The organism is Massilia sp. DJPM01, from assembly GCF_030348125.1.
Classification (GTDB): Bacteria; Pseudomonadota; Gammaproteobacteria; order Burkholderiales; family Burkholderiaceae_D; genus Telluria_A; species Telluria_A frigida.
This window is the reverse complement of sequence record NZ_JAQOZV010000052.1, coordinates 1-57,671: the sequence shown is the minus strand read 5'-3', so window position 1 is coordinate 57,671 and position 57,671 is coordinate 1. Positions and strand designations below refer to the sequence as shown.

Genomic DNA, 57,671 nt, shown 5'->3' with positions numbered 1-57,671 from the left:
CGACAAGCTCAAAAAATACCAGCTGGCACCCGGCAAAAAATAGCAGGCGATAATATGCACAACGACGACACCGGACGCCAGATGACCTTTTCACTTTTCAGGGCAGCAGTTCTCGCCGGCGCGAGCGCGTCGGCTTCGGCCGCGCCGATGGCAGCGGTCTGCGACAGCGGCGCCTTTCAAACCATCGTGCGGCCATCGCCCGCCAGTATCGATGCACGCGCCGTCTGGCTGGACCGGCGCCTTGCGCAATGGCCTGGCATGGAGAATGCGGGCCGGTTCAAACTCTATCACTCGCCCGACGGGACCATTGCGGCACCAAGCGGCGGCACGGTCAGCGGCGCATCGGGCGCCTTGCTACTTGCCGCCTCCGGCGACACGCTGGCGCAGCGCTTCAACTACGTCGGCAAGGGCGTGATGCTGGCCGTGGCGGCATCCGATCTGGCGCGCCTGCCCGGCCTGCACCGGCAGCAGCTGGTATTGGTGCGGGAAGACGTTGACGGAACGGTGCGCGCGGCGACCAGGCTACAGGCGGCGGGCGCGCTCGACGACCTATACGCGGCGGCGGAATCGGCCAGCGATCTCGGTGCCGTCCCTGCGCGCCGGGGCACCTCCTTCAAGCTGTGGGCGCCGACCGCGCGCCAGGTGTCCGTCTGCACCTACGACAGCGGCAACGGGCGCGCGAAAGCAATCGATACGATGCGGTTCGACCGCGCAACCGGTATCTGGAGCGCCACGCGACCAGGCGACCTGTCCGGCAAATACTACAAATACGCGGTTGACGTCGTGGCCGATGGCACGGGCCTGGTACGCAACATGGTGACCGACCCGTATTCGGTCAGCCTGACCACCGACTCGCAACGCAGCTACATCGCCAACCTGGCATCGCCGCGACTCAAGCCGGCCGGCTGGGACAAGTCGGCGCCACCGGCGACAGTCAAGGCGCAGACCGACATGGCCGTCTACGAGCTGCATGTGCGCGATTTTTCGATCAACGACGCCACCGTGCCGGCGCCGGCGCGCGGCAAGTACGCCGCCTTTTCGCACAGCGGGTCGAACGGCATGCGGCACCTGGCCGCCCTGGCCAACGCCGGCATGACCGACGTTCACCTGCTGCCGGTGTACGACATCGCCAGCATTCCGGAACGCGGCTGCGCGCAGCCCGCTCCCGCCGGCGCGGCGGACAGCGAAGCGCAGCAAGCATTGATCGAGCGGACAGCGGCGACCGATTGCTTCAACTGGGGCTACGATCCGTATCACTACAACGCGCCGGAAGGCAGCTACGCCAGCGATGCGTTTGACGCCGCCACGCGCATCATCGAATTGCGCGGCATGGTCATGAACCTGCACCGGGCCGGCTTGCGGGTCGGCATGGATGTGGTGTACAACCATACGTTTGCCTCCGGCCAGAAGGAAAAATCGGTCCTCGACCGCATCGTGCCCGGCTACTATCACAGACTGAATGCGGCCGGCGGCGTCGAGCAATCGACCTGCTGCGACAATACCGCGACCGAAAACCGCATGATGGCCAAACTCATGATCGATTCGGCCGCCTTGTGGGCGCGCGAGTACAAGATCGACTCGTTCCGTTTCGACCTGATGGGCCACCAGCCGCGTGCGGCGATGGAGCGGCTGCAAGAACGCGTGGACGCGGCAGCGGGGCGTCATGTGCAGCTGATCGGCGAAGGCTGGAACTTCGGCGAGGTGGCCGACGGCGCGCGCTTCGTGCAAGCGTCGCAACTGTCCTTGAACGGCAGCGGCATCGGCACCTTCAGCGACCGGGCGCGCGACCGTGTACGCGGCGGTTCGGCGGCCGATGCCGGCGCGGACATGATCCGGCGCCAGGGCTACATCAACGGCCTGGTGTACGACCCGAATGCGCTGGCTGGCGAACGGCCGCTGACGGACCTGATGCAGGCGGCCGACATGGTGCGCGTCGGGCTGGCCGGTTCGGTGCGCAGCTACGCCATGACGACATACAAGGACAGTACCCTTGCCCTGGAGGCCATCGATTACAACGGCCAGCCGGCGGGATATGCCAGCGAACCTGGCGAAGCGGTCAACTACGTCGAAAACCACGACAACCAGACCCTGTACGACATGAACGTATTCAAGCTGCCACTGGCCACATCAAGCGCCGAGCGCGCCCGCGTGCAGGTGCTTGGCGTGGCGATCAACGCCTTCAGCCAGGGCGTGGCCTACTTCCATGCCGGGATCGACACCTTGCGCTCGAAGTCGATGGACCGCAACAGCTTCAATTCCGGCGACTGGTTCAACCGCATCGACTGGAGCTACCAGGACAACTACTTCGGCACCGGCGCGCCGCCGGCCGACGACAACGCCAGGGATTACGCGCTGATCAAACCCTTGCTGGCCAATGCCGCGCTCAAGCCCGCACCGGCAGATATCGCCTTCGCGCGCGACGCCTTTCGCGACCTCTTGGCAATCCGCGCCAGCTCCACCCTGTTCCGGATGCGCAGCGCGCAGGACATCGGGCAACGCCTGCGCTTCCACAACACCGGGTCAAAGCAGGTTCCCACCGTGATCGCGGCGCACATCGACGGCACGGGCTATGCCGGCGCCGGATTTACGGGCGTGGCGTACTTCATCAATGTGGACAAGGTAGCGCACACGCTCGATCTAGCCGGGATGCGCGGCAAGCGCCTGCGCCTGCATCCGGTGCATACGGCACCGTCAGCGGCCGACCAGCGCGCTGCGGCGAGCACCTTCGACAGCGCCACCGGGCGTTTTACCATCCCCGCGCGCACCGCCGTCGTGTTCGTGGAGTGATCAGATATCGAGGTGCGAGATGAGCGAGCGCTTTTTCTCGTGATCGGCCGGATCGGCGCCTTGCGCGCCGAGCGAAATACCGACCGACAGAATATCGATCAGCAGCAGTTGCAGCACCCGCGAGATCATCGACAGGAAGCTGGTGCTGTCTTCGCTGTGATCGACCGCGAGGCAAATGGTCGCCCGTTTCGCCAGCGCCGATTTGCTGCTGGTAATCGCAATCACGTCGGCGCCTGTGGCGCGCGCCGCATCCACCGCCGCCAGCAGCTCCGGCAACTGGCCCGAGGTGGAAATGGCGATCACCACGTCGCCCGGCTTGAGCAGTTCGGCCGCCAGCGTGAATAAATGCGAGTCGCCATACGACGAGGTGGGAATACGGAAACGGAAGAATTTGTGCTGGCCATCCAGTGCCACCACGCGCGAATTGCCCATGGCGTAAAACTCGACCCGGTTGGCCTTGCGCAGCAGCGCAATGGCGCGGTCGATCGACACCACGTCGAGCTGGTCGCGGAATTTCAAGATCGCCGACACGGTATTGTCGATCACCTTGGCCGACAGATCGTGCGTGCTGTCGGATACGCGCACCTGGCTGTGGCGCACGGGGATGGTGCCGGTCAGGCTGCTGGCGAACTTGAGCTTGAAGTCGGCCAGGCCCAGAAAGCCCAGCGAGCGGCAGAAGCGGATCACGGTCGGCTGGCTGACATCGGCCAGGCGCGCAATTTCCGCAATCGGCTCGCCCAGCACCTTGCGCGGGTGTTCCAGCACCAGCGCGGCCACGCGCTGTTCGGCGGGCGACAGTTCGTGCTGCAAATGCTGCACGCGCTCCATCAGCGTATTGGCGCCGCTGCGCCCGCGCAGGTGTTCGGACAGGATCGTCGCCACGCCGATGAAGGCCGGGTTGGGAATCATGATGACGTAGGTCGGGATCTGGCCAAGGTAGGAGCTGAAGCGGCCCTTTGCCTCGAAGCGCGCGCGGAAGGCCGACGTGGCGAACCACTCGCCCATGCGCGGCACGATGCCGCCGCCGATAAAGATGCCCCCGAAGGCGCCGAGCGTGACGGCCAGGTTGGCGGCCGCGCCGCCAAGCATGCCGCAGAAGCAGTCGAGCACTTCGAGACAGAGCGCGTCGTTGTCTTCCAGGGCCCCGGTGATAATCTCGGGCGAGGTGCGTGGCGTGGCCTGCACACCGTTGCGCTGGGCCAGCGCGCGGTAGATCAGTTCCATCCCGGGGCCGGAAATCAGGCGCTCGTTCGAGACGTGCGACCACTCGTTCCATGCGTACTGCAAAATGGCGAATTCGCGCTCGTCGGCCGGGGCGAAATTGACGTGGCCACCTTCGCTGCCGAGGGTGACGAAGCCGTCGACGGTCGGGATCATGCCGGAGACGCCAAGGCCGGTGCCCGGTCCGACGACGCCGATCACGGCGTTCGTTGCGGGCGTTCCGCCGCCAACCTGCATCAGATCGTCGCCCGACAGGCCGGGCAGCGACATCGCCAGGGCGGTGAAATCGTTCACGATCAGCAGGGTGTTCAGGCCCAGTTCGCGGCGCACTTCATCGGTCGAGAATTGCCAGTCGCGGTTGGTCATGCGGATCATGTCGCCGCTGATCGGGTTGGCGAGGGCAAAGGCGGCGTGATTGATGCGGATGCCGGCGTGGTCGGCGAGATAGGTATGCAGCAGCGGGACGATGCCGGGGAAGTCGTCGCACTTGAGCACACGCACCGCGCGCAGCACGCCGGGCGCGGTTTCGAGGGCAAAGCGCGCGTGGGTCGCGCCGATATCGGCCAGCAGGCGCGGGCCATCGGCATAGGCGGTACGGCTGTACTTTTGTTCTGAATCTTGTTCTTTGGTCATCGCAGTCGCTTGGGACGGTTCGGGCAGTTCGCGCGTAGCATACCCTATTGTATGAAATGTATGAAATGCCCCGGGGGGAGGTAGCTTCATTCGGCTCCGTCGTTTCCGCCAATGGCAGGAAGTCGTTTTTGCCAATGGCAGAAACGACAGCGCTTAGTTCGCGATCAGCACGATCCCGTTCTTGGTGTGGAAATCGACCTTCCCCCCCGCCACCACGGCCTTCTTGCCCGAATAGTAATCGGTCACCGACTCGCCATCCCGGAACACCGGCCCCACCACGACCGGCGTCGACTTGTCGGTCGGCAGATCGAGCGCCACCACGACCCGGTCCTTCTCGTAGGTGCGCGCAAAAATGTACGGGGTCGCTTGCAGCTTGCGGTGCTCGCCGGCGCCCACGGCGGGATGCGCCTGGCGGAAGCGGCCGATCAGGCCCCAGTGCTTGCGCACGTCGGCGATACGGTAGCCATCGCGCTGGGCGTTGTTGGCCAGTTCATCCCAGTTCATGAAGGAACGCAGCACCGCGTCGCCCTTGGCACCGTCGTGCGTGAGCAGGCGCGCGCTCTCGTCGCCATAATAAATCTGCGCGGCGCCAGGCGAGAGCAGCAGCTTCACCGCCGAATCGAAAGGACGCGTGCGCGTCGGGTCGAACGGCGCCGCATCGTCGTGCGAACTCAGATAATTGAGGACAGAATAACCGCGCAGCGGTCCGGCCAGCAGCGCGGCGTAGCGGCCGAACATGGCGTCGTAGCCGCCTTTGGCGTCGGACGGCATGCTGAAATTGATCAGGCTATCGAAGCCATTGGCGTAGAAGTCGACGAAGGTTTCGCCGCCCATGTCGAACTGGTGCGCGTGGCGCAGCGAGTAGTTATAGACTTCGGCCGTCATGTAGAACTTGCTGTCGCCGAGGCGCTTGGCCGGGTTGTCGCGCTTCCAGTCCTCGAACGCCTTGCTGGCGACCTTTTTCAGGTCCTTCCACACGCGCGGCTCGACGTGCTTGGCGGTGTCGGCACGGAAGCCGTCGAAGCCGTATTTACGCACCCAGTCCGCGTGCCATTTCATCAGGTAGTAGCGCGGGGCGCGCGGGTAGCCGGTTTCCTTGAAAAAGGCGTCGAGCGAGGCCACTTCGCGCTCGTAGCGCTTTTCTTCCTTCCACTTTGCCACCAGCGCCGGCGGCAGCGCGACGGGCCGGTCGACGTCGGTGCGGAAGTCAGGCAGGTTCTTCACCAGCGTGCAATCGATGGTGGTGCGCGCATCCTTGAAAGCGCACACCGGCGCGGTGCGCACCCACTCCTTGGGCCACACCGGGTCCAGCGCGGTGACCGGGCCGGTGTGGTTCATCACCACGTCGAGCAGCACGCGGATGCCGTTGGCGTGCGCGGTGTCGACCAGTTCCTGCAGGTCCGCTTCGGTGCCGAGATTGGCGTCGATGCTGGTGAAGTCGCGCGCCCAGTAGCCGTGAAAGCCGTAGGATTTGCCGCTGCCTTCATCGGTGCTGCCGTGAACCTGTTCGACCGGCGGCGTGATCCAGATTGCGTCGACGCCCAGCTCCTTGAAGTAGCCTTCCTTGATTTTTGCGGTTACGCCGGCCAGATCGCCGCCCATGTAACCGCGCAGCGGCGCGGCATCGGTCTTGCGTCCGTACGCCAGGTCGTTGGTTTTGTCGCCGTTGTTGAAGCGGTCCGTCAACAGGAAATACACAGTCGCGTTTTCCCACACAAACGGGGTGCGCGCCACCGGCGGCGCGGCGTTGACGTGGGCGGCGCCGAAAGTGAGCGCCAGTGAGACTGCAAGTGCGGAAAATTTCATGTATTCCCTGTTGGCTAATCGTTAAAGTGGTTCGTCAGGTCGTGACCGTCGGCCGGTCGCGCCCCGTACGCTGGTGCAGGCCGGCCAGCCGGTCGGCAATCGCCGCCAGCGCGGCCAGCGCTTCCTGCGCCGGGATGCCGTGCATGGCCACGTCGCGCTCGTAGCGTTCGAGGTAAAGACGGATGGTCGCGCCTTCGGTTCCGGTGCCGGACAGGCGGAACACGATGCGCGAGCCATCGGTCATCACGATGCGCACGCCCTGCTTGCTGGCGATGCTGCCGTCGACCGGGTCCTTATAAACAAAATCGTCGGCGAAATCAACAGTGTAGCCGTCGATGACCTGGCCCGCCAGCGCCGGCAGCTGCTCGCGCAGGTGCGTCATCAAGCCTTCCGCCGCCTTTGCCTCAACCGCTTCGTAGTCGTGGCGCGAGTAGTAGTTACGGCCGAATCGCGCCCAGTGCTCGCGCACCAGCGTGTCGACGGATTTGCCGCTTGCCGCCAGCAGGTTAAGCCAGAACAGCACGGCCCACAAGCCATCCTTTTCGCGGATATGGTCCGAGCCGGTGCCGTAGCTCTCTTCGCCGCACAGGGTCACCATGCCGGCGTCCATCAGGTTGCCGAAGTACTTCCAGCCGGTCGGGGTTTCGTAGCACGGCACCTGGAGTGCTTGCGCCACCCGGTCCGGCGCGGTGGAGGTGGGCATGGAGCGGGCGATGCCCTTGATGCCGCCGCGGTAGCCCGGGGCAACCGTGGCATTGGCGGCGATGATGGCCAGGCTGTCGGACGGCGTCACGGCGATGCCGCGCCCGACGATCATGTTGCGGTCGGCATCGCCATCCGATGCGGCGCCGAAGTCCGGTGCGCCGGGCGCGGACATCAGCGCCACCAGTTCGGCCGCGTTGACGGGATTCGGATCGGGATGGTGGCCGCCGAAGTCTTCCAGCGGTGTGCCGTTGATGACGGTGCCGCGCGGCGCGCCGAGCAAGCCTTCCAGGATCGCGTGCGCATATGGTCCGGAGACGGCGTGCATGCCGTCGAAGCGCATCGTGAAGCCGCCCGCGAACAGCGCCTTGATGGCGGCGAAATCGAACAGGTCGGCCATCAGCGCCGCGTAGTCGGCCACCGGGTCGATGACTTCGACATCCATTTGCTCGATGCGCGCGCTGCCGATCGTATCGAGATCGAGCTCGCCGGCGTCGCTGATGCGGTATTCGCCCAGGACCTGGGTCTGGCCGTAAATGGCGTCGGTGATTTTTTCGGGCGCCGGGCCGCCGTTGGCGATGTTGTACTTGATGCCGAAATCGCCATCGGGTCCGCCCGGATTGTGGCTGGCCGAGAGCACGATGCCGCCCGATGCGGCGCGCTTCCTCACCACGCAGCTCAGGGCCGGCGTGGACAGGATGCCGCCCTGCCCCACCAGCACTTTGGCGAAGCCGTGCGCCGCCGCCATGCGCAGGATGACCTGGATCGCGTGGCGGTTGAAGTAGCGCCCGTCGCCGCCGAGGACCAGGGTCTGGCCGGCGCAGTCGCCGAGCGTGTTGAAGATCGACTGCACGAAGTTTTCGAGGTAAGCGGGTTGCTGGAACTCGCTTACCTTCTTGCGCAAGCCGGACGTGCCGGGGCGTTGTCCGGCGAACGGCGTGGTGTTTACTGTGTGGATGGTCATTTTTACTCCTGTCTGTTAACAATACGATACGACAGGTGAAAAAATTCTGACGCCGCGTTAGGTCTGCTCGCCCTTGTCGGCCACGAATACGGTCAGCAGCCCGCCGATGGCCATGCATGCACCGGCCAGCAGCAAGGTCGCCACCGGACGCCCGCCCAGCAGGGCCACGCTGATCGGGCCGAGAACCATGCCGCCGACGATCTGCGGGATCACGACGAAGAAATTGAAGACGCCCATGTAGAAACCCATGCGCTGCGGCGGCAGCGCGCCCGCCAGGATCGCATACGGCACGGTGAGGATACTGGCCCACGCGATGCCGACGCCGACCATCGGAATGAGCAGCATCTCTTTTTGGGTGATGAAGAAAATACTGGCCAGGCTGATGCCGCCGATGACCAGGCAGGCCAGGTGCGTCATCTTGCGGTTGGTGCGGCGCGCGATCACGGGAAGGATGAAGGCGGCCAGCGCCGACACGCCGTTATACACGGCGAACATCACGCCGACCCAGTTGCCGGCGCTCTGGAATGCGGCCGACTGCGCGTCGACCGTGCCGAAGACGTTTTCGGCAATGGCCGGCGTGGTGTTGACCCACATCGTAAACAGCGCCAGCCACGAGAAGAAGCTCACGCTCGCCAGTTGCACCATCGTGCGCGGCATGGTGGTGAAGCCGCCAAGGATTTCGCGCAGGGCGGTCAAGGTGCCCTTGCGCTTTTCCACGTCGGCGCGGAACGCCTTCATGTCTTCGGGTGGCGTCTCGCGCGTGGTGATGACGGTCCACGACACTGCACCGATAAAGGCCAGGCCGCCGGCATAGAACGAGTAGCGCACCGTATCCGGAATGCCGCCGCCCACCGGCACATTGCTGACGTCGAACCAATCGGTAAACATGGTCGGCAGCAGCGAGGCGATCACCGAGCCGCAGCCAATGAAGAAGGTCTGCATCGCGAAGCCCGAGGTCTGCTGGGTGGGATGCAGCTTGTCGCCGACGAACGCGCGGAACGGCTCCATCGACACGTTGATCGACGCGTCCAGCATCCACAGCACGAATACCGCCATCCACAGCGAGGTGGAATTGGGCATCAGGAACATGGCGACGGTCGCCAGGAACGCGCCGAGGAAGAAAAAGGGACGGCGCCGGCCCCAGAACGGATGCCAGGTATTGTCGCTCAGGTAGCCGATGACCGGCTGCACCAGCAGCCCGGTGACCGGCGCGGCGAGCCAGAACAGCGGCAGCTGGTCCGCATTCGCGCCCAGGGTCGAGAAGATGCGGCTGGTGTTGGCGTTTTGCAGCGCAAAACCGAACTGGATGCCGAAGAAGCCGAAGCTCATGTTCCACAACTGCCAGAAACTCAGGCGTGGTTTTATTACCGGGAATTGCATCTGCATCGGGAGTCTCCAAGCGTTTTGCCACGCATTATATTTGTAGGAAAATAACATGTCGATTTCTAAGTGTCAATCTAAACAGTTCCATAGTAAAATTGCCGCAACAAGGCCGGCAAAATCAGGAATTTTGTAGTCAAATAACAGACAAGATGGGGACACGATGCTGGACATGCAGAAGCGCCTGAATCACCTTTTTTACGCGACCCTGAGCCTTCCCGCGACGGCGATGGGTTTCGCGCTGTGTATCCAGATTTCGGCGCTGAGCTGGATCCTGAGTACGCGCTTCAACCTCGAGATTCACCAGATCGGCATCGTCTGGGCAGCCGGGCCGCTGGCAGGCATCTTCGGCCAGGTGATCATCGGCTTGATCAGCGACGATGCCTGGTTCTGGGGCGGGCGGCGCCGGCCCTTCATCCTGATCGGCGGCACGCTGGCCGCGCTGATGGTGTTCCTGCTACCGCGCATCGATGTGGTCAGCCAGCTCCTGGGCATCAAGAATATCGTCATCGTGGCGGTGATCATAGCGCTGACCCTGGACCTGTCGATCAATATCAGCTTCAACCCGACCCGCTCGATCATCGCCGACCTGACCCCGGAAGGCGAAGCGCGCACGCGCGGCTACACGTGGATGCAGACCATCTCGGGCTTCTTCGGCGTGGCAGCGTACATCATCGGCGCGACCAAGGGTAACGACGTGCTCATTTCGGTCGGCGCGGGCATCGTGTTCGTATTCTCGGTGGTGCCGATGTTCTTCATCAAGGAAGAACGCGAGCTGGTGAAAAAGGACGAGACGGCGGCCGCCACCAAAGCCGATTGGGGCCAGCTGTGGCGCATCTACATCGCGCACGGCTTTGCGTGGCTCGGGGTGCAGGCGATGTTCGTCTACACCTACGGCTTTATCCAGCAGCAGCTGGTACCGGTGGGGCTGGACACCAAGGCGGCGAACGCCATGAGCGGCCAGGTGATCGCCTACGCTTTTGCCGTGCTCAATACGGTCGGCTTCCTGCTGCCGGCGCTGGTGCTGGCGCCGCTGGCGCGCAGGATCGGCCGCGTACATACGCAAGCGGGCTGTATCGCCATCATGGCGCTCGGGTACTTTTTGATCGCCACCATGGCACGCACGCCGATGATGCTGTACGCGCTGATGGCGGTGGTCGGCATCGGCTGGGGCGCCATCGTCAGCCTGCCGTTCGCGATCATGAGCGACAAGGTGGACAAGAGCCGCATGGGCTTTTTCATGGGCGTGTTCAACCTGTCAGTGGTGCTGCCGCAGCTGATGTCCACCGGCGTGGGCTTCGTGCTCAAACGCGTGGCCGACCAGAGCATCTTGTATGTCATCTGCGGCACTTCGCTGGCCATCTCTGCGGCCCTGTGGTGCCTGGTGAAGGACGAGGCGCCAGCTACCCAGCCTGCGATGCCCGGTCCTGTACACTGATGCCAACCCGGCCCTCGCTGAGCGGCACGATAGCACCGGTAGAATCGAACTCCGGCCAAATTTGATTGCAAGAATTCATGAGCAAAAAAACATGGCGATTTGGTTTTTAAGAGAAAACGAGGGAGTATCTTTTACCAGATCCCTTCTGGTAGGCGCCGCTCGACCTGGCGCTGCGATCGCTACGTGCGTCGCCGTAGACTCCAGCCCGGGCGGCCTCTTGCGAATTGATGTGGCCGATGCTGTCGAAGCCACCTGCTTCCAGGCGATCCGACTGGCCGGTACCAAAGCATATATCGGCTATGGAGCGCGCGTTTTCATCGTCGATTGCGTGACAGAGGACGTCGTGATGTACCAGATGGATGGATATTTTTGCGAATTCTTCGATGCTGAGGAATTGGAAACGTCCGGCGAGGATTTCTGCGTACTCGCAAGTTCCGCGTCCGAGCTGTTCGCATTCGGTTCTGACGGTGCGCTTCTATGGAAAACCACCCAGCTCGCCATTGACGGAGTGATGGTGCACAGCGCCACCGGGACGCATATCAAAGGCAGCGGGGAGTGGGACCCGCCAGGCGGATGGGAGCCGTTTATCCTCGCAACACGCACTGGTGAACGCGTCAACGGCGGTTCAGCTCTGCAGAGCTAGCGCAGGGTTTGACGATGGGCCTGGCCGGATTATCCCCAGCGCTTGTGCAGGAACACCTAAGCAAAAAGGGCAGCCGAAGCTGCCCTTTTTTTCACCTGCCCGCCGCTTTACTCCGGCTTGGCCAGCTTGCGTGCTTCCTTCTTGGCCTTGGTGGCCGCGTCGTACGGTTTTTTAGGTCCGAGCTTCTTCTCTTCAAAACGGCGGTCGCCCGCTTTTTTCGGAGCCGCCTTCTTGACTGCCGGCGCTTCGCCATCACGCGTGATGTTGAGCTGCTGGCCCGCGACCCACACACCCTTGAGGTGGTCGATCAGGTCCGCCGGCATGTCGATCGGCAGGTCGAGCGTGCTGTAGTCGTCGTAGATCTCGATGCGGCCAATGAACTTGGACTCGATGTTCGCTTCGTTGGCGATCGCGCCGACGATGTTGCCCGGCTTGACGCCGTGCGCATGACCGACTTCGATACGGAAGGTGCCCATGCCCTCTTCCGACGGACGCGATACGCGCTCGCGCTTGAAGGCCGGTGCATCGCCACGGTCGCCGCGGTCGCTGCGCATTGGCGCGTCGGAACGCGGTGCGCGCGCGGCAGGGGTGTTTTCCTGCCACGATGGCGCGCTCTTGGCGTCGCGGTTCGGTTTTTCCAGCAGCAGCGGAATGTCGCCGCGCGCCAGCTTGGCCAGCGCCGCTGCGATTTCGACGGCGGGCACGTTCTGCTCGCGCTCATATTCTTCGATCAGCGAACGGAATACATCGAGTCCGCCGGCCGCCAGCATTTCGGTGATCTGGTCCTTGAATTTGGCGATACGCACGTCGTTGACCGCTTTCACGGTCGGCAGCGTCAGCGGCGCAACCGGCTGGCGCGTGGCGCGTTCGATCGCCTTGAGCAAACCCTGCTCGCGCGGGGTGATGAACAGGATCGCTTCGCCGCTACGGCCCGCGCGGCCGGTACGGCCGATGCGGTGGGTGTAGCTTTCCGGGTCCGACGGCACGTCGTAGTTGATCACATGGCTGATGCGTTCCACGTCCAGGCCGCGCGCGGCGACGTCGGTGGCGACCAGGATGTCGATCTTGCCGTTCTTGAGCTGTTCGATGGTGCGCTCGCGCTGCGTTTGCTGCATGTCGCCGTTGATCGCCGTAGCCGCGAAGCCGCGTGCCTGCAGCTTGGTCGCCAGTTCTTCGGTACCGAGCTTGGTGCGCGCGAAGATGATCATGCCGTCGAACGGTTCCGCTTCCAGGATGCGGGTCAGCGCTTCGAGCTTCTGCATGCCGCTCACCATCCAGTAACGCTGGCGGATATTGTCGGCGGTGCCGGTCTTGGCGGCGACCGTGACTTCAGCCGGATCGCGCAGGTAAGTCTTGGCGATGCGCTTGATCGCGGACGGCATGGTGGCCGAGAACAGCGCGGTCTGGCGCGATTCAGGGGTTTTTTGCAGGATCTGTTCGACATCGTCGATAAAGCCCATGCGCAGCATCTCGTCGGCTTCGTCGAGTACCAGCGTTTTGAGCTTGGACAGGTCGAGCGAACCTTTTTCCAGGTGGTCGATCACGCGGCCCGGGGTTCCGACGATCACGTGCACGCCGCGGCGCAATGCCTGCAGCTGCGGACCGTAGCTCTGGCCGCCGTAGATCGGCAGGACGTGGAAATCTTTAATATGGGTTGCGTACTTCTGGAATGCTTCGGCGACCTGGATCGCCAGTTCGCGGGTAGGAGCTAACACCAGCGCCTGCGGCGACTGCTGCTTGATGTCGATGCGCGACAGGATCGGCAGCGCGAAGGCCGCGGTCTTGCCGGTTCCGGTCTGGGCCTGCCCCAGCACGTCGCGATTGGCCAGGAGCAGCGGGATGGTGGCAGCCTGGATCGGCGACGGCGTTTCGTAACCGACCTCTTTCATGACCTTCAGCACTTGGGCGCTCAGGTTGAGTTCGGAAAACAGTAGTACAGGGGTTTCAGACATAGGACACTCACAATTTGACTAGCTAGCCCGACGGGAAAGCATCCTGCAGTTTACTCTCTTGTAGTCCAGAATGCGATTTTTTGTAACGGAGTTGCGTGCAAGTGGGCGGGAATTGAGGCTATTCGTGCAATCTGTTCCGCTTTGCCGCCACGCGATGTCGCGGTTCGCGCCGCCTGCCGCGCCGTTCGCGGTCACCCCAACACAAAACAACCCCGCCACATTCGCATGCGCCGGGGTTGTCGTCAGCGCCGGGATCGCCCCCCCCCCCCCGGCAGAGCACGCATCAGAACTTGTAGTTCGCGCCCATCAGGAAGGTGCGGCCGTACTTCTGATATTCCAGCGGCTTGTTGCGGTCGCCAGCGTAGGTTTCGTACGCCGTATCGCCAACGTTATTAACCTGCAACACCAATCCCAGGCCCTTAAAGCTGCCTTCGGTAAAGTTATAACCGATCTGGAAGTCGACCACATCCTCACCGACCACGTAACGCAAGCTGCGCTCATTGGCAAAGTTGCCGATTTCACCAACGAAATCGGAGCGCTTGCGCTGGCTGACCCGGGTTTCAAAACCGTTCTTTTCATAGTACAAGGTCAGGTTGGTCACGCGCTTGGACAAGCCCGGCAGCGGAATGTTCTTGCCGATGCTGCTGTCCGGATCTTCAATCGCGATCGAGCTCTTGCTGTGCGTGGCACTGGCCGACACGCCAAACCCATCGAGCACGGGTGTGAGCAAGCTCAGCGGCAGCGATGCCGACAGTTCCAGGCCCTTGAGCTTGCCGCCGTTGCCGTTGTACGGCGCCTTGTAGTTACCAGTCGCCGTGATCGCGTCGGTGCCAGGAATATATTTCGAGAAATCATATTCCTTGGTCTGGGTAAAGATGTACGTATCGAGCTTCTTGTGGAAAGCCGCGACTGCAAAATACGCCTTGTTACCGAAATACTTTTCGTAGGACAAATCGAGTGCCTTGGCGCGCCACGGATCGAGACGCGCATTGCCACCGCTGGCGCCCGGCTTGAAGTCGGTGGTGCCGACGTTGAAGTCGAGCGCCGAGCGCAGCTGATCGATCCGCGGACGCGCCAGTTGCTTGGCCGCCGCGAAACGCACGGTCTGCTGGTTGCTCAATCCAAACGCCAGGTTCAGGCTCGGCAGGTAGTCGGTGTACTTCATGCCATCGTCGACCGGCTTGATCTGGCTTCCAGCCGGCGCCGTGCCATCGAAATAGTTCGCTTGCGACGATTGCTCGGTGTGCTGGACCTGCACGCCCACATTGCCCTTGACCGTTACCGAACCGATTTCGCTGTCGATATTGGCTTTCACGAAGCTGGTCGTGATCTTTTCCTGCACTGTCCACGCCTTGGAAATCAGGTAGGAATGGGTCGAGCTCGGGTTGAAGTTCATGTACTGGCCGACAACGCCAGGCACATTCCACGAAGGAATCATGCCCGTTCCGGCAAAGCCGAGGTCGACCTGGTCATACAACAATTCGCCCGGAACCGGACCCGGCGCGCCGCGCAAGGTGATCGCGCCTTCCGGCTGCACCTTGCTCTTGTTGCGGTCGGCATAGTTCACACCCACGTCCACACCAGAGAAATAGCTTTGCAGCATGGTCGGCATCGGCAGCGAAGCGACCAGCTTGAAGCCCTTGAGCTCATCCTCGATCTGCGGCGTCTTGCCGTAGCCGGAACCGTAAATCGTGTTGCGCACATACAGGTTCTTGGCGTCGCTATAGTTCAGGCGGCCGCCGATTTGCGAAAAACCGCCGGTGGCGAATTTCAGGTTGACGGTGTCGAGGAAGGGATCGCCGGCAGCATTGCTCAGTTGCAGGTTGTTTTCCAGGCTCACTTCATCGCGGTTCGCCTTCGAGTAGCTGACGTCGGCCAACAGCGACCAGCCATCGAAACGCAAGGTATTGCCCCAGCCGATCGCCTTGATTTCATCCTTGCGGTTGTTGTACATGCCGCGCACCAGCGGATAGACGCCGCTGGCCGAGCCGCCCGTCAACACCCCGTTCGAGGTGGTTGCCGGGGTGTACATCAGGCCCGGCTGGAAGCCACCGTTGTAGTTACTCAGGTTCACTTCAAACTGGTTGGCCGTTTCTTCGCGCTTGAATTTCGATGCGTACGCATCGATCATGCTGGTCCAGGTCTTGTTGGGACGATATTGCAATACGCCCATGACGCCGTCGCGCTTGTTGGTGCCGCTGCGCGCAACCGACTTCAAACCATCCATCAGATAGGTACCGCCAGGCACGCCAGGACGCGCATCGGTTTTCCACGGCTCGTACAGCCCGGTTTCGTTGGACAACACCGGCGAGGCCAGGTGGGCGTAACCGATCGCGATACCGATCGTGCGGTCGGCGAACTGGTCGATGTAGCTGACGCTGAAGCGGTTGCCCGTGGCTTTCGCATTGGCGATGCCGCCGAGCGAGTTTTTCTCGCCGCGCACATTCATCGCGATGGTGCGCTTGCCGAACGACAGCGGTCGCACGGTCTGCATGTCGATGGTGCCGGACAAGCCCTGGCCGACGAGGCCGGCGTCCGGGGTCTTATAAATGGTCACGCCGCTGAGCAGCTCGGAGGGATACTGGTCGAATTCGACGCTGCGGTTGTCGCCCGTGCTGACCTGTTCGCGGCCATTGAGCAAGGTGGTCGAAAAGTCCGGCGACAAGCCGCGCACGCTGATGACCTGGGCGCGGCCGCCAACGCGCTGCGCCGCCAGGCCGGGAAGACGGGCGATCGATTCAGCAATACTAACGTCCGGCAACTTGCCGATATCTTCCGCGGAGATAGCCTCGACGATGGAAGACGAATCCTTTTTCACCGAAATCGCGTCCTCGATACCGCGGCGAATGCCCGACACCTTGACCGTTGTGATCGGTTGATCGCTCGCTTGCGGCGCAGCGGACGCTTGCGCATAGACGTTGCCCGACATGGCGGACACGAACAGCGCGCAACCGGCAGCGACCGGGCTCAGTGGGAATGCGGCACTCTTGCTACGGGTATTGGCGAAAAATTTCATTCTGTCCCCTCATCTCATCATTACTACACATTTCCCGTATCTTCAGCATGGCGGCGACAGCACGGGTTCCAAAGGCAACGTTCTAAGACGCTCTGAGCCGATTCTGTACTAAAACTAGATGCACTGTCAACGTGAGTTGCGTACGACTACTGAAAAGTGCGGTTTTTGCATCTCACACCCGTCACACAGGGCATTCTCGTTGTATTTCAGCTACAGAACATGATAAAGGTAGCTGTAGTCCGACTACATAGACTGTCTTTTTCCTTGCTTTAGGTGATTTTCGCACCAAGTCAGTGCAATCTTCCTTATTGGAAATTTATCGTTACTACATTTTTGTAGCAAATTCCGTAGTAAAAATGAAGTCATGCGTCGCCTTTTCGCCCCGCAAGCGTTCACGGTGGTGCAATAAAGAACGCATCGACACACCATGTAGCTAAACTAGCACCGTAGAGCGAAGCAGAAATCTTCCTATTAGCGGCGTTTGATAGGCATCCTCTTCTGTAGTATGCTTTATCAACAACAAGACCATGTAGCCATACTACGCGACTGCGCGCGCAGTCATCCCTGACGCAATGGAGACCGCATGACCCCAGCAGGCCGCCGCACGCCCCTCGTCCGACTGTTCGCCCTGGCCGCCCTGGCAAGCGCCGCCGCCCTTGCCGGCGCCGCACCCACGGCGCCGGGCCGCATCACCCATCTCGAACCACCATCGTGGTGGACCGGCATGCGGCACGACAAACTCCAGCTGATGGTCCACGGCGAACGCATCGGCGACACCCGCCCCGCCATCGACTACCCCGGCGTGCGCATCGATGCGCTGACCCAGGTCGCGAACCGCAACTACCTCTTCATCGACCTGCTGATCGGGCCTGACGCCAAGCCGGGCACCTTCGACATCCTGTTCAAGGACGGCGCCCGCACGATCCGCCACCCCTACCAGCTGCATGCGCGCGAAGCCGGATCGGCCCAGCGCAAGGGCTTTGGCAGCGAAGACGCCATTTACCAGATCATGCCCGACCGCTTCGCCAACGGCGACCCGGCCAACGACAGCGTCGCCGGCATGGCCGAGCAGGCCAACCGCGCCGCCGGCAGCGGGCGCCACGGGGGCGACCTGCGCGGCGTGGCCGACCATCTCGACTACATCGCGGCCATGGGCTTCACCCAGATCTGGCCCACGCCGCTGGTCGAAAACGACATGCCGGCCTACTCTTACCACGGCTACGCGGCCACCAACCATTACCGCATCGACCCGCGCTACGGCAGCAACGAGGACTACCGCCAGCTCGCGGCGCAGGCGCGCACGAAAGGCATCGGCATCATCCAGGACGTGGTGCTGTCGCATATCGGCAGCCACCACTGGTGGATGAACGACCTGCCCGGCCCCGACTGGATCACCAACGGCGGCACGTTCACGCCCACCCGGCACCATCGCGTGTCGGTGCAGGACCCGTACGGATCGCAGCAGGACCGCGCCAACTTCACCAGGGGCTGGTTCGACAGCAGCATGCCCGACCTGGACCAGGCCAACCCGCTGGTGGCCAACTACCTCATTCAAAACAATATCTGGTGGATCGAGTACGCAGGCCTGTCCGGCCTGCGCATCGACACCTACGGCTACTCCGACAGCGCCTTCCTCACCGAGTACACGCGGCGCCTGATGGCCGAATATCCCAATCTGAACCTGGTGGGCGAGGAATGGCACAAGTCGCCGGCGGTGGTGTCGCACTGGCAGCGCGGCAAAGCCAACTTCGACGGCTACGTCAGCTACCTTCCCAGCCTGATGGACTTTCCGATGGCAGAGACGATCCGCGCCACCCTCGCCGCCACCGATCCCGCAAGCGGCTTCACCGACGTCTACGAAATGCTCGCGCAAGACCATGTGTATCCGGACGCCGGCAAGCTGGTCCTGTTCGAGGGGAACCACGACATCGCGCGCACCTTCAGCGTGGTCGGCGAAGACCTCAAGCTGTACAAGATGAGCCTCGCCATGCTCATGACACTGCCGCGCATACCCCAGTTCTATTACGGCACCGAGGTGCTGATGACCAGCGAAACCAAGATCCGCGACGACGCCAGCTTCCGCCAGGACTTCCCGGGCGGCTGGCGCGCCGACGCAGCCAGCGCCTTTAGCGGCGCTGGACTGAACGCGCAGCAGCGCGAAGCCCAGGCCTACGTCAAGAAGCTGGTCAACTGGCGCAAGTCGCACAGCGTCATCCACCACGGGAAGACCATGCACTACGGCGCCGAAAACGGCACCTACGTCTACTTCCGCTACGACGGCAGGAACAAGGTCATGGTGGCGCTGAACAAAGGCGACAAGGAGGCCGTCCTGGCATTGGAGCGCTTTCACGAAATGCTCAAGGGCGCCAACACCGGCGTCGACGCCATCAGCGGCGCCACCCACGCCCTCGCAAGCACGCTGACCCTGCCGGCCCGCTCGGCATTGATCCTGGAGATCGAATGAAGACCCTGATCGCACTGGCCGCCGCCATCGCCATGCCGTTGACCGCAATTGCCGGCAAACCTGGCGTGGACGCCTTTTTCGACGCCATGGCCATCAGCGTCCCACCCGGGCAGCAATCGCAGTTCGTGGTGGGCGACAACCTGGCGGGCTACTTCGAGGGCTACACCCAGAACAATGCCAGGGGCGCCGGCTACACGATCGGGAACGCCTCCGTATTCGATGGCTACGCCACGTTCGTCAACGGCGCACGCAACGAACGCACCCGCTCCAGCGAGCAGGTACTCCCTTACGGCCACCGCGTGCGCCACGCCGGCGGCGCCACCGAGGAAATGGCGCTGCTATCGAAAAAGCACGCGCTCGCGATCCGCCTGACCAACCCGGCCGACGCCGAACTGACGGTGCAGGCGCTGCGCAAGGCGCCGAGCGCCATCCACCGCGACGGCGACGTGGTGGTGGTCGACCCAAGCGGTGCCGGCCCGTTCACGGCCATCGCCGCCGACCGCCCCTTCGTGCTGGGCGACAGCCTCACCCTGCGCAGCGCGCAAGCGGCGCGTGAGATGACGGTGGTCGTGGCCTTTGGCGACAGCGCCGCCCAGGCCAGCGAGCGCGCACTGGCGCTGGTGAAGCGTGAGCCGATCAGCGCCGAACGCAGGGCACTATATGAAGCGCTGACCAAAAGCTACCTGTCCACCAGCGACGCCGAATACAACAAGGCGCTCAACTGGGCCAAGGCGGCCAGCCGCATGTTCGTGGTGGAGGAATTCGGCACCGGCATCTGGGCCGGCCTGCCCTGGTTCCGCGACAACTGGGGCCGCGACACCTTCATCGCGCTGCCCGGCACCTTGCTGGTAGCGGGCCAGTTCGAGGACGCCAAAGCCGTGCTGTCGAACTTCGCGCGCTACCAGAACCTGCGCGAGCCGCGCGACAGGGAATACGGCCGCATTCCCAACCGCGTCGCGGCAGGCGAGAGCATCATCTACAACACCGTCGACGGCACCCCGTGGATGCTGCGCGAAGCCTTCGAGTACATCCAGTACACCGGCGACAAGGCGTTTGCGCGCCAGATGTACCAGCTCGCCCTGCCCTACTTCGACGGCGCCATCGCCAACTATGCCGACCAGGATGGCCTGCTGGCGCACGATTCGGCCGACACCTGGATGGACGCGCGCATCGACAACAAGGACCCGTGGTCCGCACGCGGCCCGCGCGCCGTCGAAATCCAGGCCCTGTGGCATACCGCCCTCAAGACCGGCGCCTGGCTGGCCACGCAGGCGGGCGACGACGCCCGCGCGCGCCAGTGGAACGCACTGGCCGCCAAGGCGCAACGCAGCTTCCTCAAGCTGTACTGGGACGGCAGCGTCATGGCCGACCGCCTGCGCGGCGACTCCAGCCGCGATACCAAGGTCCGCCCCAACCAGCTGATGCTGGTATCGATCCCGTTCGACGACTTCATCCCGCCCAAGGTGCAGGCGCGCGTGACGCGCAACGCGGTGTCCGAACTGCTCTACCCCTACGGCATCGCCTCGCTGAGCCAGGACGATCCCTACTTCCATCCGCGCCATGAAAACCCGGATTTTCACCACAAGGATGCGGCCTACCACCAGGGCACCATCTGGGGCTGGAATGCCGGCTTCACGGTCACGGCCCTGAACAAGTTCGGCTACCAGGACCTGGCGTGGAAACTGAGCCGGAACCTGGGCCGGCAAATCCTCGGCCTGGGCACCTTGGGGAACATGAGCGAACTGCTCGACGCCCTTCCCGGCGACGACGGCAAGCTCAAACCATCCGGCACCTGGGCGCAATCATGGAGCGTGGCCGAATATGCGCGCAACGGCTACCAGGATTATGTCGGCTTTCGTCCACGCCTGCTCGACAACACGCTGGCCTTCACGCCCGCCATCCCCGCTGCGTGGAGCGCCTTTTATGCGGCCCTGCCCTTCGGCGCGGCCGACAATATCGAAGTCGATTTCCGCCGCGTGGGAAAACAGCAGCACTGGAAGCTGCGCCTGAACGGCGCCAGGCCGCGCAAGGTGTCGTTCAACTTCCTGAGCGACGACAAGCGCCGTTCGCAACTCGCGTTCGACCTCGCTCCCGGCACGACGGCCCTGCTGGTGACCGGCGGCGGCAAGGCCACGGTCGATGGCAAGCCGCTTGCGGTGCGTGCGCGCCAGGCCAGCTACGCCGGCGACATCGGCGAGCTCGTTTTCCAGACGCCCGGGCGCTACCGCGCCGGCGACTTCCCCATGCTCAAATCGAAGGATGCCTTGCAAGGCATTATCGAACGTAAGGAATACCGCTGATGTTCACGTCCACCCACCTGCTGGCCGCCGCCCTGTTCTCGGCCAGCGCCGCCGGCATCGCCGACAGCGGCACGCTGGCTACGCCCATGTACCTGCGCGGCGGCTTCAATGGCTGGGGCCTTGATCACCCGCTGGCCTACAAGGGCAATGGCGTGTACGAAGCGGAGGTCCTGGCCAGTCCCGGCTACCACGGCTTCAAGGTCGGCAGCAAGGACTGGTCGGCCGAATGGGTGATCGACCCAAGCGCCAGCGTCACCGTATCCGCCGGCACCAGCTACAAGTTGCAGGCCAAGGCCGGGCCCGAGGACTATCTGCTCATCAAAAAGACGTCCATCTGGCGCTTTTCCGTCGACGCATCCGACCCTGCGGCGCCACTGCTGCGCGTGGCGCAGACCGGCATGCCGCCCGCCAGCACGGACGACCCGCACCAGGGCCACGTGCTCAGCGTCGCCATCAAATACGGTAGCGACACGGTGCGCTTTTCGACACCCGACGCGGCGACGGCGCTGCGCAGCTACACCCAGTCGACGACCATGCCGCTGCGCGACCCCGGCCCGCCATCGACGACTTACCGCGAAGCTGCGGACAGGCCAACGGTGCGTAGCGGCAGCCTGGCCTTCGACGCGCTGTTTGCGCTGGCGCTCGATGAAATGAAACAGAACGCGGTAGCGCAAATCAAGGATGGCAATTACAACGGCGCGAATGCCATCGACTGCGACTGCTTCGAGACCGGCGAAAAATGGCATTACGTGTGGACGCGCGACCTGTCGTACGCGGCCGACCTGGGGCTGGCAATGCTCGACCCGGAGCGGGTGCGCAATTCGCTCGACTTCAAGTTGTCCGGCTACCGGCCCGGCATCGCGCGCGCGCCGCAGGTGGCGGGCAGCGCCGATGGCCTGCAGATCATCCAGGATACCGGCAGCGGCGGCAGCTGGCCGGTCAGCACCGACCGCGTGGCCTGGGTGCTCGGCGCCGAGGCGGCGCTCGATAATTTACCACCGGCGCAGCGCGCACGGTTCGCCGCACGCGCGCTGCAGGCGCTGGTCAACACGCTGGAAAACGACCGCATCGCTGCGTTCGACGCCGCCTCCGGCCTGTACATGGGCGAACAATCCTTTCTCGACTGGCGCGACCAGAGCTACGCCGCATGGATCGTGGGCGACCTGGCCTCGCTGGCCAGCTCCAAAGCCCTGTCCACCAACGTCCTGCACTACAAGGCGCTGACCCTGGCCGCGTCGCTGGCGCATGACAGCGGCGACCTTGCGCGCTCGGCAAAATACGCCGGCTGGGCGGCGGCTCTCAAGCGCAGCATCAACCAGCGCCTGTGGCTGGAAGACGCTGGCATGTACAGCAGCCTGACGGCGCCCCACTTCGACGGCGCGCCGATGCATAAATTCGACTGGCTCGGACAGGCGCTTGCCATCGTTACCGGCGTGGCCGACGGCGAACGCGCACGCCGCATCCTCGCCAGCTATCCGCACGGGCCGATGGGCGCGCCCGTGATCTACCCGCAGCAGCAAGGCATGCCGGTGTACCACAACCGCGCCATCTGGCCCTTCGTAACCGCCTACGGCCTCAAGGCCGCCAGCCTGCACGCCAACGTCAGCGTGGCCGACGCCGCGTACGACACGCTGATGCGTGGCGCCGCCCTGAACCTGTCGAACATGGAAAACCTGGAGTGGATCTCGGGCCAGCCGCTGCTGCTCGACGAACAGCAGCCGGCCCTGATCGGCCCCGTGATCAACTCGAAGCGCCAACTATGGTCGGTCGGCGGCTATCTCGGCATGGTGATCGGGAACGTGTTCGGCGTCGACGTGTCAGGCAGCGGCATCGAAGTGCGCCCCTTCATCACCGCCAAGCTGCGGCGCGAGGTGTTCGGCGCTGCCTCCGCCATCACCCTCGACAATTTGAGCGTGCGCGGAAAGCGCATCACGGTGCGCATCGCGCTGCCCGATGCGACGAATGAAACAGGCTACTACCCGCTCAAGACCATCACGCTGAACGGCGCCGCCACGGCGCAGTCCATCGCCTGGGACCAGTTGCCCGACAACGCGACCATCGATATCGCGCTCGGCCCACTGCAACAAGGCGACCAGCGAATCCGCCGCGTCGACACGGCGCCCTACGCCGAAGGGCCGGATGTCTTCGGGCCGCGCGAGCCGTCCATCGCCAAGGAGGCCACAGCGGCCACGCTGCGGATCGATGCCAACGGCAATGGCGCCGGCACCGTGTACAACGTCTACCGCGACGGCAAGCTGGTTGCGGCCGGGGTGGCGGCCGGCGAGTGGCGCGACCGCGCCGCGCCGGCAGCCGCGTGCTACGCCATCGAGGCGCGGTTTTCCGTGTCCGGCAACCGCAGCCACCACAGCGTGCCGCGCTGCACCGGAGTGGCGGTCGAGGCCCCGGCAATGGCCGGCGGCGTGGCGCAGCAGCACGTGAAGGACTGGGGCAAGCCGGGCGAGCGCCTGCGTTTCGGCGCGGTCCGGATCGCGCAGGCCGGCGAGTACGGCGTGCAGGTGCGTTACCATAATGGCGCCAACCAGATCAACCTGGGAATCAGCGGCGGCGTAAAATGGCTGGTCCTGAAAGACGCCTCCGGCCGCATTGCGGCGCAGGGCGTGGTGCAGCTGCCGCACGCGCGCACCGGCAAGACCGGCGCGCAGCCGGTACTGTCGACGCCTTTGCGCACGCGCCTCAAGCCCGGCCTGTACGCGCTGGAGATGAGCGACTTCTATAATATGAGCTACCTGCAAAGTAACAGCACCTTCAGCGCGGCCGGTGGCGCCGGAGGTCCATCCAACAAATTCGATGTTGTCGGCGCGCGCCTGCTGCGCCTGAAATAAAAAAGGAAAACGCAATGACACTGGCACGAGTTACGCTGCTCGCGGCAAGCCTGCTGCCACTGGCCGCACACGCCACCACGGTACGCGTCCATTACGAGAGCGCCAAGGGCGGCGTCGCCATCCGTGGCGACAAGGGGCCGATGTCCTGGTCGAAGGGCGCCGCGGCCACCAGCGACGACGGCAAGGTATGGACCTATACCTGGCCCGACGAACTTGGCGACGTTGTCATGAAACCGGTGCTGGGCGATGAAAAAATCGCCATCGGCGGCACCTACAAACTCGCCGCCGGCAGCACGCGCGACATCTATCCCTTCTTCGGCGCGCCGTTCGGCAAGGTGAAAATCATTCCCGGCTTCGCCTCGCCGCAGCTCAAGAACAGCCGCAGCCTGCGCATCTACCTGCCGCCAAGTTACGACGAAAATCGGGCCAAGCGCTATCCAGTGCTGTACATGCACGACGGCCAGAACCTGTTCGACGCGAAAACCGCCGCCTACGGCGTTGAATGGGGTGTGGACGAAACGGTGAACCGGCTGGTCGCCACCGGCCTCATGGACGAGATCATCGTGGTCGGCATCGACAACACGCCCGAACGCATCGCCGAATACACCACCTGCTGCGATCCGCAGTACGGCGGCGGCCAGCTCGATACCTATCAGCGCTTCGTGGTCGACACCGTGAAGCCGTATATCGACAGCACCCTGCGCAGCATGCCCGGCAAGGAATCGGCCGCCATCATGGGCTCGTCGCTGGGCGGAATCGCCTCGGTTTATATCGCGCAGAAAAATGCGGCCGTGTTTTCAAAGGCCGCATCGGTGTCCGGCTCGTTCTGGTGGAACAGGCAGGAATTCGTCACAAGCCTGCCGCCACGCCTGCCGGTCCGGTTCTATCTGGATGCCGGCACCGTCAAGGATGGTCTTGAAGAGACTCTCAAGATGCGCGACACGATGCTCAAGCAGGGCTACCGCCAGGACGCCGACCTGTTTTACCACGTCGCCGAAGGCGCCACCCACAACGAAAAATCGTGGGCCGCGCGCGTCGACAAGCCGCTCACCTGGTTCTTCCCCTGGCAGTAAGGGACGCTCAGCGCTTGCGGCGCTGCAGGTCGAGCGAGGTGACCTTGGCGAAATCGATCGGCTTGACGATATGGTCGTCGAAGCCGGCCTCCATCGCTTCCTCGCGGTCGCGCGCCTGGCCGTAGCCGGTCAGGGCGACCAGCACCGCGTCGTCCATGCCGGGCAGCTCGCGCATTTTGGCCGCCACCTGGTAGCCGCTCATGTCGGGCAAGCCGATATCGAGGAACACGTAGGCCGGCCTGAATTCGGCCGCGCGGTCGAGCGCCTGCTGGCCGCTGTACGCCACCTTCACATCGTGTCCACTGATGCCGAGCAGTTCGGCCAGCATGTCGGCCGCATCGACGTTATCGTCCACCACCAGGATGCGCGCGGCGGCGGCATCGTCCGCACCCGGCGCCACGATGCCTTGGGTGGCGCTGCCCACCGCATCGATCGGCAGGCGCACCTCGAACACGCTGCCCTCGCCCACCCCGGCGCTGAAGGCGCTGACCGTCCCATGGTGCAGCGAGACCAGCGTGCGCACCAGCGACAGGCCGATGCCCAGGCCATCCTGCACCCGGTCCGGCGTGAAGCCGTCCTGGGCGAACAGGTCGAAAATGTAATCGAGCTTGCTGGCGGCAATGCCGATGCCATTGTCCGAAATGCGGATCAGGATTTCCGCCCCGGTCACCTCGGCCGAGAGCTTGACGACGCCGCCCGGCGGCGTGAACTTGAAGGCGTTGTGCAGCAGGTTGCCGACGATTTGCCCCAGCCGCACATGGTCGCCGCTGAGCCATACCTCGTGCGCCGGCAGCGTCACCTCCAGGCGCTGGTTGCGGCTCTCGGCGATATGCGTCACCGATTCGCGCGCGCTGCCGATAAAGGTCCGCAGCTCCACCCGCTCTTCGTGCAGCGTGATCTTGCCCTGCGAAATACGGGCCACGTCGAGCAAGTCTTCCACCAGCCGCACCAGGTGGCCGGTGTGGCGCAGGATGGTCAGGCGCGCCTTGTCCTGGCGCTCCGGCACGTTCGGGTCGAGGCGGCACAGCAGTTCGACCGCATTGCGGATCGGCCCCAGCGGATTGCGCAGCTCATGCGCCAGCGTGGCCAGGAATTCATCCTTGCGGCGGTCGACATCGCGCAACTCGCGCTCAACCTGGCCAAGGCGCAGCAGCGCCTTGACGTTGGCCACCAGTTCTTCCGGTTCGATCGGCTCGAACAGGTAATTATCGGCGCCGCCTTCGAGCGCCCGGATCTTGTCGGCCACGCCGATATACGACGCCGACGTTTGCAGCACCAGCACGGCGCGCGTGTCGGGATCGGCCTTGATCAGGCGGCACACCTCGAAGCCATTAATGTCGGGCAGCTTGACGTCGAGCAGGACCAGGTCCGGCTTGTCTTCGCGCGCGCGCAGCAGGGCCGAGCTGCCGTCGGCGGCCTCGATCACCTTGAAACCGGCACGCGTGAGGATGCGCGACTTGGCGTAGCGCGCTCCTTCGCTGTCGTCGACGTTAAGGATCAGGGAATCGGCAAATGGCATGGACTGCATGGTGGACCTCAATCCGGTTGGTATGGTTGTGGCGGTACGGGGACGGCGCCTCCCTCTTGGGCGCAAGTGAGCGGGACCGACACCCAGAATACGGAACCGGCGCCCGGCACGCTGTCGACACCGACCGCGCCGCCCAGCAGGTCGGCCAGCTTGCGGCACAGCGGCAAGCCCAGGCCAGTGCCCTTGACGCGCGTCTGCAAGCGGTTTTCGATCTGGCTGAATTCCTCGAATATGAAAGTCTGGTCCGCCTTGGCGATTCCCAGCCCGGTATCGGCCACGCTGAAGTGCATCATACCCTGCTCGGGCAGAACGGTCGCACGGACCGTGATTTCTCCCCGCTCCGTGTACTTGATGGCATTTGAAATGAAATTGCGCAGGATCTGCGACAGCTTGCCCTGGTCGCTGTGCAGCGCCAGCGCCGCCGGCTCCAGGAAGATCAAGGCCAGGTCGGGACCATGCAGCAAGGGCCGCATCAGGCCGCGCAAGGTGCTGAACATGTCGGCTACCAAAAAGCGCTCGGCCCGCACATCGACCTTGCCCGCTTCGATCTTGGCCAGGTCGAGCAGGTCGTCGACCATCTCGTTCATGGCGACCGTGCCCTGCAAGATGTAGTTGACCTGCTTTTCCTGCTCGTCCGACAGTTCGCCGTCGGCGCGCGCCAGCAGCAGCTTGGCCAGCGCCCTGATGGAACTGAGCGGCGTGCGGAATTCATGGCTCATGTTCGACAGGAAGCGCGACTTCGCCTGGTCGGCGCGGCGCAGGTGCGCCGCCTTTTCGTCCAGCTCCGCGTACAGCATCTTGACGGCGCGGTTGTTCTCTTCGAGTTCGCGCGTGAGCTGCAGCAGCTCTTCCTGGCGCGCCTTGAGTTCATCGAGGGTGCCGAGCAGTTCCTGGTTCTGCTGCTGCACTTCGCCCAGCATCGAATCGGGCGCCAGCGCATTGAGGTGCGCGCACATGTCGCCCACCATGCGCGCCGTCATGCGCGGCGCATCGCTGGCGAAGCGCTTTTGCAGCACGATGTGGGTACCGCTGGCGGGCGCCGTGCTGATGTCGCAACGGTCCATCAGGCGGCGCGCACCCAGGATACCCAGACCCATGCCAGTCGGCGACTGATAGCGCCCGGACAGCACCAGCTCCAGGTCGGCGATGCCGGGGCCCTGGTCGTCGATGCGGATTTGCAGCGCCTGCACGCCGCCGGCATCCTCGATCGAAAACTCGACCTTGCCGCCGTGCGCGTAATTGAAGACGTTACGCGCCAGTTCGGACACCGAGGTCGCGATGCGCACCTGGTCCTGCATGGCGAAGCCGCACAGCACCGCGATCTCGCGCGCCCGCTGGCGCGCGCCTACCACATCAAGCTCGGTGCCGATGGCGATCTTGAGGATCCGCAGCGACATTACCGAAGCTCCCGTTCGCGTATCACCAGCACGCTGGCGTCGTCGCGCTGGCGCGCGAAATCGCGGTACAGCACCGCCGCGATCAAGCCCGGATGGCGGAATATCAAGCCGGGATAGGCATCCAGGTCCCAGCGCGTTCCCAAGCCATCGGAATGCATGATCAGCATGGCCCCGGGTGTCCAGGGATGGGTGAACTTCTGCACCTTGCGCAGATTGCTGCCGACAATGCCATTGTGCGACATGAGGTGGCGGCGCGCGCCGCGATCGAAAATGCAGCCGGCGATATTGCCGATGCCGGCGAACGTGAGTTCGCCCGCGTCGCAATCGATGGCGGCCACGGCCAGCGCCGCGCCGCGGGTGCCATGCAGGGCGCCGTGCGCCAGCTGCATCAGTTCGGACACGCCCACGGCGGGACGTTCGGCCACCAGCGCGACAGCCGCCTCCGAGGCGACGGCCGCTTGCGGACCATGGCCCAGGCCATCGGCCATGCCGACCGTCAGGCCCCAGTTGGCCAGCCCGAAGTCCCAGGCGTCGCCGCACACGTCCTCGCCCGGTAGCGGCAGGCACACGGCACCCGCTTCCCAGTCCGGCAGCGGAGCGCCGGCGGCGCCGCTCCAGACGATCATCAGCAGCACCGTGCCCTGGCCTTCGAGCGAATAGATATCGAATTCCGGCGCCAGGCGGCTGATGGCGCCCAATCCCACGCCGTAGGTGCCGGCGGTCGAATTGCCGTCTTCCATGCGCAGCGCCACGTTGGCCATGCCGGGACCGCGGTCGAGCGCGATCACTTCCACGCCGGCGCGCTCGCCCGCATGCAGCGCGCGCAGCAGGATCTCGCCTTCGCGGGCATGCTTGACGATGTTGGTGGCCGCCTCGGTGATCACGATGGCCAGCTGGCCGGCGCGTGTCTCGTCGAAGCCCAGCTGGCGCGCCAGGGTATTGCCGGCGCGCCGGGCCGATGCGATTTCGCTCAATTCGCCTACATGAAACGCCGTTTGCCTACCAAATCTGTTCAAAACAGCTTCCATTTCGCGATCGTGACGGTGGTGCCCTTGCCCGGCACGCTATCGAGGATAAAGTCGTCGGCCAGGCGGCGCGCGCCCGACAGGCCCAGCCCCATGCCGCCGCCGCTGGTGTAGCCATCGGTCAGGGCCAGCTCGATATCGGCGATGCCTGGTCCCTCGTCGATGAAGCTGACGCTCACGCCGCGCTTGCCGCCGCGCTCGACCAGTTCGAGTTCGGCCCGCCCGCCGCCGCCGTAGCGCAGCGTATTGCGCGCCAGTTCACTGGCTGCGGTGACCATCTTGGTCTGTTCGATCAGGGAGAACTTGAGCGCGACCATTTCATCGCGCACCAGCTTGCGCAGGCGGACCACGTCTTCATCGGTGACCAGAGGGGCGTGAACCAGGCCATCGGCGGCACTCACGGCACGCCCTGCCGTTGAACCGCGGCGGTCATTCCGGTTCCTGCTGAAGCAGGGCCAGGCCGCGTTCCACATTCAGGGCGGTGCTCACGCCCTCGAGCGTCAGGCCCAGTTCCACCAGCGTGATCGCCACGGCCGGCTGCATCCCCACCAGCACCGTGCGGGCGTCGAGAATCCGGGCCATGGCGGCCGTGTGGCTGATCATGCGGCCGATGAAGGAGTCGACGATGTCGAGCGCCGAAATATCGATCAGCACACCCGTGGCGCGGTCCTTGACGATGCGCGCGGTCAGGTCGTCCTGCAGGGTCATGGCCAGGCGGTCGTGCATGTCGACCTGGATCGTCACCAGCAGCAGCCGGCCCATTTTCAGGATGGGGATGCGTTCCATGGTCTAGCGCGCGTTGTGCGGATGGGTGATGGTCGAGCCGGTGCGTTTGAGGGCCACCACGAAGGCGTCCGCCAGGGTGGCCTTGGTGACCACGTCTTCCAGGTTCACGCCAAGGTGCACGATGGTCTGCGCGATCTGCGGGCGGATGCCGCTGATGATGCAGTCGGCACCCATCAGGCGCGCGGCGGCGATGGTTTTGAGCAGATGCTGGGCCACCAGGGTGTCGACGGTCGGCACGCCGGTGATGTCGATGATCGCGATCGAGGCGCTGGTGTCGACGATTTTCTGCAGCAGGTTCTCCATCACCACCTGGGTGCGGGCGCTATCGAGGGTACCGATCAGCGGCAGGGCCAGCACGCCGTCCCACAGCTGGACGACCGGCGTGGACAGCTCCAGCAATTCCTGCTGCTGGCGCAGGATGACCTGTTCGCGCGCCTTCTGGTACACCTCGATGGTGAACAGGCCGAGGCGGTCGAACAGGGCGCTGGTGGAGGTGGTTTCCTCGACCAGCTGGATCGGATCGTCGGCCAGCGCGGTGCGCAGGTAAGCGAACAGCGGCTCTTTCAGCGCGAAGATGAAGCTGGCGGTGTCGATCGACGAAAAGCCCTGGCGCACGCGCGCCTGCGAGATTTCGGTCAGCATGTGGCGGGTGTCATCCCAGGCCGCGCCTTCGATATCGTTGGTGGCGCCGCGTCCGAGCGCCTGCACCAGCAAGGGCAGGAAGCGGGTGGCTTGCTGGCGCAGTTCGGCCTCGGCGTTCTTGTCGCGCCGAATCATCCGCGTCATCAGTCCCGACAACCACACTTCCAGCAGCTCATTTTCGAACTTGGTGATAATCAACGCTAACTGCGGGCTTTTGTCGGTGCTCATTGGATCCTTTTAGGGATAGTACGGCTGAGTATGGGAAGGCAATGGACGGCCCGGTTGTGGTCGCGGCAATCTTCCACTTATTATATAGATACTCGACAAGCAACCGTGCACAATTAGCACCGGTTCCCCCTCCGAATCCGCCCGCCCGCGCGCCCCGTATCCGCAGGAAAACGACTTACCCAACCGGGGTCAGAGCTCTGACTCGAAACAGGTCAAAAAATACCCAACCGGGGTCTGACCTCTGACTCGAAACCGGGGTCTGACCTCTGACTCGAAACCGGGGTCTGACCTCTGACTCGAAACATTTCCATATCGGGGTCAGAGCTCTGACTCGAAACATGTCAAAAAAGAGGGGGCGATGGCCTGGCGCGACGATGGCGTGAAGGGGGGGAGTGAGCTTGCATGCTGCAAAACCGGCGGCCGGCGCCGGCTTCGGGAGCAAGATGTTGCGAGTCAGAGCTCTGACCCCAATGAAGAATTGTTTCGAGTCAGAGCTCTGACCCCGATTCAGAAATGTTGTGGGAGGGATTTAGAATTCTTCCCAGTCGTTTGCGCCGGCCGGTACCGGGCGCGCCGGGGAGGGTTTGTTCGCGGACAGACGGGCGGCCGGCACGGCCGGACGCGCTGCCGGCGCGGCCCGCTGCAGTGCACGCGCCGCCGGCGCCGCCGCCACGTGCCGCTCGCTGATCTTGAACACGCTGACCGCTTCGGCCAGGCTGGCCGCCTGCTGCTTCATCGATTCCGCCGCCGCCGCCGCTTGCTCCACCAAGGCCGCGTTTTGCTGCGTGACGGCATCCATTTGGCCGATGGCATCGTTGATCTGGTCGATCCCAACGTTCTGCTCGCTACTGGCTACGGCAATCTCGGCAATGATCGCCGTGACCCTTTGCACGCTGGCCACCACTTCTTCCATGGTATTGCCCGCCTGTCCGACCAGCTTGCTGCCGGTTTCGACCTTGTCCACCGAGTCGCCGATCAGGGTCTTGATTTCCTTGGCCGCCGCCGCCGAGCGCTGCGCCAGGTTGCGTACTTCGGAGGCGACCACGGCAAAACCGCGCCCCTGCTCGCCCGCCCGCGCCGCTTCCACGGCGGCATTCAAGGCCAGGATATTGGTTTGGAAGGCAATCCCATCAATCACGCCAATGATGTCGACAATCTTCTTGGACGAGTCGTTGATCGACCCCATGGTATGGATCACTTGCGCCACCGCATCGCCGCCGCGCACCGCCACCACCGAGGCGGCGCTGGCCAGCTTGGTCGCCTGGCTGGTGTTTTCATCATTCTGCTTGACGGTCGAGGTCAGCTCTTCCATGGCGGAGGCGGTTTCTTCGAGCGAACTGGCCTGTTCTTCGGTACGCGCCGACAAGTCCAGGTTGCCGTCGGCGATTTCACTCGACGCCGCCGCAATCGCATCCGTGCCGGCGCGCACCTTGCCGACGATCTCGGCCAGGCTGTCGTGCATGTCCTTGAGCGACTTGAGCAGCATGCCGATTTCATCGCTGCCGCGCGCCACGATCAAGGTCGACAAATCGCCGCTGGCCACTGTGCGCGCGATGTTGACCGCTTCGTTGAGCGGCCCGGTAATGCTGCGTACCAGCCACACCATGATGGCCGCGCCGACCGCCACCGTGACCAGCACGATCACCAGCAACTGGATGGTCGCGGAGCGTTCGACGGCGGCCTGCTCCTTGGCCATGGCCACCGTCAGCGCGCGCGACTCGGTGCCGATGAAGGCGACAATCGCGTCGATCTTCTGGGTCGGCTCGCGGTCCATGCCCTTGACCAGCTTGTCGACCGCTTTGTAGCTCTCCGGATCGGCACCATCGAATTTTTTCAGCGCGCCCAGGTAGTTCTTGCCCAGTTCATCGGTGGCCTTGATCGCCTCGTCGACCAGCGGCGTGCGCAGCCCCAGTTCGCCGAGAATCGTATTCACCCTGCCCAGTTCGGCGCGGGTGGTCTCGCCGCTCTTGCGGAACGAGGCCGAGTATTTTTCCAGCTGGGCCGGGTCGGTGCCGCGCAGCAGGATATTCTTCCATTCCTGCACCTGGATCTTGAATTCGACCTGGGCACTGCGCGCCATGTCGACCGCGTCGGTCAGCTTGGCGGCGCGCTGCATGGCCAGCGCGCTCTGGACGTTGGCGCTGGACAGGGATGACCAGGCGCCCAGGCCAACCAGCAGGAAGGCGGCAAAAAAGAAAACACCGAGCGCACCAAGGCGTACGGCAATTCGGAGGTTGGCGAGTTTCATGGTCTCTCTCGGAGGATAGTTGCGTTAACGTCTGTAAAGACGCTTGCTGTGCAACTCATCATGAACCCGCCCAAGATAAAAAGAAATACGTTTCAGTTAACTGACGACAAGTATTTTATGCAGCCGCACACAGTTCCATCGTGTACAGCCGGGTGCCCGCATCTTCCGGTGTTAGGTGGACAATCTTTTCGAAACGCAGGCCCAGTTTTTCGAGCAAGGCCTGCGAAGCGCCGTTCTGCGGCGAGGCAATCGCCAGCAAGCGCCCCAGGCCGAGCGTGTCGCGCGCGTAGGCGAGCACGCCAGTGGCCGCTTCCAGCGCATAGCCGCAGCCGCGCCAGGCGGGCAGGAAGGCGTAGCCGATGTCGACCCCGGGCAGGGTGTCGCGCTTGATCAGCCCGCACATGCCGATCGCCACCCCGCGGTCCCTGAGCGCCACCAGCCAGATCGCATGGCCGAGCGCTTCCTGCATCTTGACCGGGCCGTTCTCGATGTGCAGGCGCGCCGCCTCCAGGGTGCGGATGCCGCGGTCGCCGATGTGAGCGATGAAATCGGGATCGTTGACCAGCTCCAGGTAGAACGGCGCATCGGCCGCTTCCACCGTGCGCAGCGCCAGCCGGGGGGTAGCGAGGATGTTCATCGCCCCCCCGGCGCCGGCCAGCCGGCCGGCTCCATCAACAGCTGGTACATCACGTAGGCGTCCACATAACCCAGGCGCGCATGGCGGAACGACTTGGGCAGGGTGCCGACAATCGCAAAGCCGAGCTTTTTCCACAGCGCGACGGCGGCCAGGTTGCTGCTGATGACGTAGTTGAACTGCATCGCCAGGTAGCCCTGGCGGCGCGCTTCGTCCAGGCTGTGGCTGCCGAGCAGGGTCCCCACGCCGGCGCCCTGCGCGGCCGGGCTGACCATGTACGAGGCATTGGCCACGTGCGCGCCCAGGTCCATCTGGTTCGGCACCAGCTTGTACATGCCCAGCACGCACCCGTCGGCATCGACGGCCACGAAGCTGGTCGAGCGCGGGTTGAACCAGTAGTCGGCGCAAGCCGCCCTGGAAGTGCCCGGCGCGAAAGGATAGGATTCGCCGGCCTCGATGACGGCGTCGAAAATCGTCCACATCGCGCCGATATCGGTATCGGCGGCTGGACGGATCTGGATCTGATGCTGGCTCACGCGCCCCTCCTGGTTGAACGTCGCGCCATGTTCATGTTTTGGCAAGGTTGACCGCTGCCGAGTGTAGCACCGATGGCGCCCTGCCCGTCAAGCCTTCACCTCGGCCCGAGGCGGAAATCGGTGGCGGCCGCGCGCCCCGGCAGGTTCAGGGTGGCGCGCGCGCGCGGCGCTTCGCTCACCACCACGCCGCGCCGGATCACCATGCGCCGCACCGCGCGCAGGCGGATCGCTTCGACCGTGCTGGCCGCGTCCAGCAGCACCAGGTCGGCGTGGCAGCCGGGCGCGAGGCCGTAGCCTTCCAGCCCAAGGATGCGGGCCGGGACCTCGGTCACCGCCAGGAAGCACTGGTGCATCGCTTCCTGCCCGGTCATCTGCGCCACGTGCAAGCCCATATGCGCCACTTCCAGCATGTCGGCCGAGCCCAGGCTGTACCAGGGGTCCATGACGCAGTCGTGGCCGAAGGCGACGTCGACGCCGGCCGCGATCAGCTCGGGCACGCGCGTCATGCCGCGCCGTTTCGGGTAAGTGTCGTGGCGGCCCTGCAGGGTGATGTTAATCAGCGGGTTGGCAATCGCCGCCACGCCCGCCTCGCGGATCAGCGGCAGCAGCTTGCTGACATAGTAGTTGTCCATCGAGTGCATCGAGGTCAGGTGCGAGCCGGCCACCCTGCCCTGCATGCCGAGGCGCTGGGTTTCGAAGGCCAGCGTTTCGATATGGCGCGACAGGGGGTCGTCCGACTCGTCGCAGTGCATGTCCACCCGCAGTCCCTGCTGCGCCGCGTATTCGCACAGCAGGCGCACCGAGGCCGCGCCTTCGCTCATGGTGCGCTCGAAATGGGGAATCCCGCCCACCACGTCCACCCCCATCTTGACGGCGCGCTTGAGGTTGTCAAAAGCGCTGGCGCTGCGCAAAATCCCGTCTTGCGGAAACGCGACCAGCTGCAGGTCCAGATAGGGCGCCACCCGGCGCCGCACTTCCAGCAGCGCTTCGACCGCCAGCAGGCGGTCGTCGCAAATGTCGACGTGCGAGCGGATCGCCAGCAAGCCGCGCGCGACCGCCCAGTCGCAATACTGCATGGCGCGCTCGACCAGCGCATCCTGGCTCAGGCCGGGTTTCAATTCGCCCCACAGGGCGATCCCTTCGAGCAGGGTGCCGCTCCGGTTCACCCGCGGCAAGCCGTAACTGAGCGTGGCGTCCATATGGAAGTGGGCGTCGACGAAGGGCGGCGTCACCAGGTCGCCGCCGGCGTCGACCTCGCGCGCGCCCTGCACGGCCAGGCGCGGGCCGACGGCGGCGATGCGCCCACCCTCGAGCGCGATATCAATCAGTAGGCGCCCGTCGGGCAGGCTGGCGTTGCGGATAACGAGATCCATCGATGGCTCCTTGGAAAAGGGGTGTCGCCCGATTGTAGCGAGTTCGGCCGCGGTTGGGCGGGGCCGCCGCAGCGTTGCCATGCCACTGCCATGCCAAACGGGTAAATGCTGCGATGCAAGATATTTTCGTGAGCACGCTTGAAAAATTGCTTTTCAAGGCAGGCAATCATGGATAGACTTAGCAATATTGCAGCGCGTCATAAAACACTTCCAAGGAACCCTCATGAGCAACCTTCCAGAACAGTTTTCCGCAGCACGCAAAGCCCAGCTCGAAGCCCAGCTCGACGCTTTCCGCCATTTTTCCGGCAAGGCGGTCGAACATACCCAGAAGCTGATTGCCCTGAACCTGCGCACCACCCGCGCCAGCGTTGAAAAATCCACCGCCGCCTTCCAGCAGTTGCTGGCCGCAAAAGACCCGCGCGACCTGCTGGCGCTGACCGCGCACAGCCACGAGAGCTTCAACACCATGCTCGACTACGGCCGCGCCCTGTTCGGCATCGCCGGCAGTGCGGGCACCGACGCCGCCAAGGTGACGTCCCTGTCCGCGCCCAGCCTGGCGCGCGCGTCCGCCAACGATGAAGCGCACGGCGACGAGCAAGCCGCCGCCAGCGCTGCCCCGGCCGAACCCGACACCGACGATGAGCCCATCATCGTCAGCATGAACCCGATCGGCGAGTCCGACCCCGATCCGCTGCCGCTGGCCGACGCCACGCCGATCGCGCGCGCGGTCGCCGGCATCGTCGCCGGCGCCTCGCAAGACGCGCCCTCGGCCGCGCCGCTGGCGGCCGACGACGCGATCCAGATCGACGTCTCCGGCATCAAACCGGTCGACGCCGCGCCGCCGGCTCCGCATTCGGGCAGGCCGGGCATCGGCAAACTGGCCGATGCGTCCGCATCGAAAGGCGCGCGCAAAAAGTAAGGGCGAGCGCCAGACAAGGCCGGCCTCTGCGCCAAGTTGCCAAAAGTAGTAAATTGACGGGCTTCGGCCCGTTTTTTTCATCTGGGCGCAACTTCCAAGGAACGTAATGAGTTTATCGAAGCTCGTCGGCAGCTTTGTGCGCCGCCATTGGCGCTCGTATATATCGTCGGCCTTCATGCTGGCCGGCGTGGCCGCATTCACGGTCTGGATTCCACGCAAGATCGGCGCGCTGATCGACGGCCTGGCCACGCACAGCCTGGCACCGGGCGACCTGCTGCGCGGACTGCTGCAACTGCTCGCCATGGGCGTGGCCATCTACCTGCTGCGGGTCGGCTGGCGCCTGCGCCTGTTCGCCGCCGCCTACCAGCTCGGGGTCGAACTGCGCACGCGCTTTTACGCGCGCCTGTCGGCCCAGGGACCGGCGTTCTACCAGAAGCAGCGCACCGGCGACCTGATGGCGCTGGCCACCAACGATATCGACGCCATCGAAATGGCGGCCGGCGAAGCCATGCTGGCCGGTTTCGACGGCACCCTGACCCTGGTCATGGTACTGGGGATCATGACGCTCGGCGTCGACTGGCGCCTGGCCTGCATCGCCCTGCTGCCCTTTCCCTTCATGGCGTTCGCGTTCTGGCGCATCTCCAGCCATATCCACGTGGCGGCCACCGACTCGCTCAAGCGCTTTTCCAGCCTGAACGACCATGTGCAGGAAGCCCTGTCGGGCGTGCGCACCCTGCGCGCGCTGGGGCTGGAGCAGCGCAGCGCGACCCAGTTCGGCGAACTGGCCGCGCGCGCGGCCGACGCCAGCCTGCGCGCCCAGAAATGGGAAGCGGCCTACGAGCCGGCCGTCGGCCTGACCCTCACCGCCGCCAGCGCGCTCACGCTCGGCCTGGGCGGCTACCTGGTCTGGCAAAACCAGCTGACCATCGGCGCGCTGACCAGTTTTACGATGTACCTGGGCCAGTTGATCTGGCCGATGTTCGCGGCCGGCTGGGTGCTCTCGCTGATCGAACGCGGACGCGCCGCGCTGGCGCGCGTGCAGCCCCTGCTCGACACGCCCCTGAGCGTGGACGACCATGGCACGGTGGCCGAGCTGGCCCCGGGCGCGCTGGTGCTCGCGCAGGTTGGCTACACCTACACCGGGCAAACCGTCCCGGCGCTGGCCGGCGTGTCGTGCAGCGTCGCGCCCGGCCAGACCCTGGGCCTGGTGGGACCGACCGGTTCCGGCAAATCGACCCTGCTGCGCGTGCTGCTGCGCCAGGCCACGCCGCAAACGGGCGAGGCCCGCTGGGGCGGCCGCCCGCTGGCGGAATACACGCTGGCGACCCTGCGCGCCGCGATCAGCTGGGTGCCGCAGGAATCGTTCCTGTTCTCGGCCACCATCGCCGAGAACATCGCGCTGGCGCGCCCCGACGCCACCCGCGCGCAGATCGAACACGCGGCCCACATGGCCGCCATCCACGACGACATCCTGCGCTTCCCGCAGGGCTACGACACGCCGGTGGGCGAACGCGGCATCACCTTGTCGGGCGGCCAGCGCCAGCGCGTGGCGATTGCCCGCTCGCTGCTGGCCGACAGCACCCTGCTGCTGCTCGACGACGCCCTGTCGGCGGTCGATACCGGCACCGAAACGCGGATCCTGGAACACCTGGAAGAATTGCGGCGCGCGCGCCCCGAACGCAGCGTGATCATCGCCAGCCACCGGCTCTCGGCCGTGGTCAACGCCGACTTGATCGTGGTGCTGCGCGACGGGGGCATCGTCGAATCGGGCACCCACGACGCCCTGCTCGAACAGGGCGGCTGGTACGCCAGCCAGTGGCGCTATCAACAACTGGAGGCCAGCCTCGATGCACTCTGATACCACTCCCAAGGCCATGCGCGCACAGGCCGCGCAAGCCATTGGCCTGTTGCGCCGCGCCGCCCATCCCGACCGCCGGCACCTGCTGTGGGCCACCCTGTGGCTGATTCTCGCGGCCGCGCTGGAAGTGATCGGCCCGATCCTCGGCAAGGCCCTGATCGACGAACACCTGCTGCCGCGCCACCTGGATTTTCCGCGCATGGCCATGCTGCTCGGCGCCATGCTGGTGAGCGGCTGGATCGCCAGCTGGCTGCGCTACCTGCAACTGGTGCGCCTGTCGGGACTGGCCATGCGCTCAGTGCAGCGCCTGCGCGAATGGGTGTTCGGCCATGTGCTGCGCTTGCCGATGGCATTCTTCGACCGCGCCATCACCGGCCAGCTGATCAGCCGCGTGACCAACGACACCGAAGCCGTCAAGACCTTGTACATCCAGGTGCTGTTCGTGATCCTCGACAGCAGCATCGTGCTGGTCGGGACCATGATCGCCATGGCCTGGCTGGACTGGCGCCTGATGCTGATCGTGCTGGCCCTGGTGCCGGCGGTGGTGGTGATCGTGGTCGTCTACCAGCGCCTGTCGGCGCCTGCGGTGACGCGCGCGCGCGCCCTGCGCAGCGACATCAACGGCCAGATCGCCGAATCGATCGGCGGCATGAGCGTGCTGCAGGCGAATAACGCGCAACAGCGTTTCGGCGCGCGCTTCGCCGCCACCAACCAGTCTCACTACAAGGCGCGCCTGGCCGAGCTGCGTGCCAACGCGTTCTTGCTGCGCCCCGCGCTCGACCTGCTCAACGTGATCCTGCTGGCGGTGGTGATTTACAGTTTCGGGCAGCGCGACATGAACGCGGTCGAAGTCGGCGTGCTGTACGCCTTCATCAGCTACATCGCACGCGTGGTCGAGCCGATGATCCAGATCACCATGCAGTTCAGCGGCCTGCAGCAGGCCGTGGTGGCGACCGCGCGCGTGTCGGCCCTGCTCGACGAAGCCGGCGCGCCCGAACACGCGGCCGGGCGCGCGGCGCCCACCGGCCATGCGGCGCCCAACGCGCCGGCGGTGCGCATCCGCGACCTGACGTTCGGCTATGCGCCGGGCCAGGACGTGCTGCATGAACTGAACCTGGACGTGCCGCAGGGCGCCTTTTTCGGCATCGTCGGCCACACCGGCAGCGGCAAATCGACCCTGCTGTCGCTGCTGCTGCGCTACTACCCGTCGCGCCCGGGCTGCATCGAGATCAACGGCCAGCCGCTGGCGGCGATCGACAACGAACGTTTCCGCGCCGAGGTGGGACTGGTGCCGCAAGACCCGTTCCTGCTGGCGGCGTCGGCGCGCGAAAACATCGACATGGGGCGCGGCCTGTCGCAGGAAGCCATCGAAACGGCGGCGCGCGCGGCGCACGCGCACGACTTCATCGCCGCGCTGGAAGATGGCTACGAGACCTCGCTCGGCGAAGGCGGCTCGCGCCTGTCGACCGGCCAGAAGCAGCTCATTGCGATTGCGCGCGCGCTGGCCGGCAAGCCGCGCATCCTGCTGCTCGACGAAGCGACCTCGCACATCGACAGCGCCACCGAACAGGTGGTGCAGGAAGCGCTCAACGAACTGCGCGGAAGGGTCACCATCATCGCCATCGCGCATCGCCTCTCGACCATCCGCGAGGCCGACCGCATCGTGGTGCTCAATCACGGGCGCATCTCGGAAGCCGGTTCGCACGACGAGTTGATGCTGGTCGAGGGCGGCCTGTACCAGCGCCTGTACCTGTTGCAGCAGTTGGCGGTTTGAGTATTCCTAGCGCTGCGGGCGGCTGGCGTTCCACAGGTAGCCGCCGGCCAGCGCCAGCGCGCCCACCAGTGCGTACATGCCGAGCGAGTGCAGGTTGGCCGCGCCGTTAATACCGACGGCATCGAGCAGCGGCGCCCTGGTCGCGTTCAGGGCCACGTACAGCCCGAACAGGAACAGCGACAGGAACAGGCGCGCGCTGCGGCTGCAACGGCCGAACAGGCTGGCCAGCGCCGCCAGGCAGGCCACGCCGCTCACCAGCGCCAGCGCGCGCAGCGGCTGCGCCAGCGACCAGCGCAGCGCGACCGCCCCCGTAAACATCAGCCCGAGCAGTACGCTGGCCGCGTACTGGCGCAGGTAGCGGCGCGCCACGCCGCCGCTGACCACACCGGTCAGGTCCAAGGTGTCGGCGGCAAAGTCGCGCGTGCTCATGTCGCTCACCAGGATGCCCCAGCACGCCACCCCGGCCAGCAGCACCGCAGGCAGCGCGGCCGCCGGTGCCAGCAAGGCGGCCCCCGCGCACAGCAGCACCGCCAGCAGCGCCGACGGGGCGATGATGAAGCTCAGGGCGATATCGGCCAGCACCTGGCCGGCCACGCCGGGCAGGCGCGCGGCCAGGCCAAGCAGCGGCGCGGCCAGCGCGGCCAGGGGACGCAGCGCGGCGTTGAGCAGCGCCAGCGGCGAGCGGCGCACGCGCGAGCGGCCGGGCTTGACCCGGTCCGGCGAATAGCGGTGGAACAGCCACCACGCGGGCAGCAGCGGCAGGATCGCGATCAGGCCTGAAGCGCCGCGCAGCGCCATCATGCGCGCGCTCCACAGCAGCGATGGCAGCATCACCGGCGCGACGGCCGGATCGAACTTGCTGGAACCGATGGCAAAATTGGCACCGCTGACAAAGCCCTGGACCGTCGCCACCGCCGCCGCCAGTCCCGAAAAATCGAACACCATCAGCGCCGGCAGTTCGCTGCTCCCGGCCTGCGTCATCAGCGCCAGCTGCGCCACCCACAGCAGGAAGAACAGCAGGTCGCCGCCCTTGCCCATCAGCGGCGCCCAGCTGTCGAACAGGATGGCGCAGCTGGCCGCGAAAAACAGCATCGGCAGCAGCAACAGCATGTAGGTTTGCAGGTAGACCAGGGCCTCGATCGGGCCCTCGCCGCGTAGCGCGTGCAGCACCAGCATGGTGAGCATGAAGGCGGCCACCAGCGCGCCCAGATACGCCACGCAGCCCAGCCAGCGTCCCGCCAGGAACACGCCGCTGGCGACCGGCGTGGCGCCGATCACGCCGCCGATCCCGCTGCGCAAATCTTCGCTCATGCGCCCGCGTACCAGGTAAAAGCCACCCAGTCCGAACAGCACGGCGCCCAGCGTGGCGCTGCCCAGCGCCAGTGCGGAACTGGTGTAGAGCACGCGCGCCTTGTTAAAGACCAGCAGCGCCTCTCCGCCGGCCGGATCGGCGATCATCGCCCAGCTCAGGGCCACCACCGCCAGCAGCGCGACCATGGTGGAGGCGCGCCGCATGCGCAGGCGCACTTCGGCCAGCGCCAGCGCCCTGAGCACGTGCCGCTTCATGCGGCCTCCCTGAGCGCGTGGCGCTGCGCCATCAGTGCTTCTTCGAGGGTCGGTTCGGCCACGCGCGCCCCATCGCAGGGCGAGGCGCCATGGACGATGCGCAGCGCCACATGGTCGCCCTCGCGCTGCGCATGCAGCACGCTGACCCGCTTGCGCAACTGCTCGTAGTCGGCCGCGCCCACCTTGGCCGACCAGATGCGCCCGCGCGCCCGCTCGAGGATCACGCGCGGCGTCTCGCAGGCGATCAGTTTGCCGGCCTCCATGGTGGCCAGCTGGCCGGCGATGCTCTCGACGTCGGACACGATGTGGGTCGACATGATCACCAGCTTGTCGAATCCGAGTTCGCCGAGCAGGTTGCGAAAGCGCAGGCGCTCTTCCGGATCGAGGCCGGCGGTCGGCTCGTCGACGATCAGGATGTCGGGGTCGTTGAGCAAGGCCTGGGCGATGCCGAGGCGGCGCCGCATCCCGCCCGAGAACGAGGCCGCCGGCCGCCTGGCCTGCTCGTGCAGGTTGACCAGTTCGAGCAGATAGCCGATGCGGGCCGGGTCGCGCACGCCCTTGAGGGCGGCGAAATACTGCATGAATTCGAGCGCGGACAGGTTCGGATAGACCCCGAAATCCTGTGGCAGGTAGCCCAGCCGGCGCCGGATGTCCTGCGGCCGGGCGGCGATATCGACGCCGTCGAACAGGATCCGGCCGCTGCTCGGGCGCGTGAGGGTGGCGATCATCTGCATCAGGGTGGTCTTGCCGGCGCCATTGTGGCCGATCAGGCCGACCACGCCAGGCCCGAGCGAGAGGCTCACGCCATCCACCGCGCGCACATCCTTGCCAAATGTTTTGACCACATTGCACAGCTCGAGCATTGTATTTCCTGACATTATTGATGGGCTTGCAGGAAATATAAGGGATGCGCGCGGCGCCGTGGAGCAAATGCGACAGGCGGCAAGATCGGGGTCCTCAAGTGCCGCGCTGGCGTCGTATGGGACCAACACTTCCATGCCAAAGCGGCATCGAAACGCACGTGCCTGCCACAAAAATGTGCATTTAGAGGCACAATCTGAATGCGGATAGAGCTTTCCATACTGCAACAAGAATATAATTGGCTGCAGTTTTCCCATCCGGAAAACACCGGTTTTCTCATGAAGGAACGTGATGTTGGCAGGTTTATCAGACACCTCGCATGGCCGCAAGGTCCGCGTGCTGCTGGCATCGCTATGCCTGGTGTCGGGCCTCGCGCATGCCCAGCACCCGGTGCTCGATGCGCGCCTGGTCGAGATCCGCGAGATGAACCGCTACGTGCCGCCCAAGGCGCTCGCCGCGCTGCGCGAGATAGAGAGCGAGGCGCGCGCGGCCCCGGTGCACACCAAGGCCGACTTCCTGGTCCAGCTATGCCTGGCCCTGCGCGGCATGAACAAGGTACCAGAATCGCTGGCCGCGGCCGAGGAACTGATCGCGTTCGGGCGCGACATGAAAGACAATGTGGTCAGCGCCAAAGGCTTGCTGACCAAGGCGTACGTGGTCTCGCGCATGGACCAGCTGGCCCTGTCGCACCAGCTGGCGTGGGAAGGCGAAAAGATCGCCAACACCACCAGCGACATGGCGCTGCGCGTGCAGGCGGCCATCACCTCGGGCCAGGCCTACTCGGAAGACGGCAATTTTCCGGCGGCGATGGCCAAGATGCAGACCGCGCTGACTCTGGCGCGCCAGTACGGCCAGCCGATTCCGAAAGTCCAGGCGCTCAACGCGCTGGCCTTCCTGTACGGCCAGCTGAATGAACACGACAAGGGCTTCGAGGCCCTCGAAGAAGCGACCGCGCTGGCCGAGCAGACCAATTCGCCGGGCCGCCTGGCGACCCTGAAGGATACCGAGTACGGCCTGGCGGTCGAAACCAACCAGCCGCAGCGCGGCCTGCGCGCCCTGCTCGCCGGGCTGGCGTACGAGCGCCAGATCGGCGCCGAGGCGATGATCGCCGGGACCCTGGTGAACCTGTCGGACAGTTATCTCAAGCAGCGCGATTACGCGCGCACCCTGACCTACGCGAACCAGGCCTTGCAGGCGGCGCGCAGCCTGAACGACGAGAGTACCGCAGCGACCGCGCACCTGAACCTGGGCCAGGCCTACCTCGGCCTGGGCAGCCTGGCCGAAGGAAAACGCCATTTCGAGCTGGGCCTGGCGTGGTACGAAAAAGTCGGCGACAAGCCGGAACTGCAGGAAGTGCTGATGGAATACGGCGCCGCGCTCGAACACGCCGGCGACATGGCGGGCGCGGTCAGGGCCTACCACCGCGAGCGGGCGCTGTCGAACGAACTGTTTGAAAAACGGCGCCAGAAAGCCACCCTGGAGCTGCAGGAAAAATACGACACCGAAAAGAAGCAGCGCCAGATCGAACTCTTAAGCCGCGAGAACCAGCTCAAGTCGACCGAAATCGACAACCGCCGCCTGCAGCAGCGCGTGTGGTGGCTGCTGGCGGTGGTGTTTGCGCTGGCCGCGCTGGTGGTCGGCATCCTGTACCGCAAGGTGCGCCACGCGAATGCCCAGCTCAAGGTGAAGAACCTGGAACTGAAGCAGCAAAGTTCGCGCGATCCGCTGACCGGCTTGTACAACCGGCGCCACTTCCAGGAATTCATGCGCACCCACCTGCAGGTGGAAAAACGCGGCGCCGGCACCTCGGGCGAAGAAATCGTCGGCGCCCTGTTCCTGCTCGACGTCGACCACTTCAAGCACGTCAACGATGGCCACGGCCACGCCGCCGGCGACGCCGTGCTCAAGATGATCGCCGAAAGCCTGCGCGAGATCCTGCGCGAAACCGACATGATCGTGCGCTGGGGCGGCGAAGAATTTCTCGCCTTCCTGCCGGCCATCCCGCGCAGCGGCGTCGAGGAAATCGCGCGCCGCCTGCTGACCGGCATCTCGAACCAGAGCATCGACTACCAGGACAAGAAGCTCTCGGTGAACGTGTCGATCGGCTTCGCGCCCTTCCCGCTGGTGCCGGGCACGAATCCGCTGCCGTGGGAGCGCGCGGTCAACCTGGTCGACATGGCGCTGTACCTGGCCAAGGCGCACGGGCGCAACCGTGCCTACGGCGTGCGCGGCTTCGCCAACTTCGAGCAGACCACGATGGAAGACATCGAGCAAGACCTGGAACGCGCCTGGGGCGCCGGCTACGTCGACATGTCGATCGTGCTGGGCACCTGGCCGGAAAGCAAGAACCCGGCCACGCCGCCCAAGCTGACCATCGTCTGACATGCCCCACACCCATCCCTGTTTTTCCCGGCTGGGCCTTGGCAAGGACGCCGACGCGCGCGCGGTGCGGCGCGCCTACGCGCGCGAACTCAAACAGATCGACCAGGAAGGCGACGCCGCCGGCTTCCAGTACCTGCGCGAAGCCTACGCAACGGCGCTGGCGTGGGCGGCGCAGGCGGCCGGGCGGCTCATGCCGGCATCCGGAGACGGCGGGTGAGGCGGCGGCAGGCCACCCTTGCAGCCCGACCTGGACCGCGGCGACCCGCAGCACCTGTGCGACCTGGCCATCGCGCAGTACGGCGCGGCGCTGCCGCGCCTGACGCAGGCGCACGTGGCCGGCGACGACGCCTCCTGGCGGCGCGAGCTGGAACGCATCCTCGACGGCGAGGCCATGCTCAATGTCTGCGCGCGCACCCTGTTCGAGGAAGTCATGACGCACCTGCTGGCCGCAGGCTGGAAGCCGGGCCACGAAACGCTGCTGCCGGTGGCGGCCAGCCTGTTCGACTGGGCCGGCGACAGAAGCCGGCTGCTGCGCTTCGGCGCGGCCGGTGTGCTGGTCGACCGCGCCGTGGCCGAACTGGCGCTGTTCAACGCCCTGGGCCACCCGGCACTGGCACGCCGGCGGCGCGTGCTGGAACGCTTGCGCGAGCCGGCGCGGCCCGGCATCGATCAACTGATGCAGGACATGCCGTGGCTGGACCGGATGCTGGAGCGCTTTCCGAACATGGTGGCGCTGGTGGTGAGCCCGGAGGCGGTCGACGACTGGCGCGCCATGGCCGTGCGGGCGCCGCTGGAGCCGGCGCGCGGCCACGGCTAGGGTCTTATTTGCGCGCCGCTTCCTGGATCTTTTCGCCCGCTTCTTCCACCTTCTTGCCGACATTCTCGGTCGCCTGATTCAGGCCCTTGCTGGCGTCCTGGGTCGCCTCGTTGATCTTGTCGCCGGTCGCCTTGGCCGCATCGGTGATCTTCTTGCCCGCCTCTTCGGCCTTGTCGACGTTGGCCTTGAGATTGTCGCCGACGGTGTCGCCGGCCTTGTCGAGTTTGGCGCCGGCCTTCTGCGCCGGTCCCATGCCCTGCTCGTCCTTGTGGCAGCCAGCCAGCGCGGCCAGCGCCACGGCCATCGTTGCGCAGCCGATGAGCGATGTGATTTTCATGATTTCCCCTACGGTTGTTGTTGCTCAATAGCATACACCCGTGCCCGACATTCCGGTTGACAGTTGGGCACTAAGTGCACACAATCGCACGACCGTTCGATTTTTTTGGAAAGCGCTCCCATGACCTTGTCCAGCACCCTGCCTGCCACCCCACCCGCCACCAGCGCGCACCGCATTTGTCCGTTCTGCGAAGCCTGCTGCGGACTTGAACTGGACCTCGAAGAGAACCAGGTGGTGCGCATCCGCGGCGACGCCAATGACGTGTTCTCGCACGGCTTCCTGTGTCCCAAGGCGATCGGCCTGAAAGACTTGCACGACGATCCGGACCGCCTGCGCACGCCGCTCATCAAGCGCAATGGCGTGTTCGAGCCGGCCACCTGGGACGAAGCCTACGCCGAAATCGGCAAGCGCCTGCCGCCCGTCATCGCCGCCGGCGGCGCCAATGCCGTGGCCACGGTACTGGGCAACCCGGTCTCCCACAAAATGAGCCTGATGCTGTACTTCCCGCGCCTGGCAAAAGCCCTCGGCACGCGCAATATGTATTCGGCGTCGAGCGTCGACCAGGTTCCCAAGATGCTGTCGGTCGGGCTGATGTTCGGCAGCTGGCTGTCGGTGCCGGTGCCCGACATCGAACGCTGCGACTTCCTGCTGATATTGGGTGCCAATCCGATGGTCTCGAACGGCAGCCTGTGGACCGTGCCGGACTTTCGCGGCAAGGCCAAGGCCTTGCGCGCGCGCGGCGGCCAGCTGGTGGTGGTCGATCCGCGCCGCACCGAAACGGCCGACGTGGCCGACGCCCATCACTTCATCCGGCCCGGCGCCGACGTCTTCTTCCTGCTCGGGATCGCGCACGCGCTGTTCGACGAAAACCTGGTGCGCCTCGGGCGCCTGGCCGGCCATACGGTGGGCCTGGAACAGGTCGAAGCGGCGGTGCGCGGCTACGCGCCCGAACTGGTGGCAGCGCGCTGCGGCATCGATGCGGCCACCATGCGCCAGCTCGCGCGCAGCCTGGCCAACACGCCGCGCGCGGCCATCTACGGGCGCATCGGCACCTGCACCCAGCAGTTCGGCACCCTGTGTTCGTGGCTGATCGACGTCATCAACGTGCTGACCGGGCACCTCGATGAAGAAGGCGGCGCCATGTTCCCCAAAGCGGCCGCCTTCGCCGCCAATACGCGCGGCGCGCCGGGCATCGGGCGCGGTGTGGTCAGCGGGCGTTTTCGTTCGCGCGTCTCGGGCGCGGCCGAAGTGTCGGGCGAGCTGCCGGTGACCTGCCTGGCCGAGGAAATCGACACCCCCGGCCCCGGCCAGATCCGCGCCCTGATCGCCATCGCCGCCAATCCGGTACTGTCGGCGCCGAACGGGGCGCGCCTGTCCAAGGCGCTCGAGCAGCTCGACTTCATGGTCAGCCTCGATATCTACCTCAACGAAACCTCGCGCCACGCCGACGTGATCTTGCCGGGCGTCTCGCCGCTGGAAGACGCGCACTACGACGTCAGTTTCACCCAGTTCTCGCACCGTAACCATGCGCGTTTCAGCGCGCCCGTGCTGGCGCGCGCGGGCGGGCAGCCGGACGAGTGGCAAAGCCTGATGCGCATCGCCGCGATCGCCAAGGGACTGGGCGCGACGGCCGATATCGACGCGCTCGACGACGAGCTGCTGCAAGAGGAAGTGGCACGCGCCGCCGGACCGGCCGCCCCCGCGCTGATGGCGGCCCTGGGCAGCCAGCGCGGCGCCGAGCGCATGCTCGACCTGGCGCTGCGCAGCGGCCCTTACGGCGACCAGTTCGGCAAAAACCCGGATGGGCTGACCCTGGCGCGCCTGAAGGCGGCCCCCTCGGGCATCGATCTGGGGCCGATGGGCAGCCGCATTCCGGAAGCGCTGCGCACGCCGTCGGGCAAGATCGAACTGGCGCCGCAGGCGCTGCTCGACGACCTGGCGCGCGCCGCGGCCGACCTGCAAGCGCCGGCGCCGGACCTGGTCATCGTGGGCCGGCGCCAGCTACGCTCGAACAATAGCTGGATGCACAACCTGCCGGTGCTGGCCAAGGGCGCCTACCGCTGCACGGCGCTGGTCCATCCGATTGACGCGGCGCGCCGTGGCCTGGTCGACGGTGCCATGGCGCGGATCCGCAATGGCGAGCGCATGATCGAAGTGCAGGTGGAGATCTCGGCGCAGATGATGCCGGGCGTGGTCAGCCTGCCGCATGGCTGGGGCCACAACCTGGAAGGCACGCGGATGCGGGTGGCGGCCGAGCGGCCGGGCGTGAACCTGAACGCCCTGCTGGACGAAAACCTGCGCGATCCCCTGTCGGGCAACGCGGTGCTGTCGGGGATTGCGATCGACATGCGGGCGCTGGCCTGACCCGGCCCGGGTTCAGGGCAGTTCGACCGCGTATTGAACCGGCGCCTGTTCGACGAAGCGCGCGGCCTGGCTATCGCGCTTGTCGCGTGCGATCCGGGCCGGGCCATCGGCGCTGCTGCGCCGGCCCTGGCTGCGCGTGAGCGTCATCCAGCGTTCCAGGCCGGCCGCCACTTCGTCGTTCTGGCGCGCGGCATCGATGCTCCAGTGGCCGGCGCGGAACTGGGCATAGCACTTTTCCCACGCGCGCACCTGGTCGTCCACCCGGCGCGCGGCCTGGCTCGACACCGATTTATCGGGAAACTCGGGCGCCACGCAGTCGAAGCTGGCAGCTTGCGCCGAGGCTGCACCGCAGGCCAGTGCCAGCGACGGGAGAATTCTGCTGAGAGCCATCGACGTCTCCAATGAGAGGAAAGTGTCGATCCTAGACCAAACAGCAACATTCCAGCAAGCACTTTGACAATCTTTACAAAAAAGATACATGTCAGACGAGTAGCGCTGGACTTTATGACACGATTGTACTTACGTGCAGCGTCCGTTGCTCCAGTAACGTCCCGATGCCACGCAGCTCTCCATTTCCCTGAGCAGGCGGTTGGCATATTTCTTGAAAGCGGCGCACTCGCGGCTGCCACCCTCCACCATGGCGATGCAGGTTTCCAGCTTGGCGGCGGCGGCCCGGTAATCGCCCTGCGCGATCTGGCGCTCGGCTTCCGCGATCAGGTTGCGCGCCGACTGGTCCAGCGGGCGTTCCACAGGCCGTGGCGCGGGCCTGGACGACACCGCCGGCGGCTCGTTCCTTGGGGCGGCCTTGGGCTTGACCACGCGCGGGCGCTTGCGTTCGCAGGCGTCGGCCGCCGCGTTGATCGACGACTGCAAGCGGCGCAGTTGCGCCGCGCTGACCTTGTCGGCCCTGAGCGCGACCACCTCGTCCTGCGCTTCCTTGATCTTGCATTTTTCAGCCAGCTCGGTGGCCTCGGCGATGCGCGCCTCGACCCGTTTCGGTTCCGGCTTGGCCGTGAACCAGATCACGGCCAGCAGCGCCAGCGCCAGCAGCCAGTAGCGCAGGCGGATTGGCTTGCGCAGCCCGCTAGCGGCGGCCGGCGCGGGCCGCGCCGTGCTCTTGCGCGCCGGCGCGGCCGCTGCCGGCTTCGGTGGCGCTGGCGGCGCCACCGGCACTACCTGCACGAACGAGGGGGCGTCGAGCGGCGACACGGCCGGCGCCGGCGCAGCCGCAGGCGCCGCAGAAGCGGGGGCAAACGCGGGGGCGCCCGCGCCGGCGGAGGCGGGCCGGCGCGCCCCGTCGTGCTGGGGAGCGCCGCAGTACGGACAAAAATCGACCCGGCGCGGCATCGGCCGCGCGCAGGCGGCATCGATGCAGCGGTAGATCACTTGGTCTTGCAGGTTCATGGCGTCAGTCTGGATCGGGTATGTCGTTATCGGGGTCGGGAATCGCATCGTCGAACAGGACGGCCAGCTCAGGCAGGTCGCCCGCGAACTTCCACTTGTCGGCCTTGGGGTTCCACTGCATGTTCCACACACGCGTCTCGGCCCCCACTTCGGCACGGGCGATGCGCAGCGCGATTTCATCGATCGAATATGGTCCCTGCTGCGCGCCGTCGATGAACAGTTTATAGCGTCCAGCGCCGGCGTGCGGCGGTGGCGGTGGTGGTGGAGACGCGAGCGCGCGCCCGGCCAGCGCCTGCGCCGCCTCGAACTCGCTGGCCAGGTAAGCGGCGCGGATGGCGCGCTTGTCGACCGCCTTCTCGACTTCCCAGGTGTAGGCATCGCTGGCCGAATTGGGTACCGTGTCGCTCCACTGGGCCAGCGAGGCGCTGGCGGCATCGATGTCGCGCAGGGACAGCGCCGGGTTCATGGCCGTGGCGCGCTTGAACCATTGTTCATACAGGCGGCGCGCGGTGATGTTCGGCAGCGACGGCGACGGCAGCTGGGCGCCGGTTTCGTCGACGTCGAGCTTCGGTTCGTACACGCGCTGCTGGAAGTGGCGCATCAGGGCTGCCAGCATGGTCAGCTGGGCCGGTCCCACGCCGGCCAGGCGCTGCTGCACGGCGGCGATCACCTGTTCGCGGTAGAACGGCGGCAAGCCGTTGGAGCGGATCGCAAACTCGTTGCCGATCTGGAGCCACTCGCCCGACCCCGGCTCGACCTCGAACAGGTACTGCCCGCGCGGCTGGAACGACGCTTCGCGGTCGGCCAGGTCGCCCTTGCGGCGGATGACGCCGAGCGCGTTGGCCTGCAAGAACCACTCGTAATCGTCGGCCAGGCGGTTCAGTTCATCCATCGATGGCGAAATCGGATGGCGGAAGCGCGTCGCGTCGAAATGCAGGTGGGTCGGAATCTTGGGATTCTCGATCTGGTACGAGGTGCGCCAAGTCGGCAGGCCGCGCAGCACCGTCATCGGAAACCCGGACAGCTCGATGTAGCACACGGCCTTGCCGTTAATGCCGGTGTTGACCACCGAAACCAGGTCGCCATGGAAGGAACCGGCCGGCACGGCGGCGCGGATTTCGGTTTCCATCTTGCGCCAGGCATTGACGTCGCCCACGCCGATGAAGCACTTGAACTGGTCGGCCTTGGGCGTGAACTCGGCGGAAAAGCGCGCATTCATCCACGGCATGGCGCTTTTGAGCCACTCGTTGAAGATGCGCTGGCGCTCCTGGGGCGACATGGCGTTAAGGCGTTCGAGCAGCGGATCGACGGGGTCGGCGTCGCCCGCCTCCTGCACGCTGAGCTGGGTCTGGGCCCGGCGGAACAGTTTGAGCAGCAGGCTGGCGCGCAGTTTTTCATCGCCCAGTTGCGGGAACAGGCGCGCGGAGCCGCCGAATTCGAGCAGCACTTCCTCGCTCCAGGCGTGGATGTCGCCGCTCAAGGCCACCGGATCGGGCAGGATATCGCTGGCCAGCTTGATGCAGGTGGCGTGTTCGTGGCGCGCGTCGGCGCGCAGCTGGTCGATGCGCTGGTCGACCGCGCCCAGCATGGCCTGCACGCAGCGGCGGCCCTCCTGGAATTCGCCGGCGATGCCGCTCCATACGGGCTGCCCCTGTTCGTCGGTGCTTTGCGGGTCGCCCAGCCAGGCCGACATGGCGCGCATCACTTCGATCGACTGGCCAGCCGCCACCGCCAGCATGTGAAAGCGCAGGTAGTCGGCGATGTCGCGCTTGAGGTGAGCCATCACTTCGCGCGACTGGACGTCCTTGCCGAACAGGCGGCTGGCCGCCTGCGACAGGTTGCCCAGCGACTCCTCGACCTGGCGCGTGCGCAGCGCATCGCGGATGTCGCGATAGCGCTTGCCATTGCGTTCGGCGTTGCCCAGGTCGCGCTGCAGCAGGCGCGCCTTGATCTGTTCCAGCAGCGAGAGCACGAATTCCAGGCCGCCCTGCTTGCGGTCGTCCAGCAGCGCGTACAACTGGGTGCGCGCCCGGCCCTTGAGGCGCGTGGTCAGTTCGACCGTGTGGCGCTTGATGCGGTCTTCGCTCGTTTCGGCGGTGGCGCCGGCTTCGCGGATGGCGTCGCGCTCCAGGTGCGGCAACAGCTCGGCCACTTTTTCGCGCCATACACCCAGGTCGTAAGAACCCATGATGCGATCGATTTCCAGCTGCACCTTGCTTTCGACCCGCTCCAGCAGCGAGCGCTGGTCCTTGTCCATCAGCAGCTGGTCGGTCAGCGCGTATTCCTGGAACGGCGTCAGGTCCACCGTGCCCTTTTTGAAGTCGGGGAATTCGTCGAACGGATGCTCGCTCATCGCCATCTGCTCGCGCATGAAGATGTCGCGTTCCTGGTCGCCCGCGCGGCGCGCGGCCACGCCGTCAGTTCCGATCAGGCCGAAGAAAGCCTTGACCATCAGCGCGGCCAGCTCGTAGGCGCGGATATCGTCGCGCAGGCTTTGCTGGGTGTCGAGCACCGCCTGGCCGAAAGCCGAATACACCTTGGAGTACGACAGGCGCATGTCGCCGAAGCGCTGTTCCGGCACGCGCGGATTGAAGGGCCCGAGCTTGTGCTGCTGCTGGTTGACCGCGATCGAGCGCTTGCGGTTGGCAAAATCGGCCGAGGCGAAGTCCTCGAACAGGGTGTCGGCCACCATCTGGTAGAGATCCTTGACGTCGCCGGTCGCCTTGTTGGCCAGGTTGGCGGTGTCGACGAAATACACATCGTCAAACGGTGCGCCCTTGCCCACCAGGCTGTCCGGCTCGGCCCAGCGTACTTGCGCGTTCATGTCGCGCATGGTGGTTTCCAGCTCCATCAGGGTCGCGTAGGCATTGGCCTCGGTGCGCTCCTTGTTGGCCTTGGCGAAACCGGACGGCATGAACATCACCAGGTCGACCTGGTTGTCGGATACTTCCTGGCGCGCGATGGCCTTGGAAATCCAGCCAAGGTCGATGGCGCTGCCGGCGCCTGTACCGCCGGCGCAGGAAGCGATGACGACGATGCGGAACTTGGACGTATCGACTTGCAGGCCGAGACGCTGGTAGGTTTCCTTGCGCTCGTTACCGGCATTGCTGCTCAAGAAATTCAGCGCGCCCTTGATCCGCCCGCGCAGCTTGGGATATTTGTCGAACAGGTACAGGCGCGCCAGCGCGCGGATCTGGCCCGCGCCCTTGGACGGGTCGATCCCGAGCGAGCGCAGTTTCTTGGGGCGCAGCGGCATCCAGTTTTCGATCAGCGGAAAACGCGCCAGGCTGTCGTCCGATTCGTGGTACTGGGGCAGGTCGAGCGGCTCGACCAGGCGCTCGTCGTCAGCCAGCTTGACCAGCTCATACCACGGGTCGGTGCGCTGCGATTTGCCCTCGTCGATGATGGCGTTGTTATCAAGGTCGAAGTGCAGGAAGCGCGCGACCGGAAACTGCGCGATCGATTCGACCCGGGTCGGATTGTGGCGGTTCCATACCTCCGACAGGATGCGGCGGCGAATCCGCAGCATCACTTCCATGCCGGTGCCGCCGGCGCCGATGAACAGCGTGGGCCGCAGGTCGACCTTCAGTTCCGCCTTGGCGCCGCCGGTATTGGGAAATTCTGCCATGTCAAATCTCTTTCAGTGGTTGATTCAGCGCCGTCCGACGAACAGGGCGGCGATGATGGCGATCAGGCCAATCAGCACCAGCGTCGCGGTAATGGCCATGGTCAGGAATTTGCCCGGGTTGATGACCGCCAGCACCCCCGCCGCGCTCACCAGCGACAGGCCGACGAACATCAGCCAGCCGGCGCTGCCGGCCGACGACGGCGCCACGCGCTTGACCACCAGGTGATGCACGTAAGCGTTACGCACGAAGAAAAAGCCGATCAGCAGCACCATGAACACGGCACCGCCGATGGCCAGGTCGCGCGTGGAGGTATCGGTCACCGGCATGCCCTCGACCGGGACGATGTCGATCGGCAGCGGCGAGGTGCCGCCGTTCGCGTCGCCCTTGAACGGTCCGACGGCGGGCGCACTGGCCGCATTGGGCAGCCGGAAGCCGGGATCGGCGGGTGCGCTTGTGGGGTCCTTGGGATTTTGCATGAAGATGGTCCTAATATGAATAGATGGATCAGCGGCCCAGCCGGACCTGGGCGCCTTCGCGCAGGTCGATCAACTGGTGGCCGAACAGCGTGGTTTTCAGTTGCGCCACCTTGTTGCCCGCCTTGTCGTAGATCGGCTGGCTCATGCCGGCGCGCGCGTGCAGGGTACGCAATTCATCCTCCACCGTCACGTAGGCCTTGCGCGGACGCGCCATGGCCAGCACCGCGGCGCCGGCCGCCCCCAGCAGCGCCAGCGCGGCGCCGATCAGCGCCAGCAGCGGCCCGACGCCGTAATGCACCCGTACTTCGATCGGCAGGACGGCGGTGGAGCCGTCGATCTGGGCCGGCGGCGTGAAGATGTCGGGCAGCGGATCGCCCGGGAACAGGGTGGCCATGCGCTGGCGGAAGGCTTGCGACAGTTCCAGGCGCTGGCCGCTCAGTTGCAGCTCGATCCGTCCCGGCACCACGTAGGCCGAACCGGCCGAGGTGACGGCCTGCATCGACCACTTGCCCGGCAGCTGGCCCACCGGCAGCCGCATGGTCGACGCCAGCGGCGCGCTTTTGCCCGGTGCGAGCTTGCTGACCTGGGTGCCGGCCAGTTCGATCGGGTGGTTCTCCCCGCCCAGCAGCGAGCGCGCACCGAGGGTGGCGCTGGCGATGGTGTACGGGTACATGGTGTTTTCCAGGTTCCACTCGATCTTGGCGCTGGGGCTGCGCGCTTCGGCATCCACGTCCGCATGCAGCACGCCATTGGGTGCCATCGAAAACGATACGCCTGGCGCGTCGCTGACCTTGCGCGGCACCAGGCGCACGGTGTCACGGTCGAGCGGCTTGAGGCGCGCGGCCGGTTCCGTGATGACCTGTTGCAGGCGCCCGGACGCCAGCAGCGCATCGAGCTCGCGCGCGCCCTCGCCGCCTACCGCGAACACGTACACCATCAAGCCATTGGCGCGATACTGCGCGCCCTGCACCGGCATTTGCAGCGGAAAGGCGAGCGCCTTGCTGATCGCGCCGCCGCGGTGGATCAGCTGGTAAAAATCGCGGTTGCGCAGCGCCGTGGCCTGGTCGTTGTTCGGGCTGTTGCGGTTGTTCGTGAACAGCCACACCAGACCCGCTTTGCCACCCAGCGCCGTGCCGATGGCGGAGCTGACGGCTTCATTGAGATCGGTATCGGCCAGCGCCGTGCTGCCCGGTTTGCGCGCCACCGCGAGCGCGGACAGCGCCGTGACCACCTGGCGCCGCGTGGGCACCGGGTCGACCTTGAGCGAGAGCAGCGCCTTCGGCGACGGCGCGCCGGGCAAGGACTGGTTGAACGCGGCCAGCACCATCGGGTCGCCCGGGCGGGTGGCGGCCATGACGATTTCGGCCACCAGCGGCTTGAAGGGCGAGGCCGGATCGGTATAGAACGGCTCCATCCAGCCGGAGTTCTGGACCAGGAACACGTGCGAGCCGGCCAGCGCGGGCGCGCCGGCGCACAGCAGCGCGGCGCTGGCGGCAAGGCGCGGCAGCCGCCGGCTCACGACAGCGCGTCCAGATGCCAGCCACGCACCTGGTTCCAGTCCGGATGGTGCAGCCACAGGCAGTTGTCGTACACGAAGGGCACGCATTCGAGCGGGCGCGCCAGGCGCGCGATATCGTCGAGGATCACGTTGCGCTTGCCGATCCATTCGACCGTGGTGCGCGCGATGATGCGCCCGGCCAGCGCATCTTCGGCCATGCCGGTGTACTGGTGGAAGCGCAGCACCAGCCCACTTGGCTGGCTGCGGTTGTTATTGAAGCCGCGCAGCAGCGGCAGCACCATGGCGTCGTCGTCGTGCGGATCTTCGACGTGTTCCTGTCCCCACGGCTCGCCCACTACCGCATGGCCGCGCCGGAACAGCAGGCTGGCAAAGCCCAGGCGCGCGCCGGACAGCGCTTCGAGCTGGCCGTCGGCCCTGCCCAGTTCGAGGAAGGAATAAGCCTGGCCGTCATGGCCGATCAGCCACAGGCGGCCGTCGCGGCTTTGCGTGGGGCCGCCGAACTGCAGGCGCGGCGACCATCCGGCCGGCCAGGCGATCCATTGCGGCGGCGCGTCCGGCTGCCACACCAGCTGGCCCTGGGCATGCAGCCAGAACAGCTTGCCGTCGTAGCCGACCGGACGCTCCCAGTGGCCGGCCGGGGCATCGCATTCGTAGACGACTTCATTGCTCATGTCGCTGTGCGCGCTCCACAGGCGCACGCCCGCCTCGCCGTTGACCAGGCAAGCCACGTGGCGGCGCATGGCGCCGGGCGCGCTGGCAAGGCGGCCATCGAACACCGATTCGGTGCGCCAGGTTTCGCTGACCGGATCGATGAACAGGCGGCGCAAGCCGCGGTCGGTCGGCACCAGCCCCACTTCGCCGCGCAGCGGGTCAGGCTCCGGCAGCCAGGCGTAGGACGAGGCCGGGGCGCTGAAGCTCAGGTCGGCCGTATTGTCTTCGGCCGCCATGACATGCCAGGCCGCGCCGAGCGGGTCCCAATATTGCAGCACATTGCGGGCATGGGCCAGCGCGATCAGGCGCTGCGCCGAAAAGCCGAAGGTGCCGGCCGCGAACACGCAATGCGCATTCGGCGGGGCCGGCATGCTGCGGTCAGGGCGGCCCGGGGCCGGTGCGGCGGGGCGGTCTTCGAGACTGTCGCCCAGCGCCAGCGCGGTCACGCTCAAGCCATGCGGTACATGGCGCGGCAGCAGGCGGTCGGACCACGGCCCCCACCAGTCGGGCGGGGTTTTGGTGCGCCCGGCCAGCTTGTCGAGCGGCGCGCCGCAGGTGGGGCAAAACGCGAAACCTTCGGGATAGATGGGCGAGCAGTCGCACGATAGTGGCAGCGAGGCGCCGAGCAGATGGGCGATGTCGGGAAGCCGGCCGCGCGACTGGGCTTCGCGCTCGACGCGGCCCAATCCTTCGCTCGACGCCAGTTCAAACTGCGCCGTGTGTTCATCTTCCAGCCAGACGCTGCCGGGCGTTTCCCATCGGTGTACCATGTCGCTTGCCGCCATATATATGTATAAGAAGTCGCGGCCCGTCAAAGCGGGCCGTTGTTGCTCTTCAAATCATAGCGCAAACGGGTTGGCTACGCGGTTTATTTACCGGGTACCGTTGCGCGGTATTGCAGGGGGCGGGACCGGATGCCTGGAGAGAAACCGTCATTGGCGGCAAGGACGGTTTTCAGGGTGCGGCGCAATGTTCATCTATTTGTAGGTGCCGACGCCGATCAGCACCTCGCCATTGCGCTCGATGTAAGTGTTTTTCTCTTCCATGGCCTTGGTGATCGAATTGGGCCACTTGTAGCCGAACCAGCCCGTGCCGGAAGTCTTGGCGATCTTGATGAATTCGCGGATCGGATAGACTTCGCCGGCCTTCAGGTCGATCAGGTTCTTGCCGACCATCTTGGCATTCTGGCCGTGCGCGAGCGCGGTACCGTCGAAAGTGAACATGAAGACGTACAGATCGCCCTTGATGAATTCTCCCTTGGGGTCGTTGAAGGCGGCGATCGCCTTGTCGCGGCCGTTCTCGTTCAGGTAGGCGCTGGCCTTCTTGACCATGGCCACCGCTTCCTCGGCGGTGCCGCGCCTGGCATCCTGCGCGCTGGCGGCGCCGGCGAGGGTGAAGGCAAAGACCGCGAACATCAATTGCTTGAACAATGATC

Annotated in this window: 41 protein-coding genes (1 of these 41 running past the window's edge); 15 read left to right on the top strand and 26 right to left on the bottom strand. The window is 65.4% G+C overall.

Annotated elements, in window-relative coordinates; all coding sequences use genetic code 11:
- A protein-coding gene (locus PO883_RS26475) for a sigma-54-dependent transcriptional regulator (protein ID WP_373890107.1) crosses the window boundary here: on the top strand, nucleotides 1-43 show its 3' portion. The gene continues 1,289 nt to the left of window position 1, outside the view; the window shows 43 of its 1,332 coding nt (coding positions 1,290-1,332); the start codon falls outside the window, past its left edge; its stop codon occupies nucleotides 41-43.
- Nucleotides 44-54: 11 nt separating this feature from the next.
- Nucleotides 55-2,787 carry an alpha-1,6-glucosidase domain-containing protein gene (locus tag PO883_RS26470; RefSeq protein WP_289312414.1) on the top strand — a complete coding sequence of 911 codons (2,733 nt, stop codon included), beginning with the start codon at nucleotides 55-57 and terminating at the stop codon, nucleotides 2,785-2,787.
- On the opposite strand, the gene PO883_RS26465 is transcribed toward PO883_RS26470, so the two are convergent.
- From PO883_RS26465 to PO883_RS26450, 4 genes are all read right to left on the bottom strand, one after another.
- A complete protein-coding gene (locus PO883_RS26465) occupies nucleotides 2,788-4,641 on the bottom strand; it encodes a glucokinase (protein ID WP_289312413.1) in 1,854 nt (617 codons plus the stop codon).
- A gap of 153 nt (nucleotides 4,642-4,794) precedes the next feature.
- Complete coding sequence (locus PO883_RS26460) at nucleotides 4,795-6,447, bottom strand: alpha-amylase family glycosyl hydrolase (RefSeq protein WP_289312412.1); 1,653 nt, start codon at nucleotides 6,445-6,447, stop codon at nucleotides 4,795-4,797.
- Between the two features lie 34 nt (nucleotides 6,448-6,481).
- Nucleotides 6,482-8,113, bottom strand: coding sequence for an alpha-D-glucose phosphate-specific phosphoglucomutase (locus tag PO883_RS26455; protein ID WP_289312411.1), 1,632 nt, complete (start codon nucleotides 8,111-8,113; stop codon nucleotides 6,482-6,484).
- A gap of 57 nt (nucleotides 8,114-8,170) precedes the next feature.
- Nucleotides 8,171-9,499 (bottom strand): MFS transporter, encoded by a 1,329-nt coding sequence (locus tag PO883_RS26450; RefSeq protein ID WP_167085853.1) that lies wholly within the window; start codon nucleotides 9,497-9,499, stop codon nucleotides 8,171-8,173.
- A 166-nt stretch (nucleotides 9,500-9,665) separates the two neighbouring features.
- Between PO883_RS26450 and PO883_RS26445 the strand changes: the two genes are divergently transcribed.
- Both PO883_RS26445 and PO883_RS26440 read left to right on the top strand, forming a co-directional pair.
- Nucleotides 9,666-10,931, top strand: a complete 1,266-nt coding sequence (locus PO883_RS26445; protein WP_289312410.1) for an MFS transporter — start codon at nucleotides 9,666-9,668, stop codon at nucleotides 10,929-10,931.
- Between the two features lie 217 nt (nucleotides 10,932-11,148).
- A complete protein-coding gene (locus PO883_RS26440) occupies nucleotides 11,149-11,574 on the top strand; it encodes a hypothetical protein (RefSeq protein WP_289312409.1) in 426 nt (141 codons plus the stop codon).
- Between the two features lie 107 nt (nucleotides 11,575-11,681).
- Here the strand turns inward: PO883_RS26440 and PO883_RS26435 are convergent, their stop codons facing one another.
- Nucleotides 11,682-13,526 (bottom strand): DEAD/DEAH box helicase, encoded by a 1,845-nt coding sequence (locus tag PO883_RS26435; protein ID WP_167085850.1) that lies wholly within the window; start codon nucleotides 13,524-13,526, stop codon nucleotides 11,682-11,684.
- Nucleotides 13,527-13,809: 283 nt separating this feature from the next.
- Nucleotides 13,810-16,542 carry a TonB-dependent receptor gene (locus tag PO883_RS26430; protein ID WP_289312408.1) on the bottom strand — a complete coding sequence of 911 codons (2,733 nt, stop codon included), beginning with the start codon at nucleotides 16,540-16,542 and terminating at the stop codon, nucleotides 13,810-13,812.
- Between the two features lie 583 nt (nucleotides 16,543-17,125).
- Between PO883_RS26430 and PO883_RS26425 the strand changes: the two genes are divergently transcribed.
- Genes PO883_RS26425 through PO883_RS26410 form a run of 4 tightly spaced genes read left to right on the top strand, consistent with a single transcriptional unit; the run spans nucleotide 17,126 to nucleotide 25,222 of the window.
- Nucleotides 17,126-19,006, top strand: a complete 1,881-nt coding sequence (locus PO883_RS26425) for a glycoside hydrolase family 13 protein (protein WP_289312407.1) — start codon at nucleotides 17,126-17,128, stop codon at nucleotides 19,004-19,006.
- The gene (locus tag PO883_RS26420; RefSeq protein WP_289312406.1) at nucleotides 19,003-21,306 is read left to right on the top strand and encodes an amylo-alpha-1,6-glucosidase; all 2,304 of its coding nucleotides are present in this window, start codon (nucleotides 19,003-19,005) and stop codon (nucleotides 21,304-21,306) included. The genes PO883_RS26425 and PO883_RS26420 overlap by 4 nt, the downstream gene beginning before the upstream one ends.
- Nucleotides 21,306-24,149 carry an esterase gene (locus tag PO883_RS26415; RefSeq protein ID WP_289312405.1) on the top strand — a complete coding sequence of 948 codons (2,844 nt, stop codon included), beginning with the start codon at nucleotides 21,306-21,308 and terminating at the stop codon, nucleotides 24,147-24,149. The genes PO883_RS26420 and PO883_RS26415 overlap by 1 nt, the downstream gene beginning before the upstream one ends.
- Nucleotides 24,150-24,163: 14 nt before the next feature.
- Nucleotides 24,164-25,222, top strand: a complete 1,059-nt coding sequence (locus tag PO883_RS26410; RefSeq protein WP_289312404.1) for an alpha/beta hydrolase — start codon at nucleotides 24,164-24,166, stop codon at nucleotides 25,220-25,222.
- Nucleotides 25,223-25,229: 7 nt separating this feature from the next.
- Here the strand turns inward: PO883_RS26410 and PO883_RS26405 are convergent, their stop codons facing one another.
- From PO883_RS26405 to PO883_RS26360, 10 genes are all read right to left on the bottom strand, one after another.
- Nucleotides 25,230-26,750: a response regulator gene (locus tag PO883_RS26405; RefSeq protein WP_289312403.1), complete on the bottom strand. Its 1,521-nt coding sequence runs from the start codon at nucleotides 26,748-26,750 to the stop codon at nucleotides 25,230-25,232.
- A gap of 8 nt (nucleotides 26,751-26,758) precedes the next feature.
- Entirely contained in the window at nucleotides 26,759-28,147 is a 1,389-nt protein-coding gene (locus PO883_RS26400) for an ATP-binding protein (RefSeq protein WP_289312402.1), read from the bottom strand.
- Complete coding sequence (locus PO883_RS26395) at nucleotides 28,147-29,121, bottom strand: ATP-binding protein/SpoIIE family protein phosphatase (RefSeq protein WP_308606253.1); 975 nt, start codon at nucleotides 29,119-29,121, stop codon at nucleotides 28,147-28,149. The genes PO883_RS26400 and PO883_RS26395 overlap by 1 nt, the downstream gene beginning before the upstream one ends.
- 38 nt (nucleotides 29,122-29,159) lie before the next feature.
- Nucleotides 29,160-29,573, bottom strand: coding sequence for an anti-sigma regulatory factor (locus PO883_RS26390; RefSeq protein WP_289312400.1), 414 nt, complete (start codon nucleotides 29,571-29,573; stop codon nucleotides 29,160-29,162).
- A 28-nt stretch (nucleotides 29,574-29,601) separates the two neighbouring features.
- On the bottom strand, nucleotides 29,602-29,958 hold the full coding sequence (locus PO883_RS26385; protein ID WP_289312399.1) for an STAS domain-containing protein: 357 nt from the start codon (nucleotides 29,956-29,958) through the stop codon (nucleotides 29,602-29,604).
- 3 nt (nucleotides 29,959-29,961) lie between these two features.
- The gene (locus PO883_RS26380; RefSeq protein ID WP_289312398.1) at nucleotides 29,962-30,828 is read right to left on the bottom strand and encodes an STAS domain-containing protein; all 867 of its coding nucleotides are present in this window, start codon (nucleotides 30,826-30,828) and stop codon (nucleotides 29,962-29,964) included.
- A gap of 529 nt (nucleotides 30,829-31,357) precedes the next feature.
- Nucleotides 31,358-33,076 (bottom strand): methyl-accepting chemotaxis protein, encoded by a 1,719-nt coding sequence (locus tag PO883_RS26375; protein ID WP_289312397.1) that lies wholly within the window; start codon nucleotides 33,074-33,076, stop codon nucleotides 31,358-31,360.
- Nucleotides 33,077-33,191: 115 nt separating this feature from the next.
- The gene (locus tag PO883_RS26370) at nucleotides 33,192-33,713 is read right to left on the bottom strand and encodes a GNAT family N-acetyltransferase (RefSeq protein ID WP_289312396.1); all 522 of its coding nucleotides are present in this window, start codon (nucleotides 33,711-33,713) and stop codon (nucleotides 33,192-33,194) included.
- A complete protein-coding gene (locus tag PO883_RS26365; protein ID WP_370662638.1) occupies nucleotides 33,710-34,246 on the bottom strand; it encodes an N-acetyltransferase family protein in 537 nt (178 codons plus the stop codon). Before PO883_RS26365 ends, PO883_RS26370 begins: the two co-directional genes overlap by 4 nt.
- A gap of 95 nt (nucleotides 34,247-34,341) precedes the next feature.
- Nucleotides 34,342-35,619 (bottom strand): amidohydrolase family protein, encoded by a 1,278-nt coding sequence (locus tag PO883_RS26360; protein WP_289312395.1) that lies wholly within the window; start codon nucleotides 35,617-35,619, stop codon nucleotides 34,342-34,344.
- Between the two features lie 223 nt (nucleotides 35,620-35,842).
- On the opposite strand from PO883_RS26360, the gene PO883_RS26355 reads away from it, so the two are divergent.
- The 3 genes from PO883_RS26355 to PO883_RS26345 all read left to right on the top strand — a co-directional run bounded on the left by PO883_RS26355 (nucleotide 35,843) and on the right by PO883_RS26345 (nucleotide 40,170).
- A complete protein-coding gene (locus PO883_RS26355; RefSeq protein WP_289312394.1) occupies nucleotides 35,843-36,538 on the top strand; it encodes a phasin family protein in 696 nt (231 codons plus the stop codon).
- A 106-nt stretch (nucleotides 36,539-36,644) separates the two neighbouring features.
- On the top strand, nucleotides 36,645-38,396 hold the full coding sequence (locus PO883_RS26350) for an ABC transporter ATP-binding protein (protein WP_289312393.1): 1,752 nt from the start codon (nucleotides 36,645-36,647) through the stop codon (nucleotides 38,394-38,396).
- A complete protein-coding gene (locus tag PO883_RS26345) occupies nucleotides 38,386-40,170 on the top strand; it encodes an ABC transporter ATP-binding protein (protein WP_289312392.1) in 1,785 nt (594 codons plus the stop codon). The genes PO883_RS26350 and PO883_RS26345 overlap by 11 nt, the downstream gene beginning before the upstream one ends.
- A gap of 6 nt (nucleotides 40,171-40,176) precedes the next feature.
- On the opposite strand, the gene PO883_RS26340 is transcribed toward PO883_RS26345, so the two are convergent.
- Together PO883_RS26340 and PO883_RS26335 are read right to left on the bottom strand one after the other, a co-directional pair.
- A complete protein-coding gene (locus PO883_RS26340; RefSeq protein WP_289312391.1) occupies nucleotides 40,177-41,736 on the bottom strand; it encodes a hypothetical protein in 1,560 nt (519 codons plus the stop codon).
- Nucleotides 41,733-42,599, bottom strand: coding sequence for an ABC transporter ATP-binding protein (locus PO883_RS26335; protein ID WP_289312390.1), 867 nt, complete (start codon nucleotides 42,597-42,599; stop codon nucleotides 41,733-41,735). The genes PO883_RS26340 and PO883_RS26335 overlap by 4 nt, the downstream gene beginning before the upstream one ends.
- 289 nt (nucleotides 42,600-42,888) lie before the next feature.
- On the opposite strand from PO883_RS26335, the gene PO883_RS26330 reads away from it, so the two are divergent.
- Genes PO883_RS26330 through PO883_RS26320 form a run of 3 tightly spaced genes read left to right on the top strand, consistent with a single transcriptional unit; the run spans nucleotide 42,889 to nucleotide 45,796 of the window.
- Nucleotides 42,889-44,979 carry a tetratricopeptide repeat-containing diguanylate cyclase gene (locus PO883_RS26330; protein ID WP_289312389.1) on the top strand — a complete coding sequence of 697 codons (2,091 nt, stop codon included), beginning with the start codon at nucleotides 42,889-42,891 and terminating at the stop codon, nucleotides 44,977-44,979.
- 1 nt (nucleotide 44,980) lies between these two features.
- Nucleotides 44,981-45,196 (top strand): hypothetical protein, encoded by a 216-nt coding sequence (locus PO883_RS26325; protein WP_289312388.1) that lies wholly within the window; start codon nucleotides 44,981-44,983, stop codon nucleotides 45,194-45,196.
- 18 nt (nucleotides 45,197-45,214) lie between these two features.
- Entirely contained in the window at nucleotides 45,215-45,796 is a 582-nt protein-coding gene (locus PO883_RS26320) for a hypothetical protein (protein WP_289312387.1), read from the top strand.
- Nucleotides 45,797-45,800: 4 nt separating this feature from the next.
- Here the strand turns inward: PO883_RS26320 and PO883_RS26315 are convergent, their stop codons facing one another.
- The gene (locus PO883_RS26315) at nucleotides 45,801-46,133 is read right to left on the bottom strand and encodes a hypothetical protein (protein ID WP_229423411.1); all 333 of its coding nucleotides are present in this window, start codon (nucleotides 46,131-46,133) and stop codon (nucleotides 45,801-45,803) included.
- A gap of 120 nt (nucleotides 46,134-46,253) precedes the next feature.
- On the opposite strand from PO883_RS26315, the gene PO883_RS26310 reads away from it, so the two are divergent.
- A complete protein-coding gene (locus PO883_RS26310) occupies nucleotides 46,254-48,497 on the top strand; it encodes a molybdopterin-dependent oxidoreductase (protein ID WP_289312386.1) in 2,244 nt (747 codons plus the stop codon).
- A gap of 12 nt (nucleotides 48,498-48,509) precedes the next feature.
- Here the strand turns inward: PO883_RS26310 and PO883_RS26305 are convergent, their stop codons facing one another.
- The 7 genes from PO883_RS26305 to PO883_RS26275 all read right to left on the bottom strand — a co-directional run.
- On the bottom strand, nucleotides 48,510-48,887 hold the full coding sequence (locus tag PO883_RS26305) for a hypothetical protein (protein WP_167085831.1): 378 nt from the start codon (nucleotides 48,885-48,887) through the stop codon (nucleotides 48,510-48,512).
- A gap of 129 nt (nucleotides 48,888-49,016) precedes the next feature.
- Nucleotides 49,017-49,901 (bottom strand): hypothetical protein, encoded by an 885-nt coding sequence (locus tag PO883_RS26300; protein ID WP_289312385.1) that lies wholly within the window; start codon nucleotides 49,899-49,901, stop codon nucleotides 49,017-49,019.
- A gap of 4 nt (nucleotides 49,902-49,905) precedes the next feature.
- Nucleotides 49,906-53,529: a tubulin-like doman-containing protein gene (locus PO883_RS26295; RefSeq protein WP_289312384.1), complete on the bottom strand. Its 3,624-nt coding sequence runs from the start codon at nucleotides 53,527-53,529 to the stop codon at nucleotides 49,906-49,908.
- A 24-nt stretch (nucleotides 53,530-53,553) separates the two neighbouring features.
- Complete coding sequence (locus PO883_RS26290) at nucleotides 53,554-54,006, bottom strand: hypothetical protein (protein WP_289312383.1); 453 nt, start codon at nucleotides 54,004-54,006, stop codon at nucleotides 53,554-53,556.
- Between the two features lie 28 nt (nucleotides 54,007-54,034).
- Nucleotides 54,035-55,525: a hypothetical protein gene (locus tag PO883_RS26285; RefSeq protein WP_289312382.1), complete on the bottom strand. Its 1,491-nt coding sequence runs from the start codon at nucleotides 55,523-55,525 to the stop codon at nucleotides 54,035-54,037.
- Nucleotides 55,522-57,006: a hypothetical protein gene (locus PO883_RS26280; RefSeq protein WP_289312381.1), complete on the bottom strand. Its 1,485-nt coding sequence runs from the start codon at nucleotides 57,004-57,006 to the stop codon at nucleotides 55,522-55,524. Before PO883_RS26280 ends, PO883_RS26285 begins: the two co-directional genes overlap by 4 nt.
- A gap of 207 nt (nucleotides 57,007-57,213) precedes the next feature.
- A partial coding sequence (locus PO883_RS26275; RefSeq protein ID WP_308606244.1) for a cache domain-containing protein occupies nucleotides 57,214-57,671 on the bottom strand: 458 nt, incomplete at its 5' end.

Bases quoted from the DNA above. Each gene is read 5' to 3' on its own strand.
- PO883_RS26430 (WP_289312408.1), bottom strand. From the start codon at position 16,542: ATGAAATTTTTCGCCAATACCCGTAGCAAGAGTGCCGCATTCCCACTG.
- PO883_RS26315 (WP_229423411.1), bottom strand. From the start codon at position 46,133: ATGAAAATCACATCGCTCATCGGCTGCGCAACGATGGCCGTGGCGCTG.
- PO883_RS26460 (WP_289312412.1), bottom strand. From the start codon at position 6,447: ATGAAATTTTCCGCACTTGCAGTCTCACTGGCGCTCACTTTCGGCGCC.
- PO883_RS26410 (WP_289312404.1), top strand. From the start codon at position 24,164: ATGACACTGGCACGAGTTACGCTGCTCGCGGCAAGCCTGCTGCCACTG.
- PO883_RS26310 (WP_289312386.1), top strand. From the start codon at position 46,254: ATGACCTTGTCCAGCACCCTGCCTGCCACCCCACCCGCCACCAGCGCG.
- PO883_RS26400 (WP_289312402.1), bottom strand. From the start codon at position 28,147: ATGTCGCTGCGGATCCTCAAGATCGCCATCGGCACCGAGCTTGATGTG.
- PO883_RS26350 (WP_289312393.1), top strand. From the start codon at position 36,645: ATGAGTTTATCGAAGCTCGTCGGCAGCTTTGTGCGCCGCCATTGGCGC.
- PO883_RS26290 (WP_289312383.1), bottom strand. From the start codon at position 54,006: ATGCAAAATCCCAAGGACCCCACAAGCGCACCCGCCGATCCCGGCTTC.
- PO883_RS26345 (WP_289312392.1), top strand. From the start codon at position 38,386: ATGCACTCTGATACCACTCCCAAGGCCATGCGCGCACAGGCCGCGCAA.
- PO883_RS26330 (WP_289312389.1), top strand. From the start codon at position 42,889: ATGTTGGCAGGTTTATCAGACACCTCGCATGGCCGCAAGGTCCGCGTG.
- PO883_RS26385 (WP_289312399.1), bottom strand. From the start codon at position 29,958: ATGGAACGCATCCCCATCCTGAAAATGGGCCGGCTGCTGCTGGTGACG.
- PO883_RS26375 (WP_289312397.1), bottom strand. From the start codon at position 33,076: ATGAAACTCGCCAACCTCCGAATTGCCGTACGCCTTGGTGCGCTCGGT.
- PO883_RS26300 (WP_289312385.1), bottom strand. From the start codon at position 49,901: ATGAACCTGCAAGACCAAGTGATCTACCGCTGCATCGATGCCGCCTGC.
- PO883_RS26425 (WP_289312407.1), top strand. From the start codon at position 17,126: ATGACCCCAGCAGGCCGCCGCACGCCCCTCGTCCGACTGTTCGCCCTG.
- PO883_RS26445 (WP_289312410.1), top strand. From the start codon at position 9,666: ATGCAGAAGCGCCTGAATCACCTTTTTTACGCGACCCTGAGCCTTCCC.
- PO883_RS26420 (WP_289312406.1), top strand. From the start codon at position 19,003: ATGAAGACCCTGATCGCACTGGCCGCCGCCATCGCCATGCCGTTGACC.
- PO883_RS26405 (WP_289312403.1), bottom strand. From the start codon at position 26,750: ATGCAGTCCATGCCATTTGCCGATTCCCTGATCCTTAACGTCGACGAC.
- PO883_RS26470 (WP_289312414.1), top strand. From the start codon at position 55: ATGCACAACGACGACACCGGACGCCAGATGACCTTTTCACTTTTCAGG.
- PO883_RS26360 (WP_289312395.1), bottom strand. From the start codon at position 35,619: ATGGATCTCGTTATCCGCAACGCCAGCCTGCCCGACGGGCGCCTACTG.
- PO883_RS26280 (WP_289312381.1), bottom strand. From the start codon at position 57,006: ATGGTACACCGATGGGAAACGCCCGGCAGCGTCTGGCTGGAAGATGAA.
- PO883_RS26370 (WP_289312396.1), bottom strand. From the start codon at position 33,713: ATGAACATCCTCGCTACCCCCCGGCTGGCGCTGCGCACGGTGGAAGCG.
- PO883_RS26455 (WP_289312411.1), bottom strand. From the start codon at position 8,113: ATGACCATCCACACAGTAAACACCACGCCGTTCGCCGGACAACGCCCC.
- PO883_RS26465 (WP_289312413.1), bottom strand. From the start codon at position 4,641: ATGACCAAAGAACAAGATTCAGAACAAAAGTACAGCCGTACCGCCTAT.
- PO883_RS26325 (WP_289312388.1), top strand. From the start codon at position 44,981: ATGCCCCACACCCATCCCTGTTTTTCCCGGCTGGGCCTTGGCAAGGAC.
- PO883_RS26340 (WP_289312391.1), bottom strand. From the start codon at position 41,736: ATGAAGCGGCACGTGCTCAGGGCGCTGGCGCTGGCCGAAGTGCGCCTG.
- PO883_RS26355 (WP_289312394.1), top strand. From the start codon at position 35,843: ATGAGCAACCTTCCAGAACAGTTTTCCGCAGCACGCAAAGCCCAGCTC.
- PO883_RS26335 (WP_289312390.1), bottom strand. From the start codon at position 42,599: ATGCTCGAGCTGTGCAATGTGGTCAAAACATTTGGCAAGGATGTGCGC.
- PO883_RS26450 (WP_167085853.1), bottom strand. From the start codon at position 9,499: ATGCAGATGCAATTCCCGGTAATAAAACCACGCCTGAGTTTCTGGCAG.
- PO883_RS26415 (WP_289312405.1), top strand. From the start codon at position 21,306: ATGTTCACGTCCACCCACCTGCTGGCCGCCGCCCTGTTCTCGGCCAGC.
- PO883_RS26305 (WP_167085831.1), bottom strand. From the start codon at position 48,887: ATGGCTCTCAGCAGAATTCTCCCGTCGCTGGCACTGGCCTGCGGTGCA.
- PO883_RS26295 (WP_289312384.1), bottom strand. From the start codon at position 53,529: ATGGCAGAATTTCCCAATACCGGCGGCGCCAAGGCGGAACTGAAGGTC.
- PO883_RS26380 (WP_289312398.1), bottom strand. From the start codon at position 30,828: ATGAGCACCGACAAAAGCCCGCAGTTAGCGTTGATTATCACCAAGTTC.
- PO883_RS26435 (WP_167085850.1), bottom strand. From the start codon at position 13,526: ATGTCTGAAACCCCTGTACTACTGTTTTCCGAACTCAACCTGAGCGCC.